This is a genomic window from Pseudomonas sp. GL_093, from assembly GCF_057837605.1.
This window is the reverse complement of sequence record NZ_CM174448.1, coordinates 4,734,452-4,790,936: the sequence shown is the minus strand read 5'-3', so window position 1 is coordinate 4,790,936 and position 56,485 is coordinate 4,734,452. Positions and strand designations below refer to the sequence as shown.

Genomic DNA, 56,485 nt, shown 5'->3' with positions numbered 1-56,485 from the left:
ACGAAGACTTCCTTGCCGACCCCGGTTTCGCCGTGGATCAACAACGGAATGTCTTTTTCCAGCAACCGCTCGGCCTGGCGCACGGCTTTTTCCACGCGGCTGTCACCGAAATGCAGGGTGTTGAGGCTGATCGCTTCGGACGCTGCCACCACCGGCTCGGCAAAGACACGCGGCTGAATGGGCATTTGTTTCGGCCGCTTCAACAGGCACTGGAAGCGGTTGCGTCCCGAGGTTTGCAAGGCGAAGGGCAGGCCGTCCGGTTGGTTCAGCAACTCCAGCAGCGAAACCTTGAACAGGCTTTCGACACTGACCCGCGACAGGCTGATCCCCAGCAGATTGTCGGCCCGTCGGTTAGCGGACAGCACCTGACCGGTTTCATCAAAGATCAGCAGCCCGGCCCACTGGCTGTCGAGGTTGTTCAGTCCGGTGTTGAAGGTCAACTGAAAATGCTGGCCATGGAACAGGTTGAGGATCAGCCGGTTTTCCACGGTCTGACTCATCATCTTGACCATGCCGAGGGTGTGGGACGGCGGCAGGTAACTGTCGCTGGACACATCCAGCACCGCGATGACCTTGCGTTCGGCATCGAAAATCGGTGCGGCGGAACCGGTCATAAAACGGTTGGCTTTCAGAAAATGTTCATCGTGCTCGATGTGCACCGCCTGCTCGCAGGCCAGCGCGGTGCCGATTGCATTGGTGCCGCTGCAGCGCTCCATCCAGCTGGCACCGGCGCTGAAACCGCGGGTCAGGTTCGGCTCGATAAAACGCTGGGTGCCCCAGGACGTCAGCACCTGGCCCTGATTGTCGGCGAGCATGATCAGGCAGTTGGAGTTGCTGAGGATGTTCTCGTAATACGGCAGGACTTCCTGGTGAGTGGTTTGCACCAGTGAGTGCTGGCTCTCCAGCAATTGCGCAATGCCCTCGGCCGGCAACTGATCGAACGCCGGGGCGCTCTGATGATTGAGGCCGAACGCGCGGCAACGGGACCAGGAGTCCTGGATGATGGCGTCGTGGGAGAGCGGCAAGGCGGGTGCGGCCATGGCAATCGATCTCTGAGCATTATTATTGTTATGAGTAACGCGATCCTGTAGCAGCTGGCGAAGCCTGCGTTCGGCGACGCAGTCGTCGTGAAACCTGTTTGCGTGGTCATCCTGATACACCGCGCCGCCTGATTTCACGACGACTGCGTCGTCGAACGCAGGCTTCGCCAGCTGCTACAAGGGTGTGCGCGAATCAGAACTTCCGCAGTAAAAGCATCCGTAGAGTGTTGTTCACTATTGTTCATTGTCAACGGTTGGATTGTTCAATTGTTCAGTCGCGGTTGTTCATTTCTGTTCAGCAACGAACGCGATTTTCCGTCCACTTCAAGGATTCTCAAGCCGGATCAACGGCTTGCATTTTCTGGCACGAATGTCGCTCTGTAGCTCCGGTCGCTTGACTCCAATAATAAAAAGGCCGAGCCATGTCATTAACCCTGGAGCACGTCAGCCGCACCGTCGAGGGCCAGACCTGGATCGACGATGCGTGCCTTAGTTTCGAAGCCGGATCCTTCAACGTTTTGCTCGGGCGTACGCTGTCCGGCAAAACCAGTCTCATGCGCCTGATGGCCGGTCTGGACAAGCCCGACAGCGGCCGCATCCTGATGAACGGCGTCGACGTTACCCAGCGTCCGGTGCGTTTGCGCAACGTGTCGATGGTCTATCAGCAGTTCATCAACTACCCGACCATGACGGTGTTCGAGAACATCGCCTCGCCGTTACGCCAGGGCGGCGTTTCCAATGAGCTGATCCAGAGCAAAGTGCTGGAAACCGCGAAGATGTTGCGCATCGAGAAATTCCTCCAGCGCCATCCGCTTGAGCTTTCCGGCGGCCAGCAACAGCGCACGGCGATGGCCCGGGCGCTGGTCAAGGATGCCGAGCTGATCCTGTTCGACGAACCGCTGGTGAACCTCGACTACAAACTGCGCGAAGAACTGCGTCAGGAAATGCGCGAGCTGTTCAAGGCTCGCCACACCATCGCCATCTACGCCACCACCGAACCCAACGAAGCCCTGGCGCTGGGCGGCACCACCACCATTCTTCACGAAGGCCGGGTGATTCAGAGCGGCAAGTCTTCCGAGGTGTATCACCAGCCGCAAACCGTGCTGGCGGCGGAGCTGTTCTCCGAGCCGCCGATCAACCTGATGCCGGGGCGTATCGCCGGCAACGAAGTCAGCTTCGCCAATTTCGTGCACTTCCCGCTGAACGTCGATCTGCGCCCGGTGGGTGAGGGCGAGTTCCGCTTTGGCGTACGGCCTAGCCATATTTCGCTGGTGCCGAGCAACGACGATGACCTGGAACTGGCGGTGACCGTCGAGGTGGCCGAGATCAGCGGGTCGGAAACCTTCCTCCATGTGCGCAACGAGCATTTCCTGTTGGTGCTGCACTTGCCCGGCGTTCACGAATACGACGTCGATGCGCCGATTCGTATCTATATCCCGACCCATAAACTGTTTGTCTTCGATATGCAGGGGCGGCTGGTCCAGGCGCCCGGTCGCCGTATCGCGAGGGTTGCCTGATGGCCGAAATCCGTTTGCAGCACCTTGCCCACAGTTACACCCGCACGCCGACCGGCCCTGAGGATTATGCGATCCGCGAGATGGACCACGTCTGGGAGCAGGGCGGCGCTTATGCCTTGCTCGGGCCTTCGGGCTGCGGCAAGTCGACCTTGCTCAACATCATTTCCGGATTGCTCAGTCCGTCTCAGGGCCAAGTGCTGTTTGACAGCAAAGTGGTCAACGATCTGACCCCAGAGAAGCGCAACATCGCCCAGGTTTTCCAGTTTCCGGTGGTCTACGACACCATGACGGTGTTCGACAACCTGGCCTTCCCGCTGCGCAATCAGGGCATGGCCGAGGCGAAAATTCACAGCAAGGTGCAGGAAATCGCCGAAGTCCTCGACCTCCAGACACTGCTGAGCAAGAAGGCGCGCAACCTCACCGCCGATGAAAAGCAGAAAGTCTCCATGGGCCGTGGGCTGGTGCGCGATGACGTGTCGGCGATCCTGTTCGATGAGCCGCTGACGGTGATCGACCCGCACCTGAAGTGGAAGCTGCGGCGCAAGCTCAAGCAGATCCACGAGCAGTTCAACATCACCATGGTCTACGTCACCCACGATCAGCTGGAGGCCTCGACCTTCGCCGACAAGATCGCGGTGATGTACGGCGGGCAGATTGTGCAATTCGGTACGCCGCGAGAACTGTTCGAGCGGCCGAGCCACACCTTTGTCGGCTATTTCATCGGCAGTCCGGGAATGAACCTGATCGAGGTGCAGCCGCAGCCAGGCGGTGTCGGTTTCGCCTCGACTCATTTGCCGCTTTCCGATCCTCAGCAGAAACGCGTTGCCGAGTCCGAGTGGAAAACCCTGAAGGTCGGCATCCGTCCAGAGTTCGTGCATGTGTGGGACGAGCCGTTTGATGAGGCGATGCAGGCACAGGTCGTACACGTCGAAGACCTTGGCACCTACAAGATCATGACCCTGAACCTCGACGGCGCGCCTTTGAAAGTGCGCCTGGCCGAAGACAAGCCAGTGCCTGAGGGAACCGCCTACATCAGCTTTCCGGCGCAATGGTTGATGGTGTATGCCGACGAATACCTCCTGGAGACGTAGCCATGAACAAGGTGCAGAACAACAAGGCCTGGTGGCTGGTGTTGCCGGTGTTTTTGCTGGTGGCGTTCAGTGCGGTGATCCCGATGATGACGGTGGTCAACTACTCGGTGCAGGACATCTTCGACCAGTCCAGCCGCTACTTCGTCGGCGCCGACTGGTACAAGCAAGTGCTGCTCGATCCGCGCCTGCATGACTCTTTGCTGCGCCAGTTCATCTACTCCGGCTGTGTGCTGCTGATCGAAATCCCGCTGGGCATCGCCATCGCCCTGACCATGCCGATCAAAGGCCGCTGGTCATCGCTGGTGCTGATCATCCTGGCGATTCCGTTGCTGATTCCGTGGAACGTGGTGGGGACGATCTGGCAGATCTTCGGTCGGGCCGACATTGGATTGCTCGGCGCCAGCCTCAAGGCCATGGGCCTGAACTACAACTACGCGGCCAACACCATGGACGCTTGGGTCACTGTGCTGGTGATGGACGTCTGGCACTGGACGTCGTTGGTGGCGCTGTTGTGTTTTTCGGGGCTGCGGGCAATTCCGGACGTGTACTACCAGGCGGCGCGGATTGATCGGGCATCGGCCTGGGCGGTTTTCCGACACATCCAGCTGCCCAAGCTCAAGAGCGTGCTGTTGATCGCGGTGATGTTGCGGTTCATGGACAGTTTCATGATCTACACCGAGCCGTTTGTGCTGACCGGTGGTGGTCCGGGGAATGCCACGACCTTCTTGAGTCAGACCTTGACCCAGATGGCGGTAGGGCAATTCGACCTCGGCCCGGCGGCGGCTTTCTCGCTGGTGTACTTCCTGATCATCCTGTTGGTGTCCTGGCTGTTCTATACGGCCATGACTCACTCTGACGCCAACCGCTGAGGTCTGCCATGAGTAAAAGAAAGCTCATTCCACTGCTGATCTACATCCTGTTCCTGCTGGTGCCGATCTACTGGCTGCTGAACATGTCCTTCAAGAGCAACACCGAAATCCTCGGCGGCCTGACGCTGTTTCCGCAGGATTTCACCTTCGCCAACTACAAGGTGATTTTCACCGATCCGAGTTGGTACACCGGTTACCTCAACTCGCTGTACTACGTGAGCCTGAACACGGTGATTTCGCTGAGCGTGGCATTGCCGGCCGCGTATGCGTTCTCGCGCTATCGGTTCCTCGGTGACAAGCACCTGTTCTTCTGGCTCCTGACCAATCGCATGGCACCACCGGCGGTGTTTTTGCTGCCGTTCTTCCAGCTGTATTCCTCGATCGGTTTGTTCGATACGCACATCGCCGTCGCGCTGGCTCATTGCCTGTTTAACGTGCCGTTGGCGGTGTGGATCCTTGAAGGATTCATGTCTGGCGTTCCGAAGGAGATCGACGAAACGGCCTACATCGACGGCTACAGTTTCCCCAAGTTCTTCGTGAAAATTTTCGTGCCGCTGATTGGCTCCGGGATCGGCGTGACGGCGTTTTTCTGCTTCATGTTTTCCTGGGTCGAACTGCTGCTGGCGCGGACGCTGACGTCGGTCAACGCCAAACCGATTGCGGCGGTGATGACGCGCACGGTCTCGGCGTCAGGCATCGACTGGGGCGTGCTGGCGGCGGCGGGGGTGTTGACCATCCTGCCGGGCATGCTGGTGATCTGGTTTGTTCGCAACCACGTGGCCAAGGGCTTTGCCCTGGGCCGGGTCTGAGGAGCTGATGATGGAATGGATGAGTTGGACCGGCCCTACGGCGGCATTCTTCAGCGTCATTGCCTTGATCCTTGTGGGCATGACGACCTGGGAATTGCGTTCGCCGAGCATTCTTCGGCGTGGCTTGTTGCCGATTGCCACCACCCGTGGCGATCGGTTGTTTATCGGTCTTCTCGGCAGCGCCTACCTGCATTTGCTGGTAATTGGCGTCACCGACTGGAGCATCTGGGTGGCGTTCGCGTTGTCCCTGGTGTGGCTGTTGGCTGTGATGCGTTGGGGCTAGTCGAATCGCTCGGCAAAGTTGCTCCGAAACCCTAAAAGGAGGTCTCTATGTTCGACAAAAACAATAAGCTGCGACATAGCGTTTCATTGGCAGCCATGCTGGCACTCAGCGGGTTGAGCGCTGCAGCCTGGGCCGATGCCTATGAAGACGCCGCCAAGAAATGGATTGGCAGCGAATTCAAACCGTCTACCCTGACGGCCGATCAACAGCTCGCAGAATTGAAGTGGTTTATCAAGGCGGCCGAACCGTTTCGCGGGATGGACATCAAGGTGGTCTCGGAAACCCTGACCACTCACGAGTATGAGTCGAAAGTGCTGGCCAAGGCCTTTACCGAGATCACCGGGATTAAAGTGACCCACGACCTGCTGCAAGAAGGCGACGTGGTGGAGAAGCTGCAGACCGTGATGCAATCGGACAAGAGCATCTATGACGGCTGGGTCAATGACTCTGACTTGATCGGCACACACTTCCGTTACGGCAAGACCGAAGCGATCACTGACTTGATGGCCAATGAAGGTAAAAACTTCACCTCGCCGACCCTGGACCTCAAGGACTTCATTGGTCTTTCCTTCACCACCGCTCCCGATGGCAAGCTTTATCAATTGCCTGACCAACAGTTTGCCAACCTGTACTGGTTCCGCGCCGACTGGTTCGAGCGCCCGGACCTGAAAGCCAAGTTCAAGGAAAAGTACGGTTACGAGTTGGGCGTACCGGTGAACTGGTCGGCCTATGAAGACATTGCCAAATTCTTCAGCGAAGACGTCAAGGAAATCGACGGCAAGCGGGTCTACGGGCACATGGACTACGGCAAGAAGGACCCGTCCCTGGGCTGGCGTTTCACCGACGCCTGGTTCTCCATGGCGGGTGGCGGCGATAAGGGCTTGCCTAACGGTTTGCCGGTGGACGAGTGGGGTATCCGTGTCGAGGATTGCCACCCGGTCGGTTCCAGCGTAACCCGTGGCGGCGACACCAACGGCCCGGCAGCGGTGTTTGCCACCACGAAATACGTCGATTGGCTCAAGGCTTACGCGCCACCGGAAGCGGCGGGCATGACCTTCTCCGAATCCGGTCCCGTACCTTCCCAGGGCAACATCGCCCAGCAGATCTTCTGGTACACAGCGTTCACGGCCGACATGACCAAACCGGGCCTGCCGGTGGTCAACGCCGATGGCACGCCGAAATGGCGCATGGCGCCATCGCCGCGCGGTCCGTATTGGGAAGAGGGCATGAAGCTGGGGTATCAGGACGTGGGTTCGTGGACGTTCATGAAGTCCACGCCTGAGAAACAGAAACTGGCTGCCTGGCTCTATGCGCAATTCGTGACCTCGAAAACCGTGTCGCTGAAGAAAACCATCGTTGGCCTGACCCCGATCCGCGAGTCGGACATCAACTCGCAAGCCATGACCGACCTGGCACCGAAACTCGGTGGTCTAGTGGAGTTCTATCGCAGCCCGGCCCGCGTGCAATGGACCCCGACCGGGACCAACGTGCCGGATTATCCGCGTCTGGCGCAACTGTGGTGGAGCCACATCGCCGAAGCCGCCAGCGGCGACAAAACCCCGCAACAGGCGCTCGATGGTCTGGCCAAGGATCAGGACGCAATCATGTCCCGTCTGGAACGCTCCAAGGCCCAGGCCACGTGTGCGCCGAAAATGAACCCGGAACGCGACGCGCAATACTGGTTCGATCAACCGGGCGCACCGAAGCCGAAACTGGCCAACGAGAAGCCGAAGGGCGAGACCGTGAGCTACAACGAACTGCTGAAATCGTGGGCGGATGCGCGTAAGTAAACAGCTGGACTTTGAAAGGCGAACGGCACCGTAAGGTGCCGTTTTCTTTGGTGCCTGATCCACCGCTATCGCGAGCAGGCTCACTCCTACAATGATCTGCGATGTTCACAGCATTTGTGACCGCCGCAATACCTGTGGGAGTGAGCCTGCTCGCGATAGCTGACTGACATTCCACACGGATGTCGACTTGCCCGCGAAGAGGCCATTCCGGCCGCTACAAAACTCTGTCCGGGCAAATACTCTTGGATCAACTTATGCGAAAGCCGTAGGGTAACGGCAATTTACTGAGGTGAACGCCCAAATGCAAAAACGGCACCCGAAGGTGCCGTTTCTGTTTACTACCGAGTGTCGCTTATGCGATCAACCCGCCAACCCGGCCTGCTGAACCAGGACCAGCAATGGCTGCGGATACAGCCCAAGGAAGAACGCCAGTGCAGCGATCGCCAGCAGCATCACGCCGCCTGCACGTTGTTCCCAGTGCAGTTGCGCATCGTGGCGACGCAGGTTGGGTTCGATCAGGTACAGGGTGACCATGACGCGCAGGTAGTAGAAAACGCCGATGGCGCTGCCCAGTACCAGGGAACCGACCAGCCACCATTGGTGCGACTCGACACCGGTAGCGATGATGTAGAACTTGCCGATGAAGCCCGCGGTAAGCGGGATACCGGCCAGGGACAGCATCATCACGGTCAGTACGGCGGTCAGGTACGGACGGCGCCAGAACAGGCCGCGGTATTCGTACAGGGCATCCGCGTCACGGCCGTTGTACGGCGAGGACATCAGGGTGATCACGCCGAACGCGCCGAGGCTGGTGATCACGTAGGTGACCAGGTACACGCCGATGGCTTCCACGGCCAGACCCTTGCTCGCCACCAGGGCGATCAGCAGGTAACCGAAGTGAGCGATGGACGAGTAACCCAGCAGACGCTTGAGGTTGCTCTGGGTCAGTGCCAGCAGGTTACCGAACAGGATCGACGCGATGGCGATGATGGTCAGCACGTCGCTCAGTACACCGCTGCTCGCCGCGGGCGAGATCTGGAACAGACGCACCATTACCGCGAACACAGCGACTTTCGAAGCGGTGGCCAGGAACGCGGCCACCGGTGCCGGAGCACCTTCATAAACGTCCGGGGTCCAGAGGTGGAACGGTACCAGCGACAACTTGAACGCCAGACCGATCAGCATCATGCCCAGGCCCAGTTGCGCCAGCGAGCTTGGCAGACCAGTAGCCGCCAGCGCCTGGCCGATACCGACGAAGCTCAGGCTGCCCGAATCGGCGTAGAGCAGGGCCATACCGAACAACAGGAACGCGGAACCGGCGGCCGACAGCACCATGTACTTGATACCGGCTTCCAGCGAACGCTTGTTGAAGAAGGCGTAAGCCACCAGACCGTAGACCGGTACCGAGAGCAGTTCCAGACCGATGAACAACCCGGCCAGGTGCTGCGCGCTGACCAGTACCAGGCCACCGGCGGCGGCCATCAGGATCAGCAGGTAAAGTTCTTCACGGTTGCCCGGGTAACCCGAACCGCCATCGCCGAGGTAGGCGTGGGCGAGGGTCACACAAGCGAGGGTGGCGACCAGGATCAGCGCCATGTACAAGCAAGCGAAGCTATCGATTTGCAGCAGTGGAGTCACAGCCAGAGGCGCGACTTTCAGGGCTGGCAGGATCGACAGCAACGCCAGGTTCAGACCCGCCACGGAAATCAGGAAGGTCTGCGAGTGGTTGCGGCGCCAGGCGATCGCCAGCATCACCACGATGATCGTGGCGCTGGTGATCAACAACGGCGCAAGCGCGATAAAGTGTTGAGTCGTGAATTCCATAGCGCTCTTACCGGGCCGAAGCGAGTTGAGTGAAGGCGGTGCCGAGCCATTGCTGCACGCCATGCATCGTCGCAGCAGAGGTATCGAGGAACGGTTGCGGGTACACGCCGATGAAAATCAGCAACGCTGCCAGACCGACCACCATGATCAGTTCGCGACCATCCATGCCATGCAGCACCGCGTCCGATTTGGACGGGCCGAAGTAGGCACGGTGGATCATGATCAGCGAGTAGACCGAACCGAACACCAGACCGGACGTCGCGAGGATAGTGATCAATGGAGCGCTCGGGAACGTGCCGATCAGGATCAGGAACTCACCCACAAAGTTACCGGTAGCCGGCAAGCCCAGGGACGCGGCGGCGAAGAACAGGCTGACGGCCGGCAGGTAAGCGATCTTCGACCACAGGCCACCCATTTCACGCATGTCGCGGGTGTGGGTGCGCTCGTACAGTTGACCACTGAGGATAAAGAGTGCCGCGGCCGACAGACCGTGCGCCAGCATCTGCATGACCGCGCCCTGCAGCGCCAGTTGGCTGCCGGAGTAGATGCCGATCAACACGAAGCCCATGTGGGAAACGGAGGAGTAGGCGATCAGACGCTTGATGTCGGTTTGGGCGAAGGCCAGGAACGCACCGTAGAAGATCCCGATCAGACCCAGGGTCATGGCGAACGGCGCAAACTCGGCCGAAGCATTCGGGAACAGCGGCAGGGCGAAACGCAGCAGACCGTAAGCAGCCGTCTTCAGCAAGATACCGGCCAGGTCGACCGAACCCGCGGTCGGTGCCTGGGCGTGAGCGTCAGGCAACCAGGAGTGGAACGGCACCACTGGCAGCTTCACCGCGAAGGCGATGAAGAAGCCGAGCATCAGGATGTACTCGGTGGTCAGCGACATCTTGGTTTTCAACAGGTCGGCGTAGTTGAAGGTAATCACGCCGGTGTCGTTGAAGTTGACCAGGACCAGACCCAGGATCGCCACCAACATGATCAGGCCGGAAGCCTGAGTGAAGATGAAGAACTTGGTCGCCGCGTAGATCCGGGTTTTCTTGCCGTCCGAAGAACTGTGACCCCAGAGCGCGATGAGGAAGTACATCGGCACCAGCATCATTTCCCAGAAGAAGAAGAACATGAACAGGTCGAGGGCGAGGAACACGCCGACGACACCGCCCAGGATCCACATCAGGTTCAAGTGGAAGAAGCCAACGTGACGCTGGATCTCTTTCCACGAGCAGAGTACCGAGAGGATACCCAGCAGACCGGTCAGCAGGATCATCAACAGCGACAGGCCGTCGAGGGCCAGGTGCACGCTGATGCCGAAGCGCTCGATCCAGATGTGCTTGAACTCAAGCGCCCAGGTCGGATCGGCGCCAGGGGCCGGAGCAAATGAATAATTACCGTGGGCCCACAGCCAGAGGCCGAGCGCGAGTTCCAGGGTCATGGTCAACAGCGCAATCCAGCGCGGGAGGGTAGCGCCGAAGCGCTCACCCATCCAGCACAGCAGGCCGCCGATGAAGGGGATCAGGATTAGCCAAGGCAGAATCATGACGGGCTCAATTCCTTTCGCAAGTTCGCAAGGTTCATATCAGACCGCTACCAGCACGATGGCGCCGATGACCAGCACGGAGCCGGCTGCCATCGATGCCGCGTACCAACGCAGTTGACCGGTTTCGGTACGGCTCAGGGCGGTGTGACCGCCTTTGGCCATACGCGGGATCAGACCGATGGTCTGGTCAAGCGGGTCTCTGCGCAGTGCGTGGCTGATCGCAAGGTATGGCTTGACGAACAGTTTGTCGTAGATCCAGTCGAAGCCCCAGGCAGCGAACCACCAGGCCGAAAGGAAGCGGCCGATGCCGCTGTTGGCGATTGCAGTGACGAAACGACGCTTGCCGAGGAACAGCAGCGCGGCCAGCAGGATACCGGACAGGGCGATGGCGCCCGATGCGATTTCCAGACTGTGCTTGGCTTCGCCGCCGGCATGGCCGACGCTTTCCGGCAGCACGCCGTGCAGCGGTGGAACGATCATCGCGCCAATGGCGGTAGACAATACGATCAGCACCGACAGTGGCAGCCAGTGAGCGATGCCGTGACCGGCGTGCGCTTCGGTCTTCACTTCACCGTGGAACGCGATGAAGATCAGGCGGAAGGTGTACAGCGAAGTCATGAATGCGCCGACCAGACCTGCGTACAGCAGACCGTGGTTGCCGCTGGCGAACGCTTCCCAGAGGATTTCGTCCTTGGAGTAGAAGCCTGCGGTGACCAGTGGCAGGGCCGACAGAGCCGCGCCGCCGACGATGAAGCTGGCGTAGGCCAGTGGCAGTTTCTTCCACAGGCCGCCCATCTTGAAGATGTTCTGCTCGTGGTGGCAGGCAACGATCACCGCACCGGACGCAAGGAACAGCAGCGCCTTGAAGAAGGCGTGGGTCATCAGGTGGAAGATCGCGCCATCCCACGCACCAACGCCCAGGGCCAGGAACATGTAGCCGATCTGGCTCATGGTCGAGTAGGCGAGGATACGTTTGATGTCGGTCTGAACCAGTGCGGCAAAACCGGCGAGTACCAGGGTCACACCGCCGACGACGCCAACCAGGTGCAGGATATCCGGCGCCAGGGAAAACAGGCCGTGAGTACGGGCGATCAGGTAGACACCGGCGGTCACCATGGTTGCAGCGTGGATCAGTGCCGAAACCGGAGTAGGACCGGCCATCGCGTCCGCCAGCCAGGTTTGCAGCGGCAGTTGCGCGGATTTACCGACAGCGCCGCCCAGCAGCATCAGGGTAGCCATGACCATCCAGAAGTCGCCGGCCTGGAATTTCTGCGGCGCCAGCACCAGCAGTTCCTGGATGTTCAGCGTGCCCAGTTGCGCGAACAGGATGAACAGGCCGATGGCCATGAACACGTCGCCGATCCGGGTGACGATGAAGGCTTTGAGTGCCGCGTTACCGTTGTTGCGGTTGCTGTAGTAGAAACCGATCAACAGGTACGAGCACAGGCCCACGCCTTCCCAGCCGAAGTACAGGAACAACAGGTTATCGCCCAGGACCAGGAACAGCATGCTGGCGATAAACAGGTTGGTGTAGGCGAAGAAGCGCGAGTAACCGGCTTCACCGCGCATGTACCAGGACGCGAACAGGTGGATCAGGAAGCCGACGCCGACCACCACACCGAGCATGGTCAGGGACAGACCATCCAGGTACAGCGCGAAGTTAGGCGTAAAGCCTTCCACCGCCATCCACTGCCACAACACCATGGTGTAGTGACCACCTTCAGGTGGCGCGACGTTGAATTGCCAGATCACATAAGCCGTGACGATGGCAGACAAGCCGATGGAACCGACGCCGATCAGCGCCGACAGGTTTTCCGAGAGGCGACCGCGTGAAAACGCCAGCAGCAGGAAACCTATGAGAGGGAATACGAAAGTCAGATAGAGAAGATTCATCCGCGCATCTCGCTGGCAGCGTCGATATCGAGAGTGTGGAAGCGGCGATACAGCTGCAACAGAATCGCCAGGCCAATACTGGCCTCGGCGGCTGCCAGGCTGATCACCAGGATGAACATGATCTGTCCATCCGGCTGCGCCCAGCGGCTACCGGCAACGATGAACGCCAAAGCGGAGGCATTCATCATGACCTCCAGGCTCATCAGCACGAAGAGAATGTTGCGGCGGACCATCAGGCCGACCAGACCGAGGCAGAACAGGATGCCGGCGACCGCCAGACCATGCTCCATAGGGATAGCAGGCATCGTCATTGCTCCTTGGCTTCGTTGCGGCCCAAGTGGAACGCCGTGACGGCTGCGGCGAGCAGCAACATCGAGGCGAGTTCGACCACCAGCAGATAAGGACCGAACAGGCTGATGCCCACGGCCTTGGCGTCTACGGTGGTGTGGCCGATGGCCTGGCCGCTGTCGTGGCTGAACAGCACGTACAGCAGTTCAACCAGCAGCAGGGTGCCGAGTGCGACCGGGCCGAGCCAGATGCCGGGCTTGAGCCAGACGCGCTCTTGCTGAACCGAGGCGGGGCCCAGGTTCAGCATCATCACCACGAACACGAACAGCACCATGATGGCGCCAGCGTAGGCGATCACTTCCAGCACACCGGCAAACGGTGCGCCGAGGGCGAAAAACGTCATCGCCACGGCAATCAGCGAAATGATCAGGTAGAGCAGGGCGTGCACGGGGTTGGTGTTGGTGATCACGCGAAGCGTGGACACAACAGCGATACCCGATGCGAAATAGAAAGCGAATTCCATCTTTCTTCCTTAAGGCAGCAAGCTCTTCACGTTGATCGGTTCGGCTTCATTCTGCGCGGCGCCTTTTGGCTTACCGGCAATCGCCATACCTGCAACACGATAGAAGTTGTAATCAGGGTTTTTGCCGGGGCCGGAGATCAGCAGATCTTCTTTCTCGTACACCAGGTCCTGACGTTTGAACTCGGCCATCTCGAAATCCGGTGTCAGCTGGATCGCGGTGGTCGGGCAGGCTTCCTCGCAGAGGCCGCAGAAAATGCAGCGCGAGAAGTTGATACGGAAAAATTCCGGGTACCAGCGACCGTCATCGGTTTCAGCTTTCTGCAGCGAGATGCAACCGACCGGGCACGCCACGGCGCACAGGTTGCAAGCTACGCAACGCTCTTCGCCGTCGGGGTCGCGGGTCAGCACGATACGGCCACGGAAGCGCGGCGGCAGGTACACCGCCTCTTCCGGGTATTGCAGCGTGTCGCGCTTGCGGAAGGCGTGGCCAAAAATCATCACCAGGCTGCGAAGCTGGGTGAAGAAGCCATGCACGATGTCAAATATGTACTTCATGATTCTCTATCCTCACTGAGCCGCGACGGCGGGCGTGTTGAGCAACACGATCGCAGCGGTCACCAGCATGTTGACGAGGGTCAGCGGCAGGCAGAACTTCCAGCTGAAATCCATCACTTGGTCATACCGTGGGCGCGGAATCGAGGCGCGCAGCAGGATGAAGAACATGATGAAGAACGCGGTTTTCAGTGCGAACCAGATGAACGGGATCTGCGGCAGAATGCCGAACGGGCCGTGCCAGCCACCGAAGAACAAGGTCACCAGCAGCGCCGAAATCAACACGATGCCGATGTACTCACCGACGAAGAACATGCCCCATTTCATGCCGGCGTATTCAATGTGGTAACCGTCGGCCAGTTCCTGCTCCGCTTCCGGCTGGTCGAACGGGTGACGGTGAGTCACGGCGACGCCGGCAATGAAGAAGGTCAGGAAACCGAAGATCTGCGGAATGACGAACCACAGGTTCTGCGCCTGGTATTCAACGATGTCGCGCATGTTGAACGAGCCAACCTGGATCACGATGCCCATCAGCGACAGGCCCATGAACACTTCGTACGACACGGTTTGTGCCGAGGCCCGCAAGCTGCCCAACAGGGCGAACTTGTTGTTACTCGACCAGCCGGCGAACAGCACCGCGTAGACCGACAGACCGGCCATGGCGAAGAAGAACAGGATGCCGATGTTGATGTCCGCCACACCCCAGGTCGGGGTGATCGGGATGATCGCGAAGGCAATCAGCAAGGCGCTCATGGCCACGACCGGCGCCAAGGTGAAGATCACTTTGTCGGCGAATGGCGGGGTCCAGTCTTCCTTGAAGAACATCTTGATCATGTCGGCCGCAATCTGGAACGCGCCGAACGGGCCGACGCGGTTCGGACCGTAACGGTCCTGCCAGAGGGCGAGCAAACGACGCTCGACCCAGCTCAGCAGCGCGCCGCACACCACGACGGCGAGCAGAATCACGATGGCCTTGAGGACCGCGATGATCACGTCAATCACTTCAGGCGTGAACCAGGTCATTGAGCTGCCTCCTGCAGACCGTCAACGGTTTTGCCAAAGATCGCTGGCGGAATGCCGGCGATACCGGCCGGCAATGCGACCAGACCGGCACCCAGCTCTTCGTTGATGCGCAGCGGCAGACGCAGGGTCTGGCCAGCAACGCTCAGGCTCAGCAGGGCGCCGTCATTGACACCCAGACGGTCGGCTTCGGATTTGGCCAGCGACACGTAGGCGGCCGGGATGCGTTCCTGAACCGGTGCGGCTTTGGAAGAGTTCTCTTCGCTGCCGAACAGGTGGAAGAACGGCACAACCTGCCAGGTGCCCGGAGCCGGGTTGAACGCATGCGGAACACTGGCGAACCAGTTCAGCGAGTCACCGGTGCTTTCGATCAGGCGGGTGCCCGGGTCGCCAGCGCGGATGTGACCACCGACTTCGTCCTGGAACTTGTTCCAGGCTTGCGGCGAGTTCCAGCCCGGAGACCAGGCGAATGGCACTTGCTGACGCGGTTCGACCGAGCCCGAGTAACCTTCCATGGAGAACGAGAACGCGGTGTCGTTGTCCTGGGAAGTACGCGGTTCGTGCACGCTGATGTCGGCGCGCATGGCGGTACGACCGGAGTAACGCAGCGGTTCGCGAGCCAGTTTCAGGCCTTTGATGCGGAACGCGGCGGACGGTGCGGCGCTGACAATGCCGGCCAGTTGCGGAGTGCTTGCGGCACAGGCAGCGGTGACGTGGTCCAGTTGGGTCCAGTCGATCGGCTGGTTCAACAGGGTGGCGCGCAGGGCATGCAGCCAGCGCCAGCCTTCGTGAACCATGATGCTGGCATCGAGGTAAGTCGGGTCGAAGACCTGGAAGAAACGCTGGGCGCGGCCTTCCTGGCTGACCAGCGTACCGTCGCCTTCAGCGAAGCTGGCAGCTGGCAGAACCAGGTGCGCGCGATCGCTGGTGGCGGTCTTCTGATGGTCCGCCACGATCAGCACTTTCGCGGCGTTCAGGGCAGCATCGACACGGGCTTTGTCGGTTCGGGTGTACAGATCGTTTTCCAGCACGACGATGGCGTCAGCTTTACCGTCGATCACGGCTTGCAGCGCGGCATCGACCGAGTCGCCACCGAGCATGGCCAGGCCGAGGCTGTTGGCCTCTGGCACGATCAGGCTGATGGAACCGTTCTTCTCGCGCAGCTTCAGGGCTTTGGCGATGTTTGCCGCCGCTTCGATCAGCGCCTTGGAACCCAGCGAGGTACCGGCAATGATCAGCGGACGCTTGGCGGCGAGCAGGGCGTCGGCAATGCGCTTGGCCAGCTCAAGGGCTTCAGCGTCCAGACCTTCAACGGCAGGCGCGCTGGCGTCGAGGGCGTGAGCCACGGCGAAACCGATGCGGGCCAGGTCGTCTGGCGCAGCGTGTACGCATTCTTCAGCGATGTCGTCGAGCTTGGTTTCAGCCAGGCTGGCGATGAACAGCGGGTTCAGAGCGTTCTGACCGATGTTCTTCACCGCAGCGTCAAGCCAAGGCTGAACGCGCATGGCGTCGGCCATGTCTTCGGCTTTGCCTTTGACCGATTGACGCAGGGACAGGGCCATGCGCGCAGCGGTCTGGGTCAGGTCTTCACCGAGGACGAAGATCGCATCGTGGTCTTCGATGTCGCGCATGTTCGGGATCGGCAGCGGGCTGTCTTTCAGCACCTGCATGACCAGACGAATGCGTTCCAGCTCGGCAGCTTCGATACCGGAGTAGAAGTGCTCGGCACCGACCAGCTCGCGCAACGCGTAGTTGCTTTCGAGGCTGGCGCGTGGCGAACCGATACCGACGATGTTGCGACCGCGCAGCAGGTCGGCGGCTTTATCCAGCGCTTCGTCGAGGGTCAGCTTGGCGCCGTTGGCCAGCAATGCCTGACGCGGGCGATCCTTGCGGTTGACGTAGCCATAGCCGAAACGGCCACGGTCGCACAGGAAGTACTGGTTTACCGAACCGTTGAAACGGTTTTCGATACGACGCAGTTCACCGTAGCGCTCGCCCGGGGAGATGTTGCAACCGCTGGAGCAGCCATGGCAGATGCTCGGCGAGAACTGCATGTCCCACTTGCGGTTGTAGCGCTCGGAGTGAGTCTTGTCGGTGAACACACCGGTCGGGCAGACCTCGGTGAGGTTGCCGGAGAACTCGCTTTCCAGGGTGCCGTCTTCAACGCGACCGAAGTACACGTTGTCGTGGGCGCCGAATACACCGAGGTCGGTGCCGCCGGCGTAGTCCTTATAGAAGCGCACGCAGCGGTAGCAAGCGATGCAGCGGTTCATTTCGTGGGAAATGAACGGGCCCAGTTGCTGGTTCTGGTGAGTACGCTTGGTGAAGCGATAACGGCGCTCGTTGTGGCCGGTCATCACCGTCATGTCTTGCAGGTGGCAGTGACCGCCTTCTTCACAGACCGGGCAGTCGTGAGGGTGGTTGGTCATCAGCCATTCAACGACGCTGGCGCGAAACACTTTCGCTTCTTCGTCGTCGATGGAGATCCAGCTGCCGTCGGTGGCGGGGGTCATGCAGGACATGACGATCCGACCACGTTTGTCGTTTTCGTCGGTGTACTGCTTGACCGCGCACTGGCGGCAAGCGCCAACGCTGCCTAGGGCTGGGTGCCAGCAGAAATAAGGGATATCGAGGCCTAGCGACAGACATGCCTGTAACAGGTTGTCTGCCCCATCGACTTCGAGCTCTTTGCCGTCTACGTGGATAGTGGCCATGGTTCAAAGTTCTTCGTTGGCCCGGTGTCAGCGGGCGTGGCTAATGGAATCTTGTTATTCGCGTGAATCAACACAGCCGTTTACGGCGTCATCACACGACAAAGCGAAGGGCACGGACCCTTCGCTTTTTTAAGCGTTTACGCGCCGACTACGATCGGCCTTGCCAGAGGCGGGACGACGGCGCTGGTAGGCGCGATGCCGGCTTCGAACTCATGGCGGAAGTATTTGATTGCGCTGCCCAACGGCTCCACGGCGCCCGGTGCGTGAGCACAGAAGGTCTTGCCTGGGCCGAGGAAACCGACCAGACCCAGCAGGGTCTCGATATCGCCGGCTTGCCCTTCACCGTTCTCGATCGCACGCAGAAGCTTGACGCTCCACGGCAGACCGTCACGGCACGGGGTGCAGAAGCCGCAGGATTCGCGGGAGAAGAACTCTTCCATGTTGCGCAGCAGGGAAACCATGTTGACGCTGTCGTCCACCGCCATGGCCAGGCCGGTACCCATGCGGGTGCCCACTTTGGCGATGCCGCCGGCGTACATTTGTGCGTCCAGGTGTTCCGGCAACAGGAAACCGGTACCAGCGCCGCCTGGCTGCCAGCACTTGAGCTTGTAACCGTCGCGCATGCCGCCGGCGTAGTCTTCGAACAACTCGCGACCGGTGACGCCGAACGGCAGTTCCCACAGGCCGGGGTTCTTGACCTTGCCGGAGAAGCCCATGAGCTTGGTGCCCATGTCTTCGCTGCCTTCGCGGGCCAACGATTTGTACCAGTCCACGCCGTCGGCAATGATCGCCGGCACGTTGCACAGGGTTTCAACGTTGTTCACGCAAGTCGGCTTGCCCCACACGCCAACGGCAGCAGGGAAGGGCGGCTTGGAGCGCGGGTTGGCGCGGCGACCTTCGAGGGAGTTGATCAGTGCGGTTTCTTCACCGCAGATGTAACGCCCGGCGCCGGTGTGGACGAACAGCTCGAAATCGAAGCCGCTGCCCAGGATGTTTTTACCCAGCAGGCCCGCTGCCTTGGCTTCTTCCACGGCACGGTTCAGGTGCTTGGCGGCGGTGGTGTATTCGCCACGCAGGAAGATGTAGCCACGGTAGGTTTTCAGCGCGCGAGCACTGATCAGCATGCCTTCGATCAACAGATGGGGCAGTTGCTCCATCAGCATGCGGTCTTTCCAGGTGTTCGGTTCCATCTCGTCCGCGTTGCACAGCAGGTAGCGGATGTTGATGGATTCGTCTTTGGGCATCAGGCCCCACTTAACACCCGTGGGGAAGCCTGCACCGCCGCGACCTTTAAGGCCTGCGTCTTTCACGGTCTGGACGATGTCGTCCTGAGCCATGTCGGCGAAAGCCTTGCGCGCAGCCGCGTAACCGTTCTTGGCCTGGTACTCGTCGAGCCATACGGCTTCGCCGTCGTCACGCAGACGCCAGGTCAGCGGGTGAGTCTCGGCCGAACGCTTGATGCGGTTGGCTGGACCGAAGGAAGTCAGGGTCATACGTAGCCCTCGAGCAATTTGGCAACGCCGGCAGGCTGCACATCACCGAAAGTGTCGTCGTCGATCATCAACGCCGGCGCCTTGTCGCAGTTGCCGAGGCAGCAGACCGGCAGCAGGGTGAAACGACCGTCGGCGGTGGTCTGACCCAGGCCGATGCCCAGATTGCTCTGGATTTCGCTGACTACGGACTCATGGCCACCGATGTAGCAGACCATGCTGTCGCAGACGCGAATGATGTGACGGCCGACCGGCTGACGGAAGATCTGGCTATAGAACGTCGCCACCCCTTCAACGTCGCTGGCCGGGATGCCGAGGATCTCGCCGATGGCGTACAGAGCGCCATCCGGCACCCAGCCACGTTCCTTCTGGACGATCTTCAGGGCTTCGATCGACGCCGCGCGCGGGTCTTCGTAGTGATGCAGCTCGTGCTCGATGGCCGAGCGCTCGGTTTCGCTCAGGGCGAAACGGTCTGTCTGGATAAGCGTGCTGTTCATGCTTAGCGGTCCACGTCGGCCATAACGAAATCGATACTACCCAGGTACGCGATCAAGTCCGCGACCATGCTGCCTTTGATCACCGAAGGGATCTGCTGCAGGTGCGGGAAGCTTGGGGTGCGAATCCGGGTGCGGTAGCTCATGGTGCCGCCATCGCTCGTCAGGTAATAACTGTTGATGCCCTTGGTCGCTTCAATCATCTGGAAGGATTCGTTGGCCGGCATGACCGGGCCCCACGAAACTTGCAGGAAGTGCGTGATCAGGGTCTCGATGTGTTGCAGGGTGCGCTCTTTCGGCGGCGGCGTAGTCAGCGGGTGATCCGCCTTGTACGGGCCTTCCGGCATGTTGCGCATGCACTGCTCGATGATCTTCAGGCTCTGGCGCATTTCTTCGACACGCACGATGCAACGGTCGTAGGCATCGCCATTGGCCGCCAGCGGCACTTCGAATTCGAAGTTCTCGTAACCGGAGTACGGGCGAGCTTTACGCAGGTCGAAATCGCAACCGGTCGAACGCAGGCCGGAACCGGTGACGCCCCATTCCAGGGCTTCTTTGGTGTTGTAGGCGGCGACGCCGATGGTCCGGCCACGCAGGATGCTGTTGTCCAGTGCGGCTTTCTGGTATTCGTCCAGACGCTTTGGCATCCACTCGATGAAGTCTTTCACCAGTTTTTCCCAGCCGCGCGGCAGGTCGTGAGCGACGCCACCGATGCGGTACCAGGCCGGGTGCAGACGGAAGCCGGTAATGGCTTCGATCACCGTGTACGCCTTCTGACGGTCGGTGAACGTGAAGAACACCGGGGTCATGGCGCCCACGTCCTGGATGTAAGTCCCCAGGAACAGCAGGTGACTGGTGATCCGGAAGAACTCGGCCATCATGATGCGGATGACGTCGACCTTCTCAGGCACCTTGATGCCGGCCAGCTTCTCGACCGAGAGCACGTACGGCAGGTTGTTCATCACGCCGCCGAGGTAATCGATACGGTCGGTGTACGGAATGAAACTATGCCAGGACTGACGTTCGGCCATCTTCTCGGCACCACGGTGGTGGTAACCGACGTCCGGTACGCAATCGACGATCTCTTCACCGTCCAGCTGCAGAATGATGCGGAACGCACCGTGCGCGGAAGGGTGGTTAGGACCGAGGTTGAGGAACATGTAGTCCTCGTTCGCCCCGGAACGCTTCATGCCCCAGTCTTCAGGCTTGAAGCGCGCGGCTTCTTCCTCAAGCTGTTGCTTGGCCAGGGTCAGGCTGAACGGGTCGAACTCGGTGGCGCGGGCCGGGAAGTCCTTGCGCAGCGGGTGACCTTCCCAGGTCGGCGGCATCATGATGCGGGTCAGGTGCGGGTGACCGGCAAAGTTGATGCCGTACATGTCCCACACTTCACGCTCGTACCAGTTGGCGTTCGGCCAGATGCCGGTCACGGTCGGCACGCTGAGGTCGCTCTCGGACAAGGCGACCTTGATCATTACGTCACTATTACGTTCGATCGACATCAAGTGATAGAACACAGTGAAGTCGGCGCCGTTAGGCAGCCCTTGACGCTTGGTGCGCAGACGCTCGTCCACGCCGTGCAGGTCATAGAGCATGACGTACGGCTTGGGCAGGTTGTGCAGGAAGGTCAGGACTTCGACGAGTTTGGCACGGGCAACCCAAAGCACCGGCATGCCGGTGCGGGTAGGCTGGGCGGTGAACGCCTCGGGGCCAAAACGGTTGTTCAGTTCGACGACCACATCCTGGTCGTCTGCCTTATAAGGCGGGATGTACAGAGCACTGCCTGTAGTCATGGTTATTTATCGCTTTCGGTCAACGTAAAGAATGAAGCCAGGTTCTCGTTCTATAAAAGAAGCAGGTCTGGATCAGACTTCGTCGGGGCTGCGCAGGTTGGTGACTGCGATTCGCTGTTCGCGGCGCTGTTCCTTTTGCGAAGGCATCTCGGCGCGGTACACGCCTTGATCGCCGACGACCCAGGAAAGTGGGCGACGCTCCTGTCCAATCGACTCTTGCAAGAGCATCAAGCCTTGCAGAAAAGCTTCAGGGCGGGGCGGGCAGCCAGGCACGTAGACGTCCACGGGCAGGAACTTGTCCACCCCTTGAACGACTGAGTAGATGTCGTACATGCCACCGGAGTTGGCGCACGAACCCATGGAGATAACCCATTTAGGTTCGAGCATTTGCTCGTAGAGACGCTGAATGATCGGCGCCATCTTGATGAAGCAGGTACCGGCGATAACCATGAAATCCGCCTGACGCGGCGATGCCCGGATAACCTCGGCGCCAAAGCGCGCGATGTCGTGGGGCGCCGTGAAGGCGGTGGTCATTTCCACGTAGCAGCACGAAAGACCGAAGTTATACGGCCACAGGGAGTTCTTGCGCCCCCAGTTGATCGTGCCGTTAAGCACGTCTTCGAGCTTGCCCATGAAAATGTTTTTGTGGACTTGATCTTCTAACGGATCGGAAACGGTTTCCCGTTCGCCAATCGGATACTGCTCGTTAGGAGCATCGGGGTCGATCCTGGTGAGATTGTATTGCATTGCCAAAGCCTCATTGTTTCAGCTTCGCTTGCCGCTTAAGACGAGCTGCCGGAGCCCAGTCAAGGGCGCCCACTCGAAATAGGTAGACAAGGCCTGCCAACAGAATTGCTATGAAAACGAGAGCTTCGACGAATCCGGTCCAGCCGCTTTCGCGGACGGACACAGACCAGGCAAAGAGAAAAAGGGCTTCGATATCGAAGATCACGAAGAGCATCGCGACCAGATAGAATTTGGCTGAGAGCCGTAAGCGGGCGCCACCTGTAGGTAGCATGCCGGATTCGAACGGTTCGTTTTTGCTGCGGCCCCAGGCTTTTGACCCGAGGAGGCTGGAGACGCCGAGCATGAAGGCACAAAGGCCGACGACGCCCAGAAGGAAAATGGCAAAGCCCCAGTTGTGGGCCATGAGTCCTGTCGCTTCGGGCATGCTGGTAATCCTTAACAGAGAGCAAAGGTCTCTGAGCTTGAAAAGAAACAAAGCAGTGACGATATGTCGCAGCAATCAATCCCGCTGATTTTATGGCACAACACCGTGCAAGTAAAATTCCTATAGCGAAATTATTTATAGGAATAAGGACATAGCGCACCTCCAAAACCCCGCAGCCCATGCGGTTCGGGCATTAGCCGGGATTTCATCAATATTGTTTTGTTGGGAATGTAACGAACATAGTTGCGGCTAAATGATAATCAATATTGTTTGCGGTGGTTTTTAAACTGTTTAATGGGGTGAGAGTCGGGAAGTTGTCTTATATGTGCGTAACAACAAGTAGCGAGCGGGGTCGTTTTACCCTTTTTTCCTGATCGAGAAACTGCTCAGGATCAATGATTTTGAGCGCAGAACCTGGCATGCGCACGATCCCTGTAGCAGCTGCCGAAGGCTGCGTTCGGCTGCGCAGCAGTCGTGAATCATGCGGTGATGTCTTTCAGTTGGATTGTATTTGCGGGATTAGCGAGGACTTCGTCCTCGAACGCAGCCTTCGGCAGCTGCTACAGGGGACGTGGTGTTCAAAACACAGGCAAAAAAAACGCCCCGAACCAGTCGGGGCGTCAGATGTGCGGCGTTGCGGTTAGCTTTCTATTCGGTCCGCAACGGCCGTTTGCTCAGGTGAATCAGATCAGTGGAACTGTTCTTCTTCAGTCGAACCGGTCAGCGCGGTTACCGAAGACGAGCCACCTTGAATCACAGTGGTCATGTCGTCGAAGTAGCCGGTGCCCACTTCCTGCTGGTGAGCCACGAAGGTGTAGCCCTTCGAAGCGTCAGCGAACTCTTGCTCTTGCAGCTTCACGTAGGCAGTCATGTCGTTGCGGGCGTAGTCGTGCGCCAGGTTGAACATGCTGTGCCACATGTTGTGAATGCCGGCCAGGGTGATGAACTGGTGCTTGTAACCCATGGCGGACAATTCGCGCTGGAACTTGGCGATGGTCGCGTCGTCCAGGTTTTTCTTCCAGTTGAAGGAAGGCGAGCAGTTGTACGACAGCAGTTGGTCCGGGTATTCCTTTTTGATCGCTTCAGCGAAGCGACGAGCCTCGTCCAGATCCGGCTTGGCGGTTTCGCACCAGATCAGGTCGGCGTACGGAGCGTAAGCCAGGCCGCGAGCGATCGCCTGGTCCAGGCCGGCGCGCACTTTGTAGAAGCCTTCCTGGGTACGTTCGCCAGTCACGAACGGCTGGTCGTACGGGTCGCAATCGGAAGTCAGCAGGTCAGCCGCGTTAGCGTCGGTGCGAGCCAGGATGATGGTCGGCGTACCGGCAACGTCAGCTGCCAGACGAGCAGCAGTCAACTTCTGTACAGCTTCCTGGGTAGGAACCAGTACCTTGCCGCCCATGTGGCCGCATTTTTTCACGGAAGCCAGTTGGTCTTCGAAGTGAACGCCGGCGGCGCCTGCTTCGATCATGCTTTTCATCAGCTCGTAAGCGTTCAGTACGCCGCCGAAACCGGCTTCGGCGTCAGCCACGATTGGAGCGAAGTAGTCGATGTAGCCTTCGTCGCCCGGGCCTTTGCCGGCTTTCCACTGGATCTGGTCAGCACGACGGAACGAGTTGTTGATGCGCTTGACCACGGTTGGAACCGAGTCCACCGGGTACAGCGACTGGTCCGGGTACATCGATTCGGCGGAGTTGTTGTCCGCAGCGACTTGCCAGCCCGACAGGTAGATCGCCTGGATACCGGCTTTAACTTGTTGTACAGCTTGGCCGCCGGTCAGGGCGCCCATGCAGTTGACGAAATCTTTATCAGGACGGAAGGACGGCTTGGCGCCCTGGGTTACCAGGTTCCAAAGCTTCTCGGCGCCCAATTTTGCAAAGGTGTGCTCAGGTTGAACCGAGCCACGCAGGCGGACGACGTCAGCAGCGGAGTAAGCGCGTGTCACGCCTTTCCAGCGTGGGTTTTCAGCCCAATCTTTTTCGAGGGCTGCAATTTGCTGTTCGCGTGTCAGTGCCATGGAGATAAACCTCGTCGCATAGGTCTGGGGTGGAAAATTCCTGCTCCTGCCAAGTACGCATTGAGACGTGCGTAAAAGGCTGCTCGCTGACCAGAAGCTTAGGTGGTCAAGTCGGATTCGGCGGGGATGGCGACGGGATGAACGATGGGCTCGAGGGGAAGTGAGCAGGTAAGGGCGAACTGTCGAGCGCATTCGGGCGTCGTGGGCCTTGGTGCGAACTTCAGTGTGGAGCCGGGTTACCTAATTACGCTTCCGTCCCTCGGGACAACTTCGTTCCAGTCGGCAACCTCGTCAAACACACCTTGTGGGCGGTACAGACACGAAGCGGCTCGCGGGGTAGGTGCGAGCGTCGCCTCGAAGGCCCTTGCCAGGGCCCCTGATTAGCGGGAGCGAGGCCATCATGCCTTTGCTTTTTTCGATCGTCAAACGTTTTGTAGTGCTTTTTTTATGGCACTACATCTTTGGTCTAATACGACTAATCAGTCAGTTTTCGGTGGTTTAGTCCAAAGTATCGACTTTCACCCGCAGGGTCATGTCATCGCGGCCCTGAGTCGAGTAGCTGTGGGTCTGGCCCTGTTTATCGGCCTGAGTCTGGCGGTTCACGCCGGCCAGGGTGATCCATTCGCCCAGTCGTCCCGTGACAGTTGTGTCGGTACTTTGCACATTCACTACATCGGGACGTTCCTGGCTCATTCGGTCACGGTTGGTACTGATCGCCAGGTGAACGATATCGCCGGTGACGCTGGCGGTGACGTAGAAACCCTGGGTGACGTTGCGGTATTCGGTCTGGCTTCGCAGGTCGCCGTAGGAGTCGGTCTGAGTGCTGGTGAGTGGCACGCTCTGGCCGACCTGGATCAGGGCCGGCGCACCTTCGCTGGCCTGGATCTGCTGAATCCCGCCGTCACGGCTGTCGGTGCTGCGATTGATGATGCGGGTCTGGCTCGGTTTCGCGCCGTTTACCGAGTAACCCTGATCGCCCTGGAAGTTGTTTTCGTTGGTGTCGACAGTGATCAGCAGACGTTTGGCGGCTACATCGAGTTGCGTGATCAAGGTCTTAAGTTCGTCGATCTTGCGCTGATCGGCATTGACGATCAGTTGATTGCCGTAGGCGCTGACCTGGCCATCCTTGCCGATGAAATCCTGGGCCATCGGCAGCATGTCGGCACTGGTGCGGTAGTTCAGTGGCACGATCTCGGTGGCGGCCATGACCGAAAAACTGCAGGTCAGCAGCAGCGTGGTGAGCAGGGTGCGTAGGGACATATCCGTTATCTCCGACATCTTGAAGTGTTGATATTGCCAGTTTGTCGGCCCGGCGTGGGGCAAGTTGAATCGTAGACAGCAAAACGCCCCGGCATCGGTTGATGGCGGGGCGTTTTGTGTGTTCTTGCGGGCCTCATCGCGAGCAAGCTCGCTCCCACAGGGTTTTAGGTGTTGTTACAGGTTGCAGCAACACCATCAATCCACTGTGGGAGCGAGCCTGCTCGCGATGGCGGCACCTCGGTGTTATGCCGAATGCCGCACCATGTCCACATGCGGAATGCCTGCTTCCAGGAACTCCTCACTGACCAGGCTGAAGCCCAGGCGCTCATAGAACGCCGTGGCCTGCACCTGTGCGCTCAACATCTGCTGCTTGAGCCCGCGCTTCTCGGCTTCACCGATCACCGCGTGCATCAGCGCATCGCCGACCTTCAAGCCGCGCCAGTCTTTCAGCACCGACACCCGGCCGACGTGGCCATCGGGCAGCAGGCGGGCGGTGCCAATCGGAAAGTCGCCTTCGAAGGCCAGAAAATGCACCGCCGTTGCGTCATCAGCATCCCATTCCAGCTCAGGAGGAACGGATTGCTCGGCGATGAACACCGTCTCACGAATGCGCCGGATCTCGGCGATGTCCTTCTGCCAGTCTGCGACACGAACGTGGATTTTATTCATCAGCAAACCCCAGGCTGCCTTGCTTGACCAGCTCGCACAGCAGGCCGCGGCCGTCTTCGTCGTTCAGCCAGTCACCGAGGTTATCGGTGTGCAGGGCGTCGGCAGCGCAGATCAATTTCAGCAACTCGCGCAGTTTACCCGGCAGGTAACGGCTCTGGCCGCTGGCGAACAGCAGCAAGTCGTCATCGACTTCGGACCAGGCCATGCGCGCGCTCGGGTTGCGGATCAGCACGGCGCCTTGTTCCAGGCTGGCGAGGAAGTCTTCTTCTTCGACTTCTTCCGGGCCGACGATCAGTTCCGGGTAGCGCGGCTCGGTCATGTACTGGCCGAACCAGGTCAGCAGCAGGCGCTCGTCGCTCATGTGCTCGGCCAGCAACGCTTTCAGGCGATCAAGGGCGTCGTGCTGAATCTGGTGCGGATCGACCGCCGGCAGGGCGTCGGCGTCGGTGTAACGCTCTTCGTCAGTCAGGAACTGGCTGAGGAAGTCAGTGAAGTGAGTCAGCACTTCAGAGGCGCTCGGGGCTCGGAAGCCGACCGAGTAGGTCATGCAGTCATCCACCGCAACGCCGCAATGGGCCAGGCGCGGCGGCAGGTAGAGCATGTCACCGGGTTCCAGGACCCACTCATCGGTGGCCTCGAAGTCGGCGAGGATGCGCAGGTCTGCGTGCGGCAGCAGCTTGCTTTCGGAATCGCACATCTGGCCGATTTTCCAGTTGCGCTTGCCGTGACCTTGCAGCAGGAACACGTCGTAGTTGTCAAAGTGCGGACCGACGCTGCCACCTGGGGCGGCGAAGCTGATCATCACGTCGTCGACGCGCCAGCTTGGCAGGAAGCGGAAGTTTTCCAGCAGTTCGCTGACTTCCGGCACGAACTGGTCGACCGCTTGCACCAGCAGGGTCCACTCGGTCTCCGGCAGTTTGCTGAATTCGTCTTCGGCGAATGGGCCGCGACGCATTTCCCAAGGACGCTCGCCGTGTTCGATCACCAGGCGTGATTCAACTTCTTCTTCCAGCGCCAGGCCGGCCAGTTCGTCTGGGTCGATCGGGCTTTCGAAATCAGGGATCGCCTGGCGGATCAGCAGCGGTTTTTTCTGCCAGTAGTCACGCAGGAATTCGCGCGCCGTGATGCCGCCCAGAAGTTGAAGAGGAATATCAGGATTCATGTGTAACCTATTGAAAAAATGCACTTTTCAGACGGGAATAAAAACGCCCGGCGCTGCCGGGCGTCTCAAAAGGGTCAAGCGGTCGATCAGATGCGTTTGGCTTGCTCTACAGCGTTACCGATGTAGTTGGCCGGGGTGAGCAATTTCAGCTCGGCCTTGGCGGCGGCTGGCATGTCCAGACCGTCGATGAAAGTTTGCAGTGCTTCAGGGCTGATGCCCTTGCCACGGGTCAACTCTTTCAGTTTTTCGTACGGGTTTTCGATGTTGTAGCGACGCATCACGGTCTGGATCGGCTCGGCCAATACTTCCCAGCACGCGTCCAGGTCGGCAGCAATCTTCTGAGCGTTGAGCTCGAGTTTGCTGATGCCTTTGAGGCTGGCTTCGTACGCGATCACGCTGTGGGCGAAGCCGACACCGAGGTTGCGCAATACGGTGGAGTCGGTCAGGTCGCGCTGCCAGCGGGAGATCGGCAGCTTGCTCGCCAGGTGCTGGAACAGTGCGTTGGCGATGCCCAGGTTGCCTTCGGAGTTCTCGAAGTCGATCGGGTTGACCTTGTGCGGCATGGTCGACGAACCGATTTCGCCAGCGATGGTGCGCTGTTTGAAATAGCCCAGGGAGATGTAGCCCCAGATGTCGCGGTCGAAGTCGATCAGGATGGTGTTGAAGCGCGCGATCGCGTCGAACAGCTCGGCGATGTAGTCGTGCGGTTCGATCTGCGTGGTGTACGGGTTGAAGCCCAGGCCCAGCTCGTCTTCGATGAAGGCGCGGGCGTTCTCTTCCCAATCGATCTCAGGGTAGGCCGACAGGTGAGCGTTGTAGTTGCCGACAGCGCCGTTGATCTTGCCCAGCAGCGGAACGGCCGCGACTTGAGCGATTTGACGCTCCAGACGGTAAACCACGTTCGCCAGCTCTTTGCCCAGGGTGGTCGGCGAGGCCGGTTGACCGTGGGTGCGCGACAGCATCGGCACGTCAGCGAAACGGATGGCCAGTTCGCGGATGGCGTCGCAGGTTTGGCGCATCAGCGGCAGCATCACGTCATCACGGCCTTCGCGCAGCATCAGGGCGTGGGACAGGTTGTTGATGTCCTCGCTGGTGCAGGCAAAGTGGATGAATTCGCTGACAGCAGCCAGTTCCGGCAGCTTGGCCGCTTGCTCTTTGAGCAGGTATTCGATGGCTTTGACGTCGTGGTTGGTGGTGCGCTCAATCTCTTTGACACGCTCGGCGTGCTCCAGAGCGAAGTTTTCCGCCAGGGTGTTCAGCACAGCGTTGGCTTCGGCGGAGAACGCCGGCACTTCGCTGATGCCAGGGTGAGCGGCCAGGCGCTGGAGCCAGCGCACTTCAACCAGAACGCGAGCACGGATCAGGCCGTATTCGCTGAAAATTGGGCGCAGGGCCTGGGTTTTGCCGGCGTAGCGGCCGTCAACAGGGGAAACCGCAGTGAGCGAAGAAAGCTGCATGGGGTGTTCTCGGACAGTCGGGCAACGAAATGGGGCGCGTATCATACATGAAAAAATCCGCCGGTCCGTTGCCAACTGACCAGCGTCTTACGCGTTACAAATTACAAAGGGTCTTGCGGGCGCGGTTCAGCTGCTGCGCATCAGCGGGTAAAGCTCTTTCAGCAACTTGCGACGGCTGATCACCAGCTGCCAGCGATGACCGCCCAACTGCCGCCACAGGCGCGCCGAACGAATTCCGGCCAGCAACAGGGCGCGGATCTTCGAAGCGTTGCTCGGTTGCTGCAGGTTGCGCATGTCGCCATGGACCTGAATTCGCTGGCGCAAGGTGCTCAGGGTGTCCTGATACAGGGCGCCGCACGCTGCAATCACGTTTTCGTGCGCCGGGCCGAAGTGCTCGACCTGGGACTGAATCTGCGGCAGACGCTTGCCGATCACATCGAGCATGTCATTGCGCTTGGCCAATTGACGCTCCAGACCAAGCATCGCCAGTGCATAGCGCAGCGGTTCGCGCTGAAGGGTGCTCGGGTCGCGTTCCAGGGCGCCAATCAATGCGCGGTAGCCTTCACGCAGATTGATGTCGTCGCCGCCGTAGACTTCCAGGGTGTCTTTTGGGTCGCGAATCAGCAGGCTGCCGAGCATGCACGTCAGGCCGGCTTCGGTGGTCTGGCCGGTCTTGGCGATCTTGTCGACCAGCACGGCGGCGAGAAACACACCGCCCAAGGCCGTCAGTTGCTCCTGAGTCGGGTTCATTGCTGCTCGCCTTGAGCCGTGCCTTTGCTGGTCCACGGCTCCGCGACTTCAATCACGCCGCCGCCGAGGCAGATTTCACCGTCGTAGAACACCACGGACTGGCCCGGGGTGACCGCGCGTTGCGGGTCATCGAAGGTCGCGCGGTAGCCGGTGGCGGTTTTTTCCAGGGTGCACGGCTGGTCGCTTTGGCGATAGCGGACTTTGGCGGTCAAGCGGCGTGGTTCGCTCAGGTCGATCGGGTTGACCCAATAGATGTCTGAAGCGAGCAGGGCGCGTGAGAACAGATACGGATGGTCATTGCCCTGGCCAACGATCAATTCGTTGTGTTCCAGGTCTTTGATCAGCACGTACCACGGCTCGTCACTGGCGTCTTTCAAGCCGCCGATGCCCAGGCCCTGACGCTGACCGATGGTGTGATACATCAAGCCGTGGTGGCGGCCGATGACTTCACCTTCGGTGGTCTTGATCTCGCCCGGTTGGGCCGGCAGGTACTGCTTGAGGAAGTCGCTGAAGCGGCGTTCGCCGATAAAGCAGATCCCGGTGGAATCCTTTTTCTTCGCGGTGGCGAGTTCGTGTTTCTCGGCAATCGCGCGGACTTCGGGTTTTTCCAGCTCGCCGACCGGGAACAGGGTCTTGGCGATCTGTTCGCCGCCGACGGCGTGCAGGAAGTAGCTCTGGTCCTTGTTCGGGTCCAGGCCCTTGAGCAGCTCGGTGCGACCATCGATGTCGCGGCGACGCACGTAGTGACCGGTGGCGATCAGGTCGGCGCCGAGCATCATGGCGTAGTCGAGGAACGCCTTGAACTTGATCTCGCGGTTGCACAGGATGTCCGGGTTCGGCGTGCGACCGGCCTTGTATTCGGCCAGGAAGTGCTCGAACACGTTGTCCCAGTACTCGGCGGCGAAGTTGGCGGTGTGCAGCTTGATGCCAATCTTGTCGCACACGGCCTGAGCGTCCGCCAGGTCATCCATGGCGGTGCAGTATTCCGTTCCATCGTCTTCTTCCCAGTTCTTCATGAACAGGCCTTCCACCTCATAACCCTGCTCGATCAGCAGGAGAGCGGAAACGGAAGAGTCCACGCCGCCGGACATGCCGACAATGACGCGCTTCTTTTGTGTGTCAGAAGGGGCTGGATCACGCATAGGGATTCAATGAGTGTCTTGAAAAAGGACGCGATTCTAACAGGCCGAAGCCCGCAAGGCTAAAGAGAAGGGCGGATCAGTTCGAGACCGAAGTGTTGACCGTCCAGATAATCATCAATACAGCGGATGATCAGCTCACTGCGCCAGTTTGCGCGCTGTGCCAGCAGTTCGTCACGCGTCAGCCATTTTGCGCCGACGATGCCGTCGTCCAGCTGATAGTCGGGGTGATGTTTGAGCGGTTTTGCGGTGAAGCAGACCCGCTGATAAGTCACGCCGTTGCTTGGCGCGGTGTAGAGGTAAATGCCCACCACGCCAGTCGGCTCGACGTCCCAGCCGGTTTCCTCGAGGGTTTCGCGTACGGCGGCCTCGATCAGTGTTTCGTCTGGGTCGAGGTGGCCGGCGGGTTGGTTGAGCACCGTTCGTCCGTGCTTGGTTTCTTCAACCATCAGGAAACGACCGTTGTCTTCGACGATGGTGGCGACGGTGATGTGGGGTAGCCAATCCATGAAGCATCCTCGAATTTTGAATATTGAAACACGGTCAATGTGGGAGCGGGCTTGCTCGCGAATGCGGTTTATCATTCAACAATCATGCTGGCTGACCCACCGCTTTCGCGAGCAAGCCCGCTCCCACATTGGTCCAGTGTTCACATTGGAAGTGTGTGAACGCCACAAACACAAACCCCGGCGCAGGGCCGGGGTTTGTGATGTTCCCTTACAACCTTAAACCAGCGCAGCGATCGCGGCGTTGAAGGTGTTGCTCGGGCGCATGGCCTTGCTGATCAGCTCGGCATTGGCGTGGTAGTAACCGCCGATGTCCACTGGCTTGCCCTGAACGGCGTTGAGCTCGGCAACGATGGTTGCTTCGTTCTCGGTCAGGGTCTTGGCCAGTTCGCCGAACTGCGCTTGCAGTGCAGTGTCTTCGGTCTGGGCAGCCAGGGCTTGAGCCCAGTACAGCGCCAGGTAGAAGTGGCTGCCGCGGTTGTCGATGTTGCCGACTTTGCGCGATGGCGACTTGTTGTTGTCCAGGAACTGGCCGGTGGCCTGATCCAGGGTCTTGGCCAGAACCAGCGCCTTAGGGTTGTTGTAGGTAACACCCAGGTGCTCAAGGGAGGCGGCCAGGGCCAGGAACTCGCCCAGGGAATCCCAGCGCAGGAAGTTCTCTTCCAGCAGCTGCTGAACGTGCTTCGGTGCCGAACCGCCGGCGCCGGTTTCAAACAGACCGCCGCCATTCATCAGCGGAACGATCGACAGCATCTTGGCGCTGGTGCCCAGTTCCATGATCGGGAACAGGTCGGTCAGGTAGTCGCGCAGTACGTTGCCGGTCACCGAGATGGTGTCCTTGCCTTCGCGGGTACGGCCCAGAGTGAAGGCCATCGCGTCGACTGGCGACATGATGCGGATGTCCAGGCCGGAGGTGTCGTGATCCTTCAGGTAAGCCTGAACTTTCTCGATCACTACGCCGTCGTGGGCGCGCATTGGGTCCAGCCAGAAAATCGCTGGAGTGGCGCTTGCACGAGCACGGTTGACGGCCAGTTTGACCCAGTCCTGGATCGGCGCGTCTTTGGTCTGGCACATGCGGAAGATGTCGCCGGCTTCAACCGACTGTTCCAGCAGCATGCGGCCAGCGCCATCGGAAACCCGAACTACGCCGTTGGCCTTGATCTGGAAAGTCTTGTCGTGCGAGCCGTACTCTTCGGCTTTTTTCGCCATCAGGCCAACGTTTGGCACGCTGCCCATGGTGGTTGGATCGAAAGCGCCGTGCAGCTTGCAGTCTTCGATTACCGCCTGGTAGATGGTGGCGTAGCAGCGATCCGGGATCACAGCCTTGGTGTCGTGCAACTGACCGTCAGTGCCCCACATTTTGCCGGAGTCACGGATCATCGCCGGCATCGAGGCGTCGACGATAACGTCGCTCGGCACGTGCAGGTTGGTGATGCCTTTGTCGGAGTTGACCATGGCCAACGACGGACGATCGGCGTAGACCGCCTGGATGTCCGCTTCGATCTGCGCTTGCTGCTCAGCCGGCAGGGCTTTGATGCGAGCGTACAGGTCGCCGATGCCGTTGTTCAGGTTGAAGCCGATCTGCGCCAGCACGTCAGCGTGCTTGGCCAGTGCGTCTTTATAGAACTCGGCAACGATCTGGCCGAACATGATCGGGTCGGAGACCTTCATCATGGTGGCTTTGAGGTGAACCGACAGCAGCACGCCTTTGGCTTTAGCGTCTTCGATCTCGGCAGCAATGAAGCTGCGCAGAGCGTTTTTGCTCATGACTGCGCAATCGAGGATCTCACCGGCTTGCACGGTGGTTTTTTCTTTCAGGACGGTGGTGGTGCCGTCTTGAGCGATCAGTTCGATTTTGACGGCGTCAGCGGCGTCGATCAGGGCAGCTTTTTCGCTACCGTAGAAATCGCCGGTGCTCATGTGCGCGACGTGGGACTTGGAGTCCGCAGCCCAGGCGCCCATTTTGTGCGGGTGTTTGCGCGCGTAGTTCTTGACCGACAGCGGTGCACGACGATCGGAGTTGCCTTCGCGCAGAACCGGGTTCACGGCGCTGCCCTTGATCTTGTCGTAACGCGACTTGGCGAGCTTGTCGGCGTCGCTGGTCACGGTTTCCGGGTAGTCAGGCAGTGCGAAGCCCTGGGCTTGCAGTTCCTTGATCGCGGCTTGCAGTTGCGGAACCGAGGCGCTGATGTTCGGCAACTTGATGATGTTGGCTTCAGGCGTAACGGCCAGGTCGCCCAGTTCGGCGAGGTGGTCGGCTACGGCTTTGTCACCCAGTTGCTCGGGGAAGCTGGCCAGGATGCGCCCTGCAAGAGAGATATCGCGGGTTTCCACGGCGATATCAGCGGAGGCGGTGAAGGCCTCTACGATAGGCAACAGTGAATAGGTGGCGAGGGCGGGAGCTTCGTCGGTGAAGGTATAGATGATCTTCGAGCGGGTGGGCATATTCGGATTAACTCTCTCTTCTTTGCTAAAGCGTGCGCAGAAAAACTCGAGGGGCGCCGGGTAAGCGCGTTCGTTCAAAGTCATCCATGAGCCGAATGTCGAGATTTCTTCGCGGTGATGTTGGGTGCATCAGTCGAGCGTCAAGCGGGTGGGCTGCGGTAACAACCCGGCTTTTTCAGGCCCAAAGCCTCGTAATAGAGAGGTCGGCCATCGTGACTCTGTGGTCAGCGGGCGGCATTATACATAGGTAGCTGGCAATCTGCCGATGGTTCATATGCAACGATTGTCGTCCATTGGTCTAAAGGTCGCAGGGGCGAGTGGGGCGTAGAGTCTTGCACCGTGCTTGAGTTTGGCGCTTTTCCCTTTGCTTTCAGGCTTGTAGGTCGCGAACTGTGCAGCTTTGCGGCAGATGGTTGGAACATAGGGTTTGCGTGCCGATTTAACTGGGGTACGCTCGAACGAAGCCAGATGTTCAATCCAAACAATGGAGTTCAGCATGGGATACAAGAAGATTCAGGTTCCAGCAGTCGGCGACAAAATCACCGTCAACGCGGACCATTCTCTCAATGTTCCTAACAACCCGATCATCCCCTTCATCGAAGGTGATGGTATTGGCGTTGATATCAGCCCGGTCATGATCAAGGTTGTCGATGCTGCTGTTAAGAAGGCTTACGGCGGCGAGCGCAAAATTTCCTGGATGGAAGTCTACGCCGGGGAGAAAGCGACTCAGGTTTACGATCAGGACACCTGGCTACCTCAGGAAACCCTGGACGCAGTTAAAGATTACGTGGTTTCCATCAAGGGCCCTCTGACCACTCCGGTCGGTGGCGGCATCCGTTCCCTGAACGTGGCCCTGCGTCAGCAACTCGACCTTTATGTCTGCCTGCGCCCAGTGCGTTGGTTCGAAGGCGTGCCTAGCCCGGTCAAGAAGCCAGGCGACGTCGACATGACGATCTTCCGTGAGAACTCGGAAGACATCTACGCCGGTATCGAGTGGAAAGCCGGTTCGCCGGAAGCAACCAAGGTCATCAAGTTCCTTAAAGATGAAATGGGTGTCACCAAGATCCGTTTCGACGAAAACTGCGGTATCGGCATCAAGCCGGTTTCGCTGCAAGGCACCAAGCGTCTGGCGCGAAAAGCGCTGCAGTATGTGGTCGACAACGACCGCGACTCGCTGACCATCGTGCACAAAGGCAACATCATGAAGTTCACCGAAGGTGCCTTCAAGGAATGGGCCTACGAAGTGGCGGCTGAAGAGTTCGGCGCGACCCTGCTCGATGGCGGTCCGTGGATGCAGTTCAAAAACCCGAAAACCGGCAAGAACGTTATCGTCAAAGACGCCATCGCCGACGCCATGCTCCAGCAGATCCTGCTGCGCCCGGCCGAATACGATGTGATCGCGACCCTGAACCTGAACGGCGACTACCTCTCCGACGCCCTGGCGGCGGAAGTGGGCGGTATCGGTATCGCACCGGGTGCCAACCTGTCTGACACCATTGCGATGTTCGAGGCGACCCACGGTACTGCGCCGAAGTACGCTGGCAAGGACCAGGTCAACCCAGGTTCCCTGATCCTGTCCGCAGAGATGATGCTGCGTCACATGGGCTGGACCGAAGCGGCTGATCTGATCATCAAAGGCACCAACGGCGCGATTTCGGCCAAGACAGTGACCTATGACTTCCACCGTCTGATGGAAGGCGCGAAGCTGCTGTCTTCGTCTGCGTTTGGTGATGCGCTCATCTCGCATATGTAAGCCGCATATGTAAGCGAATCAGCATTAAAAAAAACCGCCTTCGGGCGGTTTTTTTATGACTGGATGACGGGTTGCGTCAGCTCGACACCGTTTCTTGCTGGGTGGCAGCGACCTGCTCGTTCTCGGTCGTGGCAGCCCCAATCTTGACTGCGTGCAGCCCTTTGGGTCCCTGGACGATCTCGAAGCTTACGAGTTGCCCGGCCTTGAGAGTCTTGTATCCGTCCATTTCAATGGCCGAATAGTGTGCAAAGAAATCAATAAGATGACCGTCTTCGTCACGGCCTTCTCTGGCGTCGGTGTTAATGAAACCGAATCCCTTGGCATTGTTGAACCATTTCACCTTACCGACTGACATACCCATATCCCTCTGCAACAGACTCCATCACTGGAGTATCATCCAGTTCATCCGCAGTCATTTCCTGGAAATAAGATTGACTCCGCGGACCTTTTTTACCCACTGTGGGCTCTATTGGTTGTAACACCGTTTTCCCGATAGTCAAGGTGACCGGGCAGTCGGAGTTGAAATCGTCCATAGCCGCCCCCACCACTGTATTTGCACAACTGACGAACCTTTCTTTCCATGCATGCAATCAGCCAGATTCGACTAACATTCAATCAGGATCGCCCTGATTCTCACGACGACGATTCCGCAGGCATTGCTGTTCAGGAGGCAAAGCCTGCTTTACAGGCGCCGCCGATGTACAAGGTGGTTTTGTTCAATGATGACTACACACCGATGGATTTCGTCGTCGAAGTGCTCGAGGTGTTTTTTAACCTGAATCGGGAGCTGGCGACCAAGGTCATGCTGGCCGTCCACACAGAAGGACGGGCAGTATGTGGAGTGTTTACCCGCGACATCGCCGAGACTAAGGCCATGCAGGTCAACCAGTACGCCAGGGAAAGCCAGCATCCGCTACTCTGTGAAATCGAGAAGGACGGTTAATCGCCGACCACTTGGGTATGAGGTGAAGCTATGTTAAACCGCGAGCTCGAAGTCACCCTCAATCTTGCCTTCAAGGAGGCTCGATCGAAACGTCATGAATTCATGACCGTCGAACACCTCCTGCTGGCCCTATTGGACAATGAGGCTGCCGCCACCGTTTTGCGTGCCTGCGGCGCAAACCTCGACAAACTCAAGCACGATCTGCAGGAGTTCATCGACTCCACCACGCCATTGATCCCCGTTCATGACGAGGATCGTGAGACCCAGCCAACCCTGGGCTTCCAGCGTGTTCTGCAACGTGCTGTCTTTCACGTACAGAGCTCGGGCAAACGCGAAGTGACTGGCGCCAACGTACTGGTCGCGATCTTCAGTGAGCAAGAGAGTCAGGCAGTGTTCCTGCTGAAACAGCAGAGCGTTGCGCGCATCGATGTCGTCAACTACATCGCACACGGCATTTCCAAAGTGCCGGGGCATGGCGATCACTCTGAAGGTGAACAAGATATGCAGGACGACGAGGGCGGTGAGTCTTCTTCTTCAGGCAATCCTCTGGATGCTTATGCCAGCAACCTCAACGAACTCGCGCGCCAGGGTCGAATCGATCCATTGGTAGGCCGTGAGCTGGAAGTCGAGCGCGTTGCGCAGATCCTGGCGCGTCGTCGCAAAAACAATCCGTTGCTGGTGGGCGAGGCGGGTGTGGGTAAAACCGCGATTGCCGAAGGCCTGGCCAAACGCATTGTCGACAACCAGGTGCCGGACCTGCTGGCCAACAGTGTGGTGTATTCCCTCGATCTGGGGGCCTTGCTGGCCGGGACAAAATACCGCGGCGATTTCGAGAAACGCTTCAAGGCGTTGCTCAATGAGCTGAAAAAACGTCCGCAGGCGATCCTGTTCATCGACGAAATCCACACCATCATTGGTGCGGGTGCCGCGTCCGGTGGGGTCATGGATGCCTCGAACCTGCTCAAGCCGCTGCTGTCGTCGGGTGATATCCGTTGCATCGGCTCGACCACGTTCCAGGAATTCCGCGGGATCTTCGAGAAGGACCGTGCTTTGGCCCGGCGCTTCCAGAAGGTCGACGTGTCGGAGCCTTCGGTGGAAGACACCATTGGCATCCTGCGCGGCCTGAAAGGTCGTTTCGAAGCGCATCACAACATCGAATACAGCGATGAAGCGTTGCGTGCGGCGGCGGAACTGGCCTCGCGCTATATCAATGACCGGCACATGCCGGACAAGGCCATCGACGTCATCGACGAGGCGGGCGCCTACCAGCGTCTGCAGCCAATCGAGAAACGCGTGAAACGCATCGAAGTACCTCAGGTCGAGGACATCGTCGCGAAAATCGCGCGGATTCCGCCTAAGCACGTCACCAGTTCCGACAAAGAGCTGCTGCGTAACCTTGAGCGTGACCTGAAGCTGACAGTATTTGGCCAGGATGCCGCAATCGACTCACTGTCGACCGCGATCAAACTGTCCCGTGCCGGCCTCAAGTCGCCTGACAAGCCAGTCGGTTCGTTCCTGTTCGCAGGGCCTACCGGTGTCGGTAAAACCGAAGCGGCGCGTCAGTTGGCCAAGGCGTTGGGCATCGAACTGGTTCGCTTCGACATGTCCGAGTATATGGAGCGCCACACCGTATCGCGTCTGATCGGTGCGCCTCCAGGTTATGTCGGGTTCGATCAGGGCGGTCTACTGACCGAAGCCATCACCAAGCAGCCTCACTGCGTGCTGTTGCTCGATGAGATCGAGAAGGCGCATCCGGAAGTCTTCAACCTGCTGCTGCAGGTGATGGACCACGGTACGCTGACCGATAACAACGGGCGCAAGGCGGATTTCCGTAACGTGATCGTCATCATGACGACCAACGCCGGTGCCGAAACGGCAGCTCGCGCTTCGATCGGTTTCACCCATCAGGACCACTCGTCCGATGCGATGGAAGTGATCAAGAAGAGCTTCACGCCAGAGTTCCGTAACCGTCTGGACACCATTATCCAGTTTGGTCGCCTCAGCCATGAGGTCATCAAAAGCGTGGTGGACAAGTTCCTTACCGAGCTTCAGGCTCAGCTGGAGGACAAGCGCGTGCAGCTGGAAGTGACGGACGCAGCGCGCGGCTGGCTGGCAGTGGGTGGCTACGACACGGCAATGGGCGCTCGACCAATGGCGCGTTTGATTCAGGACAAGATCAAGCGTCCGCTGGCGGAAGAGATCCTGTTTGGCGAACTGGCCGACCATGGTGGTGTGGTTCACATCGATCTCAAGGACGGCGAGCTGACCTTCGACTTCGAGACCACGGCTGAAATGGCCTGACCGTTGTTGCTGTAAAGCAAAAGGCGCCGAAAGGCGCCTTTTTTAATTTGGGTGCATATCCATTTCTGCGGTAACGGCTGCTTAGGGTTTCGCTCTTACAGCCAGCCCTTTCAAGGTGTTTTCCCTTTATGGGCCTTAAGCACCCGATCGGTCGACACATGAGCATTGGCAGCCTTTCCCTCCAGCCATTCCTTGGGCTTGGCGATTTTTGGACCACGTATGCTTTTGGCGACCTGCTTAGGCTTGATATTCCTGGCCAGCGCTAACAGCCGCTTTGCCAGCGTTTCTGAGGTCGATTGAAGTGACAGGTAGTCTGAGGGCAACGCGATCTGCATGCCCTCATAACCGCTACGCACTTGCACCGCCAGATGGAAGGTCGAGGCTTCCCAACCTTCAGGCTGCGTCTCGCAGTGAGCCTGCTCCACACTACGTTTGAGAACCGCCAGAACGTTGTAGGCCAAGATCGCTGAGGCAAAACCCAACAAGGCCGCCCGGGGAGAGCCGAGGCTTTCGATTTCACTGTCCAGCACCGATTCAAGGCGCTGGAACATCCCTTCGATACTCCAGCGACGACGGTATAAGTCGGCGATTTGCTCAGCGCTGATGGTGTCGGGCAAGTTGCTCCAGAACCACATCACGCAGTCGCCTGATTCGGTAGGTGTTTGCAGGCTCAGTTCAACTCGGCGCCAGCGGTAGCCGCCTTTGAGTTCGATAATTTGTTCACGCACTGTTCCGGCGTCGACAGGCATCGCTTCTTGCCAGTCGCTTTCCTGAATCAGCCTTGGATGTTTACTTGGCTGGCGAATAATGAATGAAGCGCTCGCTTCCTCGCAGGCCTGCATGACGGGCAGCGTGCAATAAAGCCGATCGGCCATCCACAGCTGTCCTGCACTGGCGCAGGCTAACAACGGCAGCACGCTGACGCGCTCACTGGCGTAGGCATCCTCGCAAGGCTGCAAGTCAACGATCTGATCCAGGTCAGGATCGTAAACCACTACCGAAAACCCCGGCCGAGCCGCGCCTCGTTCACGCCGCAAAGCCCCCAAGCGTTTTTCGGTAGACGGCAGGTGATTGCCGTCAACGATGCGCAGCTGCCAGCCGGGCAAAATGGCTGAACAGCCCAACTCTTTTATCGTCGGAGCCAAGCGCTCTGCGCTGCCGGTGACCAAGGCTCGCAGCAATGCCGGTTCTGTGCGGCTGACCTTGTCATAGAGCGCCGCCAAGGTAACCGGTAGAGCATCCATCTGGCGCGCAGCGGCATGTAAGGAAGGCCGTAGGCCCAATGAAACAAGGGACATCAGCTCAACGATGGTCGAAAACAAAAGCTCACGCGGGTACTGGCGTTGACGATGCTCTTCAAACACCTGATCAACCCACTCAGCAGGAATGGCATGCTCCAGTGCCAACTTGACCATGACACTGGCCGGTGCCTTTTTTTCAAACCGCGCTAGAACTTCTGCCCACATCGTTTTCGTCACCCTGACTGGAGTTTTGGGGGATTTTAAACGAAGACCTTGAAAGGGCTGGCTGTAAGAGCGAAACCATTTTCAGCCGTTACCGCAGCAACGGATATACACCCAAGAACCCAAGAACCCAAGAACCCAAGAACCCAAAACCCAAAACCCAAAACCCAAAACCCCACCAAATCGCAGACAAACAAAAACGCCCGGCATAAACCGGGCGTTTTGTATTGACTTGATTAGCGAGCGCGGTAAGTGATGCGCCCTTTGCTCAAGTCATAGGGCGTCAGCTCGACGCGCACTTTGTCACCGGTAAGAATACGGATGTAGTTCTTGCGCATCTTGCCGGAGATATGCGCGGTTACGACGTGCCCATTTTCCAACTCCACACGAAACATGGTGTTGGGCAGGGTGTCGACGACAGTGCCTTCCATTTCGAAGCTGTCTTCTTTCGACATGCAGTAAAGCCCTCGGTGTCCAATGAATGGCCCGGTGCAACTGCGCCAGGCAAAAGCGGCGTGCATTGTGCCCGAAAAATGGGGTTTAAGCCAAGGGGTTTACGGCTTGCTCTAGTTCAGGATGACCCAGCGCTGATTAATCAGCAGTTCGATAGGGCGATATTGAGTCTTGTAGCTCATCTTTTTGCAGTTTTTGATCCAATAGCCCAGATAGACGGCCTCCAGCCCCAGGCGCTGAGCCTCGGCGATTTGCCAGAGAATCGCATAACGCCCCAGGCTACGGCGTTCTTCAGCGGGCTCGTAGAAGGTGTAGACCGCCGACAGACCGTTCGGCAGCAAGTCGGTGACGGCCACAGCCACCAGTCTTCCTTCGAGGCGGAATTCGTAGAATCGGGAAAACGGCAGGTCACGTACCAGGAACGTCGCAAACTGATCGCGACTCGGCGGGTACATATCGCCATCGGCGTGACGCTGTTCGATATACCGCTGATAAAGGTCGAAATACTCTTCGCTGAACTGCGGCCTGGAAGGGCGCACCTGCAGGTCGACGTTGCGTTTGAAGATGCGTTTCTGCTGGCGGTTGGGCGAAAATTGCGCCACAGGGATGCGCGCCGGTACGCATGCATTGCAATTCTGGCAATGAGGCCGGTAAAGATGATCGCCGCTACGACGGAAACCCATTTCAGACAGGTCTGCATAGACATGCACATCCATGGGCTGACTAGGGTCGAGGAACAAGGTCGTGGCCTGCTCCTCGGGCAGATAGCTGCAAGAGTGGGGCTGAGTGGCATAGAACTTCAAACGCGCCAACTCGGTCATGATCAACCCTCGGGAATAAGCTTTGAATTAAGTGTAAGCCACGCGCGCAAAAGTCGCTCAGCAAACCCAGGTTGCGCGGCTGGGTTGGTCCAGATGCTGCGCAAGGTAGTCGGCAAACTCGCTGCGAGGAATCGCTCGGGCGCCGAGGCTGTGCAGATGGTCGGTCGGCATCTGGCAGTCGATCAGCACAAAGCCTGAGTCTTTCAGATGTCGGACCAGTGTGGCAAAGCCATATTTAGAGGCGTTGTCGGCGCGGCTGAACATGGATTCGCCGAAAAACAGCTGACCCATCGCCAGGCCATAGAGCCCGCCGACCAGCTCGCCCTGGTCCCAGACTTCCACCGAGTGGGCGTAGCCGCGCCTGTGCAGCTCGAGGTAGGCGTTCTGCATGGCTTCTGTGATCCAGGTGCCGTCGGCGTAATCCCGAGGCGCGGCGCAGGCGCGGATGACCGCGGCAAAATCCTGATCAAAGGTCACCTGATAGCGTTGCTGGCGCAGCAGTTTGTTCAGGCTGCGCGAGACATGCAGTTCGTCGGGAAACAATACGGTGCGTGGATCCGGCGACCACCAGAGAATCGGCTGGCCTTCCGAGAACCACGGAAAACAGCCGTGGCGATAGGCCTGAATCAGACGATCGGCGGACAGATCTCCGCCCGCGGCCAGCAGCCCGTTGGGATCGCGCATGGCTTTTTCCAGGGGCGGGAAGGTCAGGGTATTGCGTTGTAACCAAGTCAGCATGGCATCCGGGCTTGCAGAAGGGGAGGGCAGTGGTGGGCGGGTGGGCCCACCGTGAAGTGTGCCGTCAAACGACTGGAATGTCGTCGAGATACTTCTCGGCGTCCAGCGCGGCCATGCAGCCGGCCCCGGCAGAGGTTACCGCCTGGCGGTAAACGTGATCGGCCACGTCACCGGCGGCAAACACGCCCGGGATTTCGGTGCTGGTAGCGTCGCCTTCGCTGCCGCCCTTGATCAGCAGGTAGCCGTCACGCATTTTCAGCTGACCCTCGAACAGGTCGGTGTTGGGTTTGTGGCCAATAGCGATGAACACGCCGGTCAGCGGCAATTCACTGGTTTCGTCAGTGTGGCTGTCCCGCAGGCGGGCGCCGGTCACACCGCTGGCATCACCCAGCACTTCATCCAGATTCTGGTTCCAGTGCAGGCGGATATTGCCTTTGGCGGCTTTTTCGAAGAGCTTGTCTTGAAGAATCTTCTCCGAGCGCAACTTGTCGCGCCGATGAATCAGGTGTACTTCCTTGGCGATGTTTGACAGGTACAGCGCCTCTTCAACTGCTGTGTTGCCGCCACCAACGACTGCGACCACCTGATTGCGGTAGAAGAAACCGTCGCACGTCGCGCAAGCCGAAACCCCTTTGCCGGCAAATGTCTCTTCCGATGGCAGCCCCAGGTATTGCGCCGAGGCGCCGGTGGCGATGATCAGCGCATCACAGGTGTAAGTGCCGCTGTCGCCGATGAGTTCGAACGGGCGCTGTTGCAACTTGGCAGTGTGGATGTGGTCGTAGACGATCTCTGTGTGAAAACGCTCGGCGTGTTTTTGCATGCGTTCCATCAGCACCGGGCCGGTGAGGCCTTCGACATCACCGGGCCAGTTGTCGACTTCGACGGTGGTGGTGAGCTGGCCACCTGCCTGTATGCCGGTAATGACAACGGGATTGAGGTTGGCGCGAGCGGCATAAACGGCTGCGCTGTAACCGGCAGGGCCGGAACCCAGAATGATCAGGCGGGAATGCTTCGCTTCGCTCATAAAAACACCTCATAAGCCTTTGTCACAAAAGAGAATGCATGCTCAAATTGAACCGCGAGTCATGTGCTGTTGGCTATGCTACACCTTGGGTTTCAAGCATGGCATCGGACGAACAAACCCGTACAATGCCTGCCTGTTACAGTGCTTGTAATAAAATAAGCGCTGCGCGCCGTGTTTATAAAAACCGGAGCGTAGTGTTAAAAGTAGTCCCAGTTACACCTGTTATCTTTTTTACCTGCCTGGATTGGGCAGTTTTTTATAGTCAATCAACAGATGGACGCGCCACAGGCGCAGGAAAAGAAGCGTTTTGAAGAAATCCACCGCAGCACCAAAAACAGTCGTTCCGCTCTGGCGCCAGCAATTGCACTACCGGCTCAAGGAAGGTGCATTGATCGCCATCGGCGGCTTGTGCCTGTTCCTGATGATGGCCTTGTTGACCTACGGCAAGGACGATCCAGGCTGGAGCCATAACAGCAAGATCGACGATGTGCAGAACTTCGGCGGTCCGGTCGGCTCCTACAGCGCCGATATCCTGTTCATGGTGTTGGGTTACTTCGCCTACATATTCCCGCTGTTGCTGGCGATCAAGGCTTATCAAATTTTCCGTCAACGTCACGAGCAGTGGGAGTGGAGCGGCTGGCTGTTCTCCTGGCGCCTGATCGGCCTGGTGTTTCTGGTGCTCTCGGGCGCGGCCCTGGCCCATATCCATTTCCACGCTGCGACCGGTCTGCCGGCCGGCGCTGGCGGCGCTTTGGGCGAAAGCCTCGGCGATCTGGCCAGGAACGCCCTGAATATCCAGGGCAGTACGCTGGTGTTCATCGCGTTGTTCCTGTTCGGCCTGACGGTGTTCACCGACCTGTCGTGGTTCAAAGTGATGGACCTCACCGGCAAGATCACCCTCGACCTGTTCGAATTGTTCCAGGGCGCGGCCAACCGCTGGTGGGCGGCCCGTGTCGAGCGCAAACAATTGGTTGCGCAGTTGCGTGAAGTCGATGATCGCGTGCATGACGTGGTCGCGCCGACCGTCACCGACAAGCGCGAGCAAGCCAAGGTCAAGGAACGCCTGATCGAACGTGAGCAGGCCCTGAGCAAACACATGTCGGACCGCGAGAAGCAGGTGCCGCCGGTGATTGCCCCAGCGCCGCCCAAACCAGCAGCGCCCAGCAAGCGCGTGGAAAAAGAGAAGCAGGCGCCGTTGTTCGTCGACAGCGCCGTCGAAGGCACCTTGCCGCCGATCTCGATTCTCGACCCGGCAGAAAAGAAACAACTCAACTACTCGCCTGAATCCCTGGCGGCGGTTGGCCACTTGCTGGAAATCAAGCTCAAGGAATTCGGCGTCGAAGTCTCGGTGGATTCGATTCACCCGGGCCCGGTGATTACCCGTTACGAAATCCAGCCAGCGGCCGGCGTCAAGGTCAGCCGCATCTCCAACCTGGCGAAAGACCTCGCGCGTTCCCTGGCCGTGACCAGCGTGCGCGTGGTGGAAGTGATTCCGGGCAAGACCACCGTCGGTATCGAGATTCCTAACGAAGACCGCCAGATCGTGCGTTTCTCCGAAGTGCTTTCGACCCCCGAGTACGACAACTTCAAGTCGCCGGTTACCTTGGCCCTGGGTCACGACATTGGTGGCAAGCCGGTCATCACCGACCTGGCGAAAATGCCTCACTTGCTGGTAGCCGGTACGACCGGTTCCGGTAAATCGGTGGGCGTGAACGCGATGATCCTGTCGATCCTGTTCAAGTCCGGCCCGGAAGACGCCAAGCTGATCATGATCGACCCGAAAATGCTTGAGCTGTCGATCTACGAAGGCATTCCGCACCTGTTGTGCCCGGTCGTGACCGACATGAAGGACGCCGCCAACGCCCTGCGCTGGAGCGTGGCGGAGATGGAGCGTCGCTACAAACTGATGGCGAAAATGGGCGTGCGTAACCTGTCGGGCTTCAATGCCAAGGTCAAGGAAGCCCAGGACGCCGGTACGCCGTTGACCGATCCGTTGTACAAGCGCGAAAGCATTCACGACGAAGCGCCGCTGCTGACCAAGCTGCCGACGATTGTCGTGGTGGTGGACGAATTCGCCGACATGATGATGATCGTCGGCAAGAAGGTTGAAGAACTGATCGCCCGTATCGCTCAGAAGGCGCGTGCGGCCGGTATCCACTTGATCCTCGCGACCCAGCGTCCGTCGGTTGATGTAATCACTGGTCTGATCAAGGCCAACATTCCGACCCGTATGGCGTTCCAGGTGTCGAGCAAGATCGACTCCCGGACCATCATCGACCAGGGCGGTGCCGAACAACTGCTGGGCCACGGTGACATGCTTTACATGCCGCCGGGCACCAGTCTGCCGATTCGTGTCCACGGCGCCTTTGTGTCCGATGACGAAGTTCACCGGGTGGTCGAAGCCTGGAAACTGCGCGGCGCACCGGAATACAACGACGAGATTCTCGCCGGTGTCGAAGAGCCGGGTAGTGGCTTTGAAGGCGGCAGTGGTGGCGACGACGACAGTGAATCCGACGCGCTTTACGACGAAGCAGTGCAGTTCGTACTGGAAAGCCGTCGAGCGTCCATCTCTGCGGTTCAGCGCAAGCTGAAAATCGGCTACAACCGCGCCGCGCGCATGATCGAAGCCATGGAGATGGCCGGGGTCGTGACGTCCATGAACACCAACGGTTCGCGTGAAGTCCTGGCTCCGGGCCCGGTACGCGACTGAATTGATTGAAACGCGGTGGCGTAATGACGCGCCATCGCACCCCCACGAATGTTATGAGGACTCCCATGCGTCTTATCCGCATGCTGTTGCTGCCGGTTTTGGCTTTGACCACGCTCTCGGCCCACGCCGATGACAAGGACGTGGCACGTCTGACCCAACTGCTGGAAAAATCCCAGACCCTGACCGCGCGCTTCTCCCAGCTGACCCTCGACGGCAGCGGCACCCAATTGCAGGAAACCGCGGGTGAAATGTCCTTGCAGCGTCCTGGATTGTTTTACTGGCACACCAACGCGCCGGCCGAACAAACGATGGTTTCCGACGGCAAGAAGGTGACGTTGTGGGATCCGGACCTGGAGCAGGCCACCATCAAGAACCTCGATCAGCGCCTGACCCAGACCCCGGCGTTGCTGCTGTCCGGTGACGTGTCCAAGATCAGCCAGAGCTTCGACATCAGCGCCAAGGAAGCCGGTGGCGTGATCGACTTCACCTTGAAGCCGAAAACCAAGGACACCCTGTTCGACAGCCTGCGTCTGTCGTTCCGTAACGGCCTGGTCAATGACATGCAGATGATCGACAGCGTCGGTCAGCGCACCAACATCCTGTTCACCGGCGTGAAAGCCAACGAACCGATCCCGGCGTCCAAGTTCAAGTTCGTCATCCCGAAGGGTGCCGACGTGATCCAGGAGTAAAACGCAAAACCTGTAGGAGTGAGCCTGCTCGCGATAGCGTTGGGTCAGTCAACAATGATGTTGAATGTAACGCAGCCATCGCGAGCAGGCTCACTCCTACAGGGGGCCTGCAGTGTTCAAGTAGTGAGGTTTCATAAGTAGTGATGGACCTGTTTCGCAGTGCCCCGATTGCTCAGCCCTTGGCAGCACGCTTGCGTGCCGCCAATCTGGACGAGTACGTCGGTCAGGAACACGTGCTCGCTCGCGGCAAGCCTTTGCGCGAAGCGCTGGAGCAGGGTGCCCTGCACTCGATGATTTTCTGGGGCCCGCCGGGTGTGGGGAAAACCACGCTGGCGCGGCTGCTGGCGGAAGTCTCGGATGCGCACTTCGAAACGGTTTCGGCGGTACTGGCCGGTGTGAAGGAAATCCGTCAGGCGGTGGAAATCGCCAAGCAGCAGGCCGGGCAGTACGGTAAACGGACCATCCTGTTCGTCGATGAAGTGCATCGCTTCAACAAGTCTCAGCAGGATGCGTTCCTGCCATACGTCGAAGACGGCACGCTGATTTTCATCGGCGCAACCACTGAAAATCCCTCGTTTGAACTCAACAACGCTTTGCTCTCCCGGGCGCGCGTCTACGTGCTCAAAAGCCTCGATGAAGCGGCCCTGCGCAAGTTGGTGCATCGCGCACTCACCGAAGAACGCGGGCTGGGGACGCGGCAACTGACCCTCAGCGATGAAGGCTTCCAGATGCTGCTGTCGGCCGCCGATGGCGATGGCCGGCGTCTGCTCAACCTGCTGGAAAACGCCTCGGACCTGGCTGAAGACAACAGCGAGATCGGCGTCGACCTGCTGCAAAGCCTGCTCGGTGATACCCGTCGGCGTTTCGACAAGGGCGGTGAAGCGTTTTACGACCAGATCTCTGCGCTGCATAAATCCGTGCGCGGCTCCAATCCTGATGGCGCGTTGTATTGGTTCGCGCGGATGATCGACGGCGGTTGCGATCCGTTGTACCTGGCCCGGCGCGTGGTGCGCATGGCCAGCGAAGACATCGGCAACGCCGATCCCCGCGCCTTGAGCCTGTGTCTGGCGGCGTGGGAGGTGCAGGAGCGCCTCGGCAGCCCCGAAGGCGAATTGGCGGTGGCTCAGGCCATCACCTATCTGGCCTGCGCGCCGAAAAGCAACGCGGTGTACATGGGTTTCAAAGCCGCCATGCGCAGCGCCACCGAACACGGTTCGCTGGAAGTGCCGCTGCACCTGCGCAACGCGCCGACCAAATTGATGAAACAACTGGGTTACGGCGACGAATACCGCTATGCCCACGATGAACCGGACGCTTACGCCGCTGGCGAAGACTATTTCCCGGAGGAACTCGAGCCACAACCGTTCTATCAGCCGGTGCCGCGAGGCCTGGAGCTGAAGATCGGCGAGAAGCTCAATCACCTCGCGCAACTTGACCGTCTCAGTCCCCGGCAGCGGAGAAAATAGTGATTCCTTTGATCGTTGCCGTTTCTGTGGGCGGTATCGCCGGAACGCTTTTGCGCTTTGCTACGGGTAACTGGATCAACGCTAATTGGCCGCGGCACTTCTATACCGCGACGCTGGCCGTTAATATCGTCGGCTGTTTGCTGATCGGCGTTCTATACGGTCTGTTTTTAGTACGCCCGGAGGTGCCGATTGAGGTGCGCGCCGGGTTGATGGTCGGCTTCCTCGGGGGGCTGACGACTTTTTCATCTTTTTCACTGGATACGGTGCGTTTGCTGGAAACCGGGCAAATGCCGCTGGCTTTTGTCTATGCTGCCATCAGCGTATTCGGTGGGCTGCTCGCTACCTGGGCTGGCCTGTCCTTGACCAAACTTTGATAACGAGAGACCGACATGCTCGATTCCAAACTGTTACGTAGCAACCTTCAGGACGTAGCGGACCGCCTGGCATCCCGTGGCTACACGCTGGATGTTGCGCGCATCGAAGCGCTGGAAGAACAGCGCAAGACCGTCCAGACCCGCACCGAAGCACTGCAGGCAGAACGTAATGCGCGCTCCAAATCCATCGGCCAGGCCAAGCAGCGCGGCGAAGACATCGCACCGCTGATGGCTGACGTCGAGCGCATGGCGAATGAATTGAGCGCCGGTAAAGTCGAGCTGGACGGGATACAGACCGATCTGGATTCGATCCTGCTCGGCATCCCGAACCTGCCGCACGAATCCGTGCCGATCGGTGATGACGAAGACGGCAACGTCGAAGTGCGCCGCTGGGGCACCCCGACCGCGTTCGATTTTCCGGTTCAGGACCACGTCGCCCTGGGTGAGAAATTCGGCTGGCTGGACTTCGAAACCGCCGCCAAGTTGTCCGGTGCCCGTTTCGCCCTGTTGCGCGGCCCGATCGCTCGTATGCACCGCGCCCTGGCGCAGTTCATGATCAACCTGCACACCAGCGAACACGGTTACGAAGAGGCCTACACGCCTTATCTGGTTCAAGCGCCGGCGCTGCAAGGCACGGGTCAGCTGCCGAAGTTCGAAGAAGACCTGTTCAAGATCACTCGCGAAGGCGAAGCCGATCTGTACCTGATTCCGACCGCTGAAGTGTCGCTGACCAACATCGTCGCTGGCGAAATCGTCGATTCGAAACTGCTGCCGATCAAGTTCGTCGCCCACACCCCGTGCTTCCGCAGTGAAGCCGGTGCCTCGGGTCGCGATACGCGCGGGATGATCCGTCAGCACCAGTTCGACAAGGTTGAAATGGTCCAGATCGTTGAACCGTCGACTTCGATGGAAGCGCTGGAAGGTCTGACGGCCAACGCCGAAAAAGTCCTGCAATTGCTCGAGCTGCCTTATCGCACCATTGCGCTGTGCACCGGCGACATGGGCTTCAGCGCGGTCAAGACCTACGACCTGGAAGTGTGGATCCCGAGCCAGGACAAATACCGCGAGATTTCGTCCTGCTCCAACTGCGGTGATTTCCAGGCCCGTCGCATGCAAGCGCGTTTCCGCAACCCGGAAACCGGCAAGCCTGAACTGGTTCACACCCTGAACGGTTCCGGCCTGGCGGTCGGTCGTACCTTGGTGGCGGTGCTGGAAAACTACCAGCAAGCCGACGGTTCGATCCGTGTGCCGGACGTGCTGAAACCGTACATGGGTGGCCTTGAGGTCATCGGCTAAATGGACTATCTGCCGCTGTTCCATAACCTTCGCGGCAGTCGTGTCTTGGTCGTCGGCGGGGGGGAGATTGCCTTGCGCAAATCCCGCCTGCTGGCCGAAGCCGGTGCGCTGCTGCGGGTGGTCGCACCTGAAATCGAACCGCAACTGCGCGAACTGGTTGCCGGCAGCGGTGGCGAGTGTCTGGTGCGAGGCTACGTTGAAGCAGACCTGGACGGTTGCGGGCTGATCATTGCCGCCACCGACGACGAACCGCTGAACGCACAAGTCTCCGCCGATGCCCATCGGCGTTGTGTGCCGGTCAATGTGGTGGACGCGCCAGCCTTGTGCAGCGTGATCTTCCCGGCGATCGTCGACCGTTCTCCTTTGATCGTAGCGGTCTCCAGCGGCGGCGACGCGCCGGTGCTGGCGCGGTTGATCCGCGCCAAACTGGAAACCTGGATTCCTTCCACCTACGGTCAACTGGCTGGCCTGGCAGCGCGTTTTCGCGGCCAGGTCAAACACCTGTTCCCGGATGTGCAGCAGCGTCGGGCGTTCTGGGAAGATGTGTTCCAGGGTCCGATTGCCGACCGGCAACTGGCCGGGCAGGGTGCCGAAGCCGAGCGTTTGATGCTGGCGAAAATTGCCGGTGAAGCACCGAATGCAACGGGCGAAGTCTATTTGGTGGGCGCCGGCCCGGGTGATCCCGACCTGCTGACCTTCCGTGCCTTACGTCTGATGCAGCAAGCCGATGTGGTGCTGTATGACCGCTTGGTGGCGCCGGCGATTCTGGATTTGTGCCGTCGCGATGCCGAGCGGATTTACGTCGGCAAGCGTCGCGCCGATCACGCTGTGCCACAAGATCAGATCAACCAGCAATTGGTGGATTTGGCCAAGCAAGGCAAGCGGGTCGTGCGGTTGAAGGGCGGTGATCCATTCATCTTCGGTCGCGGCGGTGAAGAGATCGAAGAACTGGCGGCCCATGGCATCCCGTTCCAGGTGGTGCCGGGTATCACCGCGGCCAGCGGTTGCGCGGCGTATGCCGGGATTCCGCTGACTCACCGTGATTACGCGCAGTCTGTGCGTTTTGTCACCGGGCACTTGAAGGACGGCTCCACCGATTTACCGTGGGCCGACCTGGTCGCGCCGGCGCAAACCCTGGTGTTTTACATGGGGCTGGTGGGCTTGCCGATCATCTGCGAGCAGTTGATCAAGCATGGTCGCGCAGCGGATACGCCCGCGGCGTTGATCCAGCAGGGCACCACCGTCAATCAACGGGTGTTTACTGGCACCTTGGCGGATTTGCCAAGTCTGGTGGCGGAGCATGAAGTGCATGCGCCGACGCTGGTGATCGTTGGGGAAGTGGTGCAATTGCGCGAGAAACTGGCGTGGTTCGAGGGCGCTCAGGCGCAGGTCTAGAGACCGAGTCGCCCCCATCGCGAGCAAGCTCGCTCCCACAGGGGATTTGTGAACGACACAAATCAAATGTGGGAGCGAGCTTGCTCGCGATGGCGTCATCAGAATCAACTGGCTTTTCGGATCAGACTTCAGCTTTACGCCAAACCCCTTTCCCGCTCAACCGCTCGCGATCATGCGGTGCTGTGAATTCCTGCGCTGGCCCTTTCGGCACAATCCCGGTCGGATTGATGGTCTTGTGGCTGCCATAGTAGTGATTCTTGATGTGCTCAAAATCCACCGTCTCGGCAATCCCCGGCCACTGATAAATCTCCCGCAGCCAGTTCGACAGGTTCGGATAATCGGCGATCCGCCGCAGGTTGCACTTGAAGTGGCCGTAATACACCGCGTCAAAGCGAATCAACGTGGTGAACAGCCGAACATCAGCTTCGGTCAGGTATTCACCCGTCAGGTAGCGATTGGCGCCCAACAGCTGTTCCAGCCGATCAAGCTCCTCGAACAACCCGTCGAACGCCTCTTCATACGCCTGCTGCGACGTGGCAAACCCTGCGCGGTACACGCCATTGTTCACCGCCGGATAAATCCGTTCGTTCAGCGCGTCGATCTCACCCCGCAGCGGCGCCGGGTAGAAATCCAGGTCATTACCGGTCAAATCATCGAAGGCGCTATTGAACATGCGGATGATCTCCGCCGATTCATTGTTAACGATGCGATTCTGCTGTTTGTCCCAGAGCACCGGCACGGTGACGCGGCCGGTGTAGTCGGCGGTATCGGCGGTGTAGCGCTGGTGCATGAAATTGAAGTGATCGAGTTTGTCCCCGGTCGATCCGAGGTTCTGGTCGAAGGTCCAGCCGTTTTCCAGCATCAGCCAACTGACCACCGAGACGTCGATGAGGCTTTCGAGGCCTTTGAGTTTGCGCAGGATCAGCGTGCGGTGAGCCCATGGGCAGGCGAGGGACACGTAGAGGTGATAACGACCGGCTTCGGCCGCAAAGCCACCGACACCGGTCGGGCCAGGCTTGCCGTCGGCGGTCAGCCAGTTACGACGCTGCGCTTGTTCACGCTGGAACGTACCGTCCTTGGCGCTTTCGTACCACTGGTCATGCCAGCGACCTTCAACTAACAAACCCATGTTCAGACTCCTCAACCAATAAGCGTTGGAGAGGAGTCTATTCGCATAGGTTCGATAAAAAAGCGCAAAGGTTGGACGCTTATGATCGGTTAAATCGATTTGTCCCGAGCATCCCAATACTGCTGGGCGGTTTCGAAGGCGTGTTCGCGGGTTTGGCCGAGGCCGCGCAAGGCCAGGGCCATGGTCGAGATCAACGCCATTTGCGGATAGCTGTCGACTACATCGCCACGCCACACGGCTTTCAAATGCTCGGGATCGAGGGTGGCCGGTTTGACGTGCCGTTGTGCCGACAGCTGCGGCCATTCCTCGTCCCAGCTTTCGCCGCCAGTGGTGCCGTACAAGTGACTGTCGGCGTCCGGGTTGATCTCGATCTCGCCGCCGTCGCCTTTCACCACGATCGCGGTATCGCCGAGCAAACCGCTGGCATCGCGATGCACCGCCTGGTAACCGGGGTGGAAAATGCTTTGCAGGCCACAGCGAGCGCCCAACGGATTGAGAATCCGCGTCAGGGAATGGATCGGCGAACGCAGGCCCAATGTATTGCGCAGGTCGATCATTCGTTGCAGCTGCGGTGCCCAATCGACCAGCGGCATGAAGGCCAGGCCGCCGTTATCGAGTGCCTCGCCGACCTGCTGCCAGTCGCGGCACAATGGAATCTTCAACTCATCCAGCAATTGCTCGCTATAGAGCCGACCCGCCGTGTGCGCGCCGCCGCCGTGCATGAAGATCCGCACGCCGTTCTGCGCCAGGCACTTGGCCGCCAGCAGATACCATGGCAGATGGCGCTTCTTGCCGGCGTAGGTTGGCCAGTCCAGATCCACATTCAACGTCGGTGCCTGTAAACGTTCGCGCAACGCTTCGGTAAAACCGGCCATCTCCTCAGCGCTTTCTTCCTTGTGCCGCAACAGCATCAGGAACGCGCCGAGCTGGGTGTCTTCGACCTTGTGGTCGAGCACCATGCCCATGGCTTCGCGGGCTTCCTCGCGGGTCAGGTCGCGGGCGCCGCGCTTGCCTTTGCCAAGGATGCGCACGAACTGGGCGAACGGGTGTTCGGCGGGTGTTTCGAGGGTCAGCGCTGGGTAGTCGGTCATAAGCAATTCGTCGGTTTGGGCAGGCCCGCCAGTTTCGCGGCGAGTTTGGCAGGGGTGCCTTTGAACAGTCGGTTCAGGTGCAGGCTGTTGCCCTTGTCCGGGCCCAGCTTCAGCGCGGTGTACTTGATCAGCGGACGAGTGGCCGGCGACAACTGGAATTCGGCATAGAAACTGCGCAGCAGTTCGAGGATTTCCCAGTGCTCGGGGCTCAACTCGATGTCTTCGGCGGCTGCCAGTGCGCTGGCCACGTCGCAGGACCAGTCACTCAGTTCTATCAGGAAACCGTCCTTGTCCAACTCGATGGCGCGTGCGCCGACCGTCAGGGAGTTCATAGCCAACTGTTGACCTTGTCGTAGTGAATCGACAGCTCGACGAAGGCCGGGTAATCGATGGCCTTGGCCGTGTCAGGAATCTCCAGCGCGCGAGCCTGGGCGTCTTCGGCCAGTACGAACAGTTTCAGATGGCGGGCGTTCAGCGCATTGAACGGCGCGGTGCCCGCTTGCAACGCATAAACCGCGTCACCGGTCAGCAGCAGCGCATCGTCAGCGCCCATCAAGCGCAGGCAACTGGTCAGGCGATCGTCGCCGAACGGGGAATGAGACAACACATGCAAAGTCGACATCAGAGGGTGATCACCTGGTCGTAACGGTCAATAAGTGCGGTGATTTCGTGGGCGGCCAGCACTTGAGCTTCTTCCAGCGACAAGCCGGCCGGGTTCAGACCGCGTTCTGCAGCGCTGTCGCCACAGACAAAAAGGTCTTCGACACCGAACATCGGCAAGGCTTGCAAGTTGGCGCTCAGGTCCTTCTGCTGGAGGGCCTTGGCGTCCTGTTTCGCGGCGAGCTGGAACACCCCGTCATCTAGAAACAGCAGGCCGATCGGTAGGTCGAAGGCACCGCCGGCCAGCACGATGTCCAGCGCTTCGCGCGCACTCGGCCCGGACCAGGGCGCCTGACGGCTGATAATCAGCAAGGATTTAGCCATCTCACGCGCCTCCGAAACAGATCAGGCGGTCGGCGTCCTGCACCGCGTCATGCAACTGGCCCAGGCCAGACAATTCCCACGGGGCGCCCACCGCAACGGCTTCACGCTGATAGCGCCCGGCTTCTTCTTCGTTCAACACGCCACGACGCAGGGCGGCTGCGATACACACGACACCGTCCAGTTGATGTTCGGTGACGAAGTTGCGCCATTGCTTGGGCAAATCCTGCTCATCCTGCGGCGTGACCACGCTGCCGGAGGCGTTGTAGACGCCGTCCTGATAGAAAAACAGCCGGACAATCTCATGCCCGCCGGCCAGCGCGGCCTGGGCGAACAGCAGGGCTCGGCGCGAGGAGGGCGCATGGGCGGCGGAAAACAGCGCGATGGCGAATTTCATGACGGACTCGATCAGTAAAACTGCGGCCATGATAAAGCTTTATCGCCGGGGCGGCTAAACGGGTTTTCCCTTGGGACCGAGTCGCCCCCATCGCGAGCAGGCTCGCTCCCACAAGGGATTTGTGTCGCACATAACATTGAAGTCCACCACAAACCCCTGCTCGCGAAAGCGGCCTGTCAGGCGACATCAATGCTGAACGTGATAACCCGCTTAGCGCGGCATATAACCCAACTGCCAGCGCCGCGGGATTTTCAGCGACAGCAGCCCGACCGCGCCGGCCAGCAGACCGCTGACAAACAACGCCCTGAGCCCCAAATGATGTTCCAGCACGGCGCCAAGTACCGCGCCGGCAAACATTCCGGTCCAGGGGATCAGTTGCACGCGCCAACCGTTGCGCCGTTCGCCGAGCATCCAGCGTCCCAGCCCACGGCCGAAGCGCGACAGGGCGCCGGTGACGTAGGTCAGGCCGACCGGCAGGCCGTTCACTTCTTCCACGGCGGCATTGAGCATGCCCATGGCGATGATCGCGGCCAGCAGCGCTGGTAGTTGTTCATCATAGGGCCAGGCAGCGGCGCCGCAGAGCAGCGTGGCGATGCACAGCAGCAAGGGCAGCGCCCGACGGCCGCCGAGTCGACTGACGACAATCCCCAAGGCGTTGCCGACGATGAAGGTGCCGACGAGGATCACCAGGCGCAAGGTCAGGCCCAGGTTGCCGTCGCTGATGGCGACGGCGAGGCGGGTGGTGTTGCCGCTCATGAACGAGACGAAATCGCCGCTGGCCATGAAGCCGATGGCGTCGGTCATGCCCGCGAGTACCGAGAGGCTGGCCACCAGCGACATGCCAATGCGTCCGCGCCATTTGCGGGCATGCAGATGGCCTGGACTGGCGCGGTCAGTTGAGAGGGATGGCAACATCAGCGAAGGTCGTCCTCAGGCAGCGACCGTTAGGGTCACTTACTCAATCCATATAACTCGCAATACTCCAGCCAGTCCATGCCGGCCATCTCGGCGACTTCCTTGTGCACTTCCAGGCGCTGTGCCTGATAGTCCTCGGGCGTCGTGGCGGTCAGTTGCAGCGTCAGCTCCCAGGCAAACAATCCCAGATGCTCGGCCTCGGCTTCGAAGGCTTCATGCAAGCGCTCCTCGCGGTACTGCGCCGCGGTCTCGCCCTTGGCCTGAGCCAACAGCGGGTTGAGGTTGTCGAGTTCGACGCGCAGTTCAGGGCGCTCATCGAGAAACCTCTTCAACGCTTGCTCGTGTTGCTGTTCGGTTGCCGCCATGGTCGCTCCTTGAGGCTGGGTTACGAAGACTGCTTCTTGCTGGCCTTGGCCGCTGCTGCCAGGCATTCGAGGGCAAACTGC

General features: G+C 59.3%; 54 protein-coding genes (2 of these 54 cut by a window edge). 16 read left to right on the top strand and 38 right to left on the bottom strand.

All coding sequences use genetic code 11. The annotated features are described in order from the left end of the window. Positions 1 to 1,040: the 5' portion of a sigma-54-dependent Fis family transcriptional regulator gene (locus AC3IUE_RS22105; RefSeq protein ID WP_489263753.1), read on the bottom strand. It extends 796 nt beyond the left edge of the window; 1,040 of the gene's 1,836 nt are visible here — the first part of the coding sequence; it begins with the start codon at positions 1,038 to 1,040; its stop codon lies beyond the left edge, outside the window. A 422-nt stretch (positions 1,041 to 1,462) separates the two neighbouring features. Between AC3IUE_RS22105 and AC3IUE_RS22100 the strand changes: the two genes are divergently transcribed. Genes AC3IUE_RS22100 through AC3IUE_RS22075 form a run of 6 tightly spaced genes read left to right on the top strand, consistent with a single transcriptional unit; the run spans position 1,463 to position 7,399 of the window. Beyond that, positions 1,463 to 2,557 (top strand): ABC transporter ATP-binding protein, encoded by a 1,095-nt coding sequence (locus tag AC3IUE_RS22100; protein ID WP_046047475.1) that lies wholly within the window; start codon positions 1,463 to 1,465, stop codon positions 2,555 to 2,557. Continuing rightward, positions 2,557 to 3,648 carry an ABC transporter ATP-binding protein gene (locus tag AC3IUE_RS22095; protein ID WP_056740428.1) on the top strand — a complete coding sequence of 364 codons (1,092 nt, stop codon included), beginning with the start codon at positions 2,557 to 2,559 and terminating at the stop codon, positions 3,646 to 3,648. The genes AC3IUE_RS22100 and AC3IUE_RS22095 overlap by 1 nt, the downstream gene beginning before the upstream one ends. Before the next feature lie 2 nt (positions 3,649 to 3,650). After that, positions 3,651 to 4,517, top strand: a complete 867-nt coding sequence (locus tag AC3IUE_RS22090) for a carbohydrate ABC transporter permease (protein WP_046047473.1) — start codon at positions 3,651 to 3,653, stop codon at positions 4,515 to 4,517. A gap of 8 nt (positions 4,518 to 4,525) precedes the next feature. Continuing rightward, positions 4,526 to 5,326, top strand: coding sequence for a carbohydrate ABC transporter permease (locus AC3IUE_RS22085; RefSeq protein ID WP_007896138.1), 801 nt, complete (start codon positions 4,526 to 4,528; stop codon positions 5,324 to 5,326). 10 nt (positions 5,327 to 5,336) lie between these two features. Next, a complete protein-coding gene (locus tag AC3IUE_RS22080; protein WP_008146061.1) occupies positions 5,337 to 5,609 on the top strand; it encodes a DUF2160 domain-containing protein in 273 nt (90 codons plus the stop codon). Positions 5,610 to 5,656: 47 nt separating this feature from the next. Then, a complete protein-coding gene (locus AC3IUE_RS22075; RefSeq protein ID WP_489263752.1) occupies positions 5,657 to 7,399 on the top strand; it encodes an ABC transporter substrate-binding protein in 1,743 nt (580 codons plus the stop codon). Between the two features lie 360 nt (positions 7,400 to 7,759). Here the strand turns inward: AC3IUE_RS22075 and nuoN are convergent, their stop codons facing one another. The 22 genes from nuoN to AC3IUE_RS21965 all read right to left on the bottom strand — a co-directional run bounded on the left by nuoN (position 7,760) and on the right by AC3IUE_RS21965 (position 34,100). Further along, positions 7,760 to 9,223 carry an NADH-quinone oxidoreductase subunit NuoN gene (gene nuoN / locus AC3IUE_RS22070; protein ID WP_489263751.1) on the bottom strand — a complete coding sequence of 488 codons (1,464 nt, stop codon included), beginning with the start codon at positions 9,221 to 9,223 and terminating at the stop codon, positions 7,760 to 7,762. A gap of 7 nt (positions 9,224 to 9,230) precedes the next feature. Continuing rightward, on the bottom strand, positions 9,231 to 10,763 hold the full coding sequence (gene nuoM, locus AC3IUE_RS22065; protein ID WP_046047467.1) for an NADH-quinone oxidoreductase subunit M: 1,533 nt from the start codon (positions 10,761 to 10,763) through the stop codon (positions 9,231 to 9,233). Between the two features lie 39 nt (positions 10,764 to 10,802). Next, positions 10,803 to 12,656, bottom strand: coding sequence for an NADH-quinone oxidoreductase subunit L (nuoL, locus tag AC3IUE_RS22060; RefSeq protein WP_056740433.1), 1,854 nt, complete (start codon positions 12,654 to 12,656; stop codon positions 10,803 to 10,805). Next, positions 12,653 to 12,961 (bottom strand): NADH-quinone oxidoreductase subunit NuoK, encoded by a 309-nt coding sequence (nuoK, locus tag AC3IUE_RS22055; RefSeq protein WP_007946416.1) that lies wholly within the window; start codon positions 12,959 to 12,961, stop codon positions 12,653 to 12,655. Before nuoK ends, nuoL begins: the two co-directional genes overlap by 4 nt. A gap of 2 nt (positions 12,962 to 12,963) precedes the next feature. Next, positions 12,964 to 13,467 carry an NADH-quinone oxidoreductase subunit J gene (gene nuoJ, locus AC3IUE_RS22050; RefSeq protein WP_008146049.1) on the bottom strand — a complete coding sequence of 168 codons (504 nt, stop codon included), beginning with the start codon at positions 13,465 to 13,467 and terminating at the stop codon, positions 12,964 to 12,966. Between the two features lie 9 nt (positions 13,468 to 13,476). After that, the gene (gene nuoI, locus AC3IUE_RS22045) at positions 13,477 to 14,022 is read right to left on the bottom strand and encodes an NADH-quinone oxidoreductase subunit NuoI (protein WP_019648466.1); all 546 of its coding nucleotides are present in this window, start codon (positions 14,020 to 14,022) and stop codon (positions 13,477 to 13,479) included. Positions 14,023 to 14,034: 12 nt separating this feature from the next. Further along, positions 14,035 to 15,042 carry an NADH-quinone oxidoreductase subunit NuoH gene (nuoH, locus tag AC3IUE_RS22040; RefSeq protein ID WP_008146046.1) on the bottom strand — a complete coding sequence of 336 codons (1,008 nt, stop codon included), beginning with the start codon at positions 15,040 to 15,042 and terminating at the stop codon, positions 14,035 to 14,037. Next, a complete protein-coding gene (nuoG, locus tag AC3IUE_RS22035; RefSeq protein ID WP_489263750.1) occupies positions 15,039 to 17,753 on the bottom strand; it encodes an NADH-quinone oxidoreductase subunit NuoG in 2,715 nt (904 codons plus the stop codon). The genes nuoH and nuoG overlap by 4 nt, the downstream gene beginning before the upstream one ends. 137 nt (positions 17,754 to 17,890) lie before the next feature. Beyond that, entirely contained in the window at positions 17,891 to 19,246 is a 1,356-nt protein-coding gene (gene nuoF, locus AC3IUE_RS22030) for an NADH-quinone oxidoreductase subunit NuoF (protein WP_017339604.1), read from the bottom strand. Next, complete coding sequence (gene nuoE, locus AC3IUE_RS22025) at positions 19,243 to 19,740, bottom strand: NADH-quinone oxidoreductase subunit NuoE (protein WP_008146039.1); 498 nt, start codon at positions 19,738 to 19,740, stop codon at positions 19,243 to 19,245. Before nuoE ends, nuoF begins: the two co-directional genes overlap by 4 nt. 2 nt (positions 19,741 to 19,742) lie before the next feature. Continuing rightward, complete coding sequence (nuoC, locus tag AC3IUE_RS22020; protein WP_489263749.1) at positions 19,743 to 21,527, bottom strand: NADH-quinone oxidoreductase subunit C/D; 1,785 nt, start codon at positions 21,525 to 21,527, stop codon at positions 19,743 to 19,745. 72 nt (positions 21,528 to 21,599) lie between these two features. Next, positions 21,600 to 22,274, bottom strand: coding sequence for a NuoB/complex I 20 kDa subunit family protein (locus AC3IUE_RS22015; protein ID WP_008146035.1), 675 nt, complete (start codon positions 22,272 to 22,274; stop codon positions 21,600 to 21,602). Positions 22,275 to 22,284: 10 nt separating this feature from the next. Continuing rightward, a complete protein-coding gene (locus tag AC3IUE_RS22010) occupies positions 22,285 to 22,698 on the bottom strand; it encodes an NADH-quinone oxidoreductase subunit A (RefSeq protein ID WP_008146033.1) in 414 nt (137 codons plus the stop codon). Positions 22,699 to 23,386: 688 nt separating this feature from the next. After that, positions 23,387 to 24,712: an isocitrate lyase gene (gene aceA / locus AC3IUE_RS22005; RefSeq protein ID WP_033057066.1), complete on the bottom strand. Its 1,326-nt coding sequence runs from the start codon at positions 24,710 to 24,712 to the stop codon at positions 23,387 to 23,389. A gap of 498 nt (positions 24,713 to 25,210) precedes the next feature. Further along, entirely contained in the window at positions 25,211 to 25,972 is a 762-nt protein-coding gene (locus AC3IUE_RS22000; RefSeq protein ID WP_489263748.1) for a secretin N-terminal domain-containing protein, read from the bottom strand. A 243-nt stretch (positions 25,973 to 26,215) separates the two neighbouring features. Then, complete coding sequence (locus tag AC3IUE_RS21995; RefSeq protein WP_056740441.1) at positions 26,216 to 26,641, bottom strand: GNAT family N-acetyltransferase; 426 nt, start codon at positions 26,639 to 26,641, stop codon at positions 26,216 to 26,218. Then, positions 26,634 to 27,803, bottom strand: coding sequence for a ribosomal protein uL16 3-hydroxylase (locus tag AC3IUE_RS21990; RefSeq protein ID WP_461999169.1), 1,170 nt, complete (start codon positions 27,801 to 27,803; stop codon positions 26,634 to 26,636). Before AC3IUE_RS21990 ends, AC3IUE_RS21995 begins: the two co-directional genes overlap by 8 nt. Positions 27,804 to 27,889: 86 nt before the next feature. Next, entirely contained in the window at positions 27,890 to 29,260 is a 1,371-nt protein-coding gene (purB, locus tag AC3IUE_RS21985) for an adenylosuccinate lyase (RefSeq protein WP_008146027.1), read from the bottom strand. A gap of 126 nt (positions 29,261 to 29,386) precedes the next feature. Further along, the gene (gene hflD / locus AC3IUE_RS21980) at positions 29,387 to 30,010 is read right to left on the bottom strand and encodes a high frequency lysogenization protein HflD (protein WP_046047459.1); all 624 of its coding nucleotides are present in this window, start codon (positions 30,008 to 30,010) and stop codon (positions 29,387 to 29,389) included. Further along, a complete protein-coding gene (gene mnmA / locus AC3IUE_RS21975; protein ID WP_046047458.1) occupies positions 30,007 to 31,152 on the bottom strand; it encodes a tRNA 2-thiouridine(34) synthase MnmA in 1,146 nt (381 codons plus the stop codon). Before mnmA ends, hflD begins: the two co-directional genes overlap by 4 nt. Before the next feature lie 59 nt (positions 31,153 to 31,211). Next, complete coding sequence (locus AC3IUE_RS21970; protein ID WP_489263747.1) at positions 31,212 to 31,658, bottom strand: NUDIX hydrolase; 447 nt, start codon at positions 31,656 to 31,658, stop codon at positions 31,212 to 31,214. A gap of 216 nt (positions 31,659 to 31,874) precedes the next feature. After that, positions 31,875 to 34,100 carry an NADP-dependent isocitrate dehydrogenase gene (locus tag AC3IUE_RS21965; protein WP_046047456.1) on the bottom strand — a complete coding sequence of 742 codons (2,226 nt, stop codon included), beginning with the start codon at positions 34,098 to 34,100 and terminating at the stop codon, positions 31,875 to 31,877. A gap of 496 nt (positions 34,101 to 34,596) precedes the next feature. Here AC3IUE_RS21965 and icd point away from each other — a divergent pair, with 496 nt between their 5' ends. Further along, positions 34,597 to 35,853: an NADP-dependent isocitrate dehydrogenase gene (icd, locus tag AC3IUE_RS21960; protein ID WP_010458895.1), complete on the top strand. Its 1,257-nt coding sequence runs from the start codon at positions 34,597 to 34,599 to the stop codon at positions 35,851 to 35,853. A gap of 76 nt (positions 35,854 to 35,929) precedes the next feature. Here icd and AC3IUE_RS21955 read toward each other — a convergent pair whose 3' ends face one another. After that, positions 35,930 to 36,208: a cold shock domain-containing protein gene (locus tag AC3IUE_RS21955; RefSeq protein ID WP_489263746.1), complete on the bottom strand. Its 279-nt coding sequence runs from the start codon at positions 36,206 to 36,208 to the stop codon at positions 35,930 to 35,932. A gap of 225 nt (positions 36,209 to 36,433) precedes the next feature. Here AC3IUE_RS21955 and clpS point away from each other — a divergent pair, with 225 nt between their 5' ends. Next, entirely contained in the window at positions 36,434 to 36,796 is a 363-nt protein-coding gene (gene clpS / locus AC3IUE_RS21950) for an ATP-dependent Clp protease adapter ClpS (protein ID WP_046032480.1), read from the top strand. Positions 36,797 to 36,826: 30 nt separating this feature from the next. Continuing rightward, a complete protein-coding gene (gene clpA / locus AC3IUE_RS21945; protein ID WP_033057050.1) occupies positions 36,827 to 39,097 on the top strand; it encodes an ATP-dependent Clp protease ATP-binding subunit ClpA in 2,271 nt (756 codons plus the stop codon). 110 nt (positions 39,098 to 39,207) lie between these two features. Here the strand turns inward: clpA and AC3IUE_RS21940 are convergent, their stop codons facing one another. From AC3IUE_RS21940 to trxB, 5 genes are all read right to left on the bottom strand, one after another. Next, a complete protein-coding gene (locus AC3IUE_RS21940; protein ID WP_489268870.1) occupies positions 39,208 to 40,512 on the bottom strand; it encodes an IS4 family transposase in 1,305 nt (434 codons plus the stop codon). A gap of 284 nt (positions 40,513 to 40,796) precedes the next feature. After that, on the bottom strand, positions 40,797 to 41,015 hold the full coding sequence (gene infA, locus AC3IUE_RS21935; RefSeq protein ID WP_002553999.1) for a translation initiation factor IF-1: 219 nt from the start codon (positions 41,013 to 41,015) through the stop codon (positions 40,797 to 40,799). Positions 41,016 to 41,126: 111 nt separating this feature from the next. Beyond that, complete coding sequence (locus AC3IUE_RS21930; protein ID WP_046049404.1) at positions 41,127 to 41,834, bottom strand: arginyltransferase; 708 nt, start codon at positions 41,832 to 41,834, stop codon at positions 41,127 to 41,129. A gap of 57 nt (positions 41,835 to 41,891) precedes the next feature. Then, entirely contained in the window at positions 41,892 to 42,572 is a 681-nt protein-coding gene (aat, locus tag AC3IUE_RS21925; protein WP_056743911.1) for a leucyl/phenylalanyl-tRNA--protein transferase, read from the bottom strand. Positions 42,573 to 42,636: 64 nt separating this feature from the next. Beyond that, on the bottom strand, positions 42,637 to 43,596 hold the full coding sequence (gene trxB / locus AC3IUE_RS21920) for a thioredoxin-disulfide reductase (RefSeq protein WP_056743909.1): 960 nt from the start codon (positions 43,594 to 43,596) through the stop codon (positions 42,637 to 42,639). A 38-nt stretch (positions 43,597 to 43,634) separates the two neighbouring features. Here trxB and AC3IUE_RS21915 point away from each other — a divergent pair, with 38 nt between their 5' ends. The 7 genes from AC3IUE_RS21915 to cysG all read left to right on the top strand — a co-directional run bounded on the left by AC3IUE_RS21915 (position 43,635) and on the right by cysG (position 51,526). Then, entirely contained in the window at positions 43,635 to 43,907 is a 273-nt protein-coding gene (locus AC3IUE_RS21915; protein WP_156400837.1) for a hypothetical protein, read from the top strand. After that, positions 43,904 to 46,306, top strand: coding sequence for a DNA translocase FtsK (locus tag AC3IUE_RS21910; RefSeq protein ID WP_080932652.1), 2,403 nt, complete (start codon positions 43,904 to 43,906; stop codon positions 46,304 to 46,306). Before AC3IUE_RS21915 ends, AC3IUE_RS21910 begins: the two co-directional genes overlap by 4 nt. A gap of 65 nt (positions 46,307 to 46,371) precedes the next feature. Further along, positions 46,372 to 46,995, top strand: a complete 624-nt coding sequence (gene lolA / locus AC3IUE_RS21905; RefSeq protein ID WP_046049408.1) for an outer membrane lipoprotein periplasmic chaperone LolA — start codon at positions 46,372 to 46,374, stop codon at positions 46,993 to 46,995. A gap of 143 nt (positions 46,996 to 47,138) precedes the next feature. Then, positions 47,139 to 48,461, top strand: a complete 1,323-nt coding sequence (locus AC3IUE_RS21900) for a replication-associated recombination protein A (RefSeq protein ID WP_046049409.1) — start codon at positions 47,139 to 47,141, stop codon at positions 48,459 to 48,461. Then, on the top strand, positions 48,461 to 48,835 hold the full coding sequence (gene crcB / locus AC3IUE_RS21895) for a fluoride efflux transporter CrcB (RefSeq protein WP_046049410.1): 375 nt from the start codon (positions 48,461 to 48,463) through the stop codon (positions 48,833 to 48,835). Before AC3IUE_RS21900 ends, crcB begins: the two co-directional genes overlap by 1 nt. 15 nt (positions 48,836 to 48,850) lie before the next feature. Next, positions 48,851 to 50,131, top strand: coding sequence for a serine--tRNA ligase (gene serS / locus AC3IUE_RS21890; protein ID WP_489263745.1), 1,281 nt, complete (start codon positions 48,851 to 48,853; stop codon positions 50,129 to 50,131). Then, positions 50,132 to 51,526 carry a siroheme synthase CysG gene (cysG, locus tag AC3IUE_RS21885; protein WP_489263744.1) on the top strand — a complete coding sequence of 465 codons (1,395 nt, stop codon included), beginning with the start codon at positions 50,132 to 50,134 and terminating at the stop codon, positions 51,524 to 51,526. It abuts the gene before it with no gap. A 121-nt stretch (positions 51,527 to 51,647) separates the two neighbouring features. Here cysG and AC3IUE_RS21880 read toward each other — a convergent pair whose 3' ends face one another. From AC3IUE_RS21880 to AC3IUE_RS21840, 9 genes are all read right to left on the bottom strand, one after another. After that, the gene (locus AC3IUE_RS21880) at positions 51,648 to 52,655 is read right to left on the bottom strand and encodes a glutathione S-transferase family protein (RefSeq protein ID WP_489263743.1); all 1,008 of its coding nucleotides are present in this window, start codon (positions 52,653 to 52,655) and stop codon (positions 51,648 to 51,650) included. A gap of 89 nt (positions 52,656 to 52,744) precedes the next feature. Then, entirely contained in the window at positions 52,745 to 53,746 is a 1,002-nt protein-coding gene (locus tag AC3IUE_RS21875; protein ID WP_056743899.1) for a glycosyl transferase family protein, read from the bottom strand. Then, positions 53,743 to 54,078, bottom strand: coding sequence for a TusE/DsrC/DsvC family sulfur relay protein (locus tag AC3IUE_RS21870; protein WP_489263742.1), 336 nt, complete (start codon positions 54,076 to 54,078; stop codon positions 53,743 to 53,745). Before AC3IUE_RS21870 ends, AC3IUE_RS21875 begins: the two co-directional genes overlap by 4 nt. Beyond that, complete coding sequence (gene tusB / locus AC3IUE_RS21865) at positions 54,075 to 54,368, bottom strand: sulfurtransferase complex subunit TusB (protein ID WP_489263741.1); 294 nt, start codon at positions 54,366 to 54,368, stop codon at positions 54,075 to 54,077. The genes AC3IUE_RS21870 and tusB overlap by 4 nt, the downstream gene beginning before the upstream one ends. Beyond that, positions 54,368 to 54,730, bottom strand: a complete 363-nt coding sequence (gene tusC / locus AC3IUE_RS21860; protein ID WP_056743893.1) for a sulfurtransferase complex subunit TusC — start codon at positions 54,728 to 54,730, stop codon at positions 54,368 to 54,370. The genes tusB and tusC overlap by 1 nt, the downstream gene beginning before the upstream one ends. Position 54,731: 1 nt before the next feature. Then, positions 54,732 to 55,124, bottom strand: coding sequence for a sulfurtransferase complex subunit TusD (gene tusD, locus AC3IUE_RS21855; RefSeq protein ID WP_008154829.1), 393 nt, complete (start codon positions 55,122 to 55,124; stop codon positions 54,732 to 54,734). A 210-nt stretch (positions 55,125 to 55,334) separates the two neighbouring features. Beyond that, entirely contained in the window at positions 55,335 to 56,039 is a 705-nt protein-coding gene (locus AC3IUE_RS21850; protein ID WP_489263740.1) for a YoaK family protein, read from the bottom strand. 35 nt (positions 56,040 to 56,074) lie between these two features. Further along, positions 56,075 to 56,404 carry a DUF6388 family protein gene (locus tag AC3IUE_RS21845; protein ID WP_489263739.1) on the bottom strand — a complete coding sequence of 110 codons (330 nt, stop codon included), beginning with the start codon at positions 56,402 to 56,404 and terminating at the stop codon, positions 56,075 to 56,077. A gap of 20 nt (positions 56,405 to 56,424) precedes the next feature. Beyond that, positions 56,425 to 56,485, bottom strand: partial view of a hypothetical protein gene (locus AC3IUE_RS21840; RefSeq protein ID WP_008154823.1) — the final stretch only. 188 nt of this gene lie beyond the right edge of the window; only the last 61 of its 249 coding nucleotides appear in the window; the start codon falls outside the window, past its right edge; its stop codon occupies positions 56,425 to 56,427.

Bases quoted from the DNA above. Each gene is read 5' to 3' on its own strand.
- aceA (WP_033057066.1), bottom strand. From the start codon at position 24,712: ATGGCACTGACACGCGAACAGCAAATTGCAGCCCTCGAAAAAGATTGG.
- clpA (WP_033057050.1), top strand. From the start codon at position 36,827: ATGTTAAACCGCGAGCTCGAAGTCACCCTCAATCTTGCCTTCAAGGAG.
- AC3IUE_RS22095 (WP_056740428.1), top strand. From the start codon at position 2,557: ATGGCCGAAATCCGTTTGCAGCACCTTGCCCACAGTTACACCCGCACG.
- AC3IUE_RS22080 (WP_008146061.1), top strand. From the start codon at position 5,337: ATGGAATGGATGAGTTGGACCGGCCCTACGGCGGCATTCTTCAGCGTC.
- AC3IUE_RS22075 (WP_489263752.1), top strand. From the start codon at position 5,657: ATGTTCGACAAAAACAATAAGCTGCGACATAGCGTTTCATTGGCAGCC.
- AC3IUE_RS21845 (WP_489263739.1), bottom strand. From the start codon at position 56,404: ATGGCGGCAACCGAACAGCAACACGAGCAAGCGTTGAAGAGGTTTCTC.
- nuoG (WP_489263750.1), bottom strand. From the start codon at position 17,753: ATGGCCACTATCCACGTAGACGGCAAAGAGCTCGAAGTCGATGGGGCA.
- tusD (WP_008154829.1), bottom strand. From the start codon at position 55,124: ATGAAATTCGCCATCGCGCTGTTTTCCGCCGCCCATGCGCCCTCCTCG.
- nuoF (WP_017339604.1), bottom strand. From the start codon at position 19,246: ATGACCCTGACTTCCTTCGGTCCAGCCAACCGCATCAAGCGTTCGGCC.
- AC3IUE_RS22000 (WP_489263748.1), bottom strand. From the start codon at position 25,972: ATGTCCCTACGCACCCTGCTCACCACGCTGCTGCTGACCTGCAGTTTT.
- nuoE (WP_008146039.1), bottom strand. From the start codon at position 19,740: ATGAACAGCACGCTTATCCAGACAGACCGTTTCGCCCTGAGCGAAACC.
- AC3IUE_RS21995 (WP_056740441.1), bottom strand. From the start codon at position 26,641: ATGAATAAAATCCACGTTCGTGTCGCAGACTGGCAGAAGGACATCGCC.
- AC3IUE_RS21900 (WP_046049409.1), top strand. From the start codon at position 47,139: ATGGACCTGTTTCGCAGTGCCCCGATTGCTCAGCCCTTGGCAGCACGC.
- AC3IUE_RS21965 (WP_046047456.1), bottom strand. From the start codon at position 34,100: ATGCCCACCCGCTCGAAGATCATCTATACCTTCACCGACGAAGCTCCC.
- serS (WP_489263745.1), top strand. From the start codon at position 48,851: ATGCTCGATTCCAAACTGTTACGTAGCAACCTTCAGGACGTAGCGGAC.
- nuoI (WP_019648466.1), bottom strand. From the start codon at position 14,022: ATGAAGTACATATTTGACATCGTGCATGGCTTCTTCACCCAGCTTCGC.
- nuoN (WP_489263751.1), bottom strand. From the start codon at position 9,223: ATGGAATTCACGACTCAACACTTTATCGCGCTTGCGCCGTTGTTGATC.
- nuoM (WP_046047467.1), bottom strand. From the start codon at position 10,763: ATGATTCTGCCTTGGCTAATCCTGATCCCCTTCATCGGCGGCCTGCTG.
- tusC (WP_056743893.1), bottom strand. From the start codon at position 54,730: ATGGCTAAATCCTTGCTGATTATCAGCCGTCAGGCGCCCTGGTCCGGG.
- trxB (WP_056743909.1), bottom strand. From the start codon at position 43,596: ATGAGCGAAGCGAAGCATTCCCGCCTGATCATTCTGGGTTCCGGCCCT.
- nuoH (WP_008146046.1), bottom strand. From the start codon at position 15,042: ATGACCTGGTTCACGCCTGAAGTGATTGACGTGATCATCGCGGTCCTC.
- AC3IUE_RS21850 (WP_489263740.1), bottom strand. From the start codon at position 56,039: ATGTTGCCATCCCTCTCAACTGACCGCGCCAGTCCAGGCCATCTGCAT.
- tusB (WP_489263741.1), bottom strand. From the start codon at position 54,368: ATGTCGACTTTGCATGTGTTGTCTCATTCCCCGTTCGGCGACGATCGC.
- lolA (WP_046049408.1), top strand. From the start codon at position 46,372: ATGCGTCTTATCCGCATGCTGTTGCTGCCGGTTTTGGCTTTGACCACG.
- AC3IUE_RS21990 (WP_461999169.1), bottom strand. From the start codon at position 27,803: ATGAATCCTGATATTCCTCTTCAACTTCTGGGCGGCATCACGGCGCGC.
- infA (WP_002553999.1), bottom strand. From the start codon at position 41,015: ATGTCGAAAGAAGACAGCTTCGAAATGGAAGGCACTGTCGTCGACACC.
- AC3IUE_RS22100 (WP_046047475.1), top strand. From the start codon at position 1,463: ATGTCATTAACCCTGGAGCACGTCAGCCGCACCGTCGAGGGCCAGACC.
- hflD (WP_046047459.1), bottom strand. From the start codon at position 30,010: ATGAACCCGACTCAGGAGCAACTGACGGCCTTGGGCGGTGTGTTTCTC.
- nuoC (WP_489263749.1), bottom strand. From the start codon at position 21,527: ATGACTACAGGCAGTGCTCTGTACATCCCGCCTTATAAGGCAGACGAC.
- AC3IUE_RS21970 (WP_489263747.1), bottom strand. From the start codon at position 31,658: ATGGATTGGCTACCCCACATCACCGTCGCCACCATCGTCGAAGACAAC.
- clpS (WP_046032480.1), top strand. From the start codon at position 36,434: ATGCATGCAATCAGCCAGATTCGACTAACATTCAATCAGGATCGCCCT.
- AC3IUE_RS21955 (WP_489263746.1), bottom strand. From the start codon at position 36,208: ATGTCAGTCGGTAAGGTGAAATGGTTCAACAATGCCAAGGGATTCGGT.
- AC3IUE_RS21940 (WP_489268870.1), bottom strand. From the start codon at position 40,512: ATGGTCAAGTTGGCACTGGAGCATGCCATTCCTGCTGAGTGGGTTGAT.
- purB (WP_008146027.1), bottom strand. From the start codon at position 29,260: ATGCAGCTTTCTTCGCTCACTGCGGTTTCCCCTGTTGACGGCCGCTAC.
- aat (WP_056743911.1), bottom strand. From the start codon at position 42,572: ATGCTGACTTGGTTACAACGCAATACCCTGACCTTCCCGCCCCTGGAA.
- AC3IUE_RS21875 (WP_056743899.1), bottom strand. From the start codon at position 53,746: ATGACCGACTACCCAGCGCTGACCCTCGAAACACCCGCCGAACACCCG.
- AC3IUE_RS21930 (WP_046049404.1), bottom strand. From the start codon at position 41,834: ATGACCGAGTTGGCGCGTTTGAAGTTCTATGCCACTCAGCCCCACTCT.
- AC3IUE_RS21870 (WP_489263742.1), bottom strand. From the start codon at position 54,078: ATGAACTCCCTGACGGTCGGCGCACGCGCCATCGAGTTGGACAAGGAC.
- AC3IUE_RS21915 (WP_156400837.1), top strand. From the start codon at position 43,635: ATGCTCAAATTGAACCGCGAGTCATGTGCTGTTGGCTATGCTACACCT.
- cysG (WP_489263744.1), top strand. From the start codon at position 50,132: ATGGACTATCTGCCGCTGTTCCATAACCTTCGCGGCAGTCGTGTCTTG.
- nuoK (WP_007946416.1), bottom strand. From the start codon at position 12,961: ATGCCTGCTATCCCTATGGAGCATGGTCTGGCGGTCGCCGGCATCCTG.
- nuoL (WP_056740433.1), bottom strand. From the start codon at position 12,656: ATGAATCTTCTCTATCTGACTTTCGTATTCCCTCTCATAGGTTTCCTG.
- AC3IUE_RS22090 (WP_046047473.1), top strand. From the start codon at position 3,651: ATGAACAAGGTGCAGAACAACAAGGCCTGGTGGCTGGTGTTGCCGGTG.
- AC3IUE_RS22085 (WP_007896138.1), top strand. From the start codon at position 4,526: ATGAGTAAAAGAAAGCTCATTCCACTGCTGATCTACATCCTGTTCCTG.
- AC3IUE_RS21880 (WP_489263743.1), bottom strand. From the start codon at position 52,655: ATGGGTTTGTTAGTTGAAGGTCGCTGGCATGACCAGTGGTACGAAAGC.
- AC3IUE_RS22010 (WP_008146033.1), bottom strand. From the start codon at position 22,698: ATGCCCGAAGCGACAGGACTCATGGCCCACAACTGGGGCTTTGCCATT.
- mnmA (WP_046047458.1), bottom strand. From the start codon at position 31,152: ATGCGTGATCCAGCCCCTTCTGACACACAAAAGAAGCGCGTCATTGTC.
- AC3IUE_RS22015 (WP_008146035.1), bottom strand. From the start codon at position 22,274: ATGCAATACAATCTCACCAGGATCGACCCCGATGCTCCTAACGAGCAG.
- nuoJ (WP_008146049.1), bottom strand. From the start codon at position 13,467: ATGGAATTCGCTTTCTATTTCGCATCGGGTATCGCTGTTGTGTCCACG.
- icd (WP_010458895.1), top strand. From the start codon at position 34,597: ATGGGATACAAGAAGATTCAGGTTCCAGCAGTCGGCGACAAAATCACC.